This window comes from Shewanella sp. Isolate8, assembly GCF_022398495.1.
Taxonomy (GTDB): domain Bacteria; phylum Pseudomonadota; class Gammaproteobacteria; order Enterobacterales; family Shewanellaceae; genus Shewanella; species Shewanella aquimarina.
On sequence record NZ_JAKEVI010000004.1, the window covers coordinates 115,199 to 172,869 of the forward strand.

A 57,671-nucleotide genomic window follows, 5' to 3' on the forward strand; every position below is an offset into this window, starting at 1 on the left:
ATCGCCATTATTCATCTGCATCATAGGCATTTCATCCGCCTGCGCGTAGGGGATCATCGCCATGCCATTAGCCAACAACACCTGGCCCAGCAAAGCGAGCAGTGTGAAGATGACTAACGTGTGATGCCTAAGCGTTTGACGCATGATGTAACCCTATAATGAGATGATCCAAGTCTATCACGATATCAAGATGAGGCCTTGATAAAACTCACATTTCCAATATATCAAGGTCATCTAAATCGAGCGGCATTACTTCGCCAGCCAGATCTTTTCCATCAACTCCTGATGGTTCATCAGGGTAAGCTCCTGCTGCCGACCATTTTGCGACACCAGGCGCGCCTTAGGCGCATCAATGAAGGCCTGGGCGTCCTGCTGACTCAGTATCTCGGGCAACACCAGGCGATAGGCATCATCAGCTTTGACATCTAAGGTTAAATAGAGCGGCTGCGAGGTCACCCAGACACCGGAATCATCGGCGTTGTCGGCAAAGATGTCGCGATAGACCAGCTCGACCAGCTGCTTACCCGAATCTAAGGTTAAGACACTCTGCTGATGACCTAGCTTAACGTCTCCACCTTGCACCTGTATCTCGTCGGGCAGAGTGAGGCTGGCGGCGCTAGCGGCGTTAACCATGGCTAGGGCAAAGAAAGCACTCAGTGTGGTGGTAAAGAGTGTGCTGGCAAAGATTTGACGTGTTTTCATAATCGACTCCCATCAGGCATAGGCCTGACAAATTGGCAAATTGTTGGCCACGCCATATGAGGTTAGCGGCGCGGCAGATTCGTGTTCGAGCTTTGTATGTGCGTGTTACGCGGGTTGAAGACGAACCATTAACCAATGGGAGGGGGTGATAGGGGGGTGAGATCGGCGGTCTGTAGCGACCAACCAGTGGTCACAATCAGACCAGACATAGGCTGAATGGCCAATGATGGCACACTGGCGCTCAGGTTACCTAGGGTCGAGGCGCAGTGGGTCATGCAATCGCCTGGGCCCATGGCGGCGCACAGAGCCTCGCAATCCACCAGTGAGTTGTCGCCGGACATCTTGCATGCCTGCCCCTGATGAGACATCTGCATGCCGGTCTTTACGGCTTGGGTGACCTTTGTCATCTCCTGGTTCATGACCTGACTCATATTCTGAGCCATCGCCATATGATCGCCCTGCATCATAGACATGAGTGCACTGGGCATGGCCATGGCTGGTGTCAGAATAAACTGACCCAGTAGGGCGATGATCAATACAAACTTGCCGAAGATACGTGTCATATAAGCGAGAAAAACGTCATTAATTGAACTGGAATTACCATGATAGACAGACGCCTTTAAAAAAGGTTCACCACACATTAAATTATTTTTCCATTTCGCGAACAATCGTCATATTAGCAATAGATAATAACCCCATAAAATCCAACAAAATCATTACTAAATAATAAAAGTTGCGACGAACTTGTCATGTCATGGTCTTTACTATAACTTTAGTAAATGCGCATATATTATGAGCAATTTCACAAAATCTTGCTTATGTAAGATAGAGTTAGAGCTAGCTCTCATTTTACGGTTTTAAAGCCAGATCAAGCGGCGTCTTCTGGTTATACTCTCAGCTACAGAGATGCATTAAATATAATAGATATAATAAACATATTATTTTGGAGATAGAGTGATGAACTGGCGTGCACTATTTAAACCTAGCGCGAAATACTCAATATTTGCCCTACTCGTGGTGGGTATTGTAGTCGGTGTTGTGGGCTACTTTGCAACACAACAAACTTTACATGCAACCAGTACAGATGAATTCTGTATGTCTTGCCACAGCAACCACTCTCTGAAAGATGAGGTGATGGCGTCGGCTCACGGCGGCGGACGTGCGGGCGTAACCGTTCAGTGTCAAGACTGTCACTTGCCACACGGCCCAGTTGACTACCTGATCAAGAAGATCATCGTATCTAAAGATCTATACGGCTTCCTCACTATCGACGGCTTCAACACTCAAGAGTGGTTGGATGAAAACCGTAAAGAGCAGGCTGACCTGGCACTTAAATACTTCCGCGCTAACGACAGCGCTAACTGCCAGCACTGTCACACTCGCATCTACGAGAACCAGCCTGAAACCATGAAGAAGATGGCGAAGAGAATGCACGCCAACAACTTCAAGAAAGATGCTGACAAGCGTAAGACTTGTGTAGACTGTCACAAAGGCGTAGCTCACCCTTATCCTAAGGGATAATTCGCCAGCCTGACGGCAATCTAAAATTGCAATCTTGATCGAAAAACGCCTGATGATTGTCATCAGGCGTTTTTGTTTTTGCGACCTAAACTGTGCGCCGTGATTGGCGACGCTGATAGACGCTAAGACAAGCTTATTTAGGCAGGCTCACATAGGTGCCCTGGAACTGGGCGCAGCACTGCTCGCCGCAGTAGAGGCTCACCTCTAGCTTCACCTTGGCCCGCTTACCTTGGCCTAACAGGCTCAGATCCCCATCCAGCTCATTGGCCTTGGGCCAGGCCACCCGCGCCTGGGGCGACTCTCCCACGGGGGCTAGATAACGAATATCCGCCTTGCCTAGGACGATATCCCCTTCGACGCCGGCAAGTCGCTGCTGCAACCAAACCATGCCCCAGCCGGTCAGTGTCATCAGGGTATAGATGCTGCCAGCAAACATGGTGTGATGCAGGTTGATGTTAGGCGCCAGCGGCGCACTCACCGTCAGGGTCTGCCCTTCATAAGTTTTTGGGGCTATCTGCATGAAGGCGCTGACGGGGATCGTCTCATGCCATGTGCGCTGCAGCTCGCCGAGTAGTTCCTGTATCTGCTCTGGTTCTTCTGCCTTAGACATAGTGATCACACCTGCAGATTAAAGGTGACCGGGCCGTCGTTGATCAGGCTCACCTGCATGTCGGCGGCAAACTCGCCGGTCTGCACGGGCACGCCCTGGGCGGCGCAGTAATCGACAAACGCCTCATAGAGCTGCTTGGCCTGCTCTGGGGTTCCGGCGCCGGAGAAACTCGGGCGCAGGCCGCGGCCGGTATCCGCCACCAGGGTAAACTGAGAAACCACCAACAGACTCCCGCCCACCTGCTTGAGATTCAGGTTCATCTTGCCCTGCTCATCGCTAAACACGCGATAGCTCATCACCTTGGTGGCGAGTTTCTCCATCTTGGCCTGGTCGTCTTCACGTTCGACCCCCAGCAAGACCAGGAGGCCCTTATCTATGGCGCCTATGGTCTGGCCATCTACATCGACCTTGGCCTGCTTCACTCTCTGTATTAAGGCAATCACTACCGCTCGACTCCTATTGCTTAACGCTTATCACGGCTACGCCCGTAGCCCTTATGCTTCTAGTTGGCTGACATCACGGGAATGGGTTTAATCAACTGCTCGGCGCTGTTGGGCAGGGCCTGCCCCACCCTGATTAGGGCATCATCTGTCCAGATAAGAAAACGACGCAGCTCCTCTAGCTCCAGGGTGCCAACGAAGGTCGCCGCCCCCTGCACCTGGATCACCTTGCCCTCCTCCCTCAGGGTAAACTTGGCAAAGTTCAGCTTATCGTTCAGGGTGCCGATCAGCGCCACCAGCTCCTGGGAGCCCACCAGCTTAGGGCTCACCGCGTAGAAACGGCTCGCCAAGATACGGTCTATTCCCTCTGGATTCAGGCTTGGCTGCAGCACAAATTGATGATTTCCCAGCTGCACCCCCACCTTATTCGGCCCCACTTTCTTAGCCAGATAATTCTTGTTGATCAGCGACACCAGCAGGGCATCTGTAGCCAGCTCATCGCTCATGCCGCTGAAATAGACCCGCTCAGGCACCGGCTGAGGCGTGCGCTCGGTCGCCAACACATTAGTGCATACCACAAGCGCCAAAACGGCGATCAGTCTCTTCTTCATGTTATCTGCTTCCTTTAGGCTATACCGCTTTACTTGTCTATTACTTGTCTTCTTTACCGGCGGCCAGATAGCGCCCCATCTGGGTCACCGCCTCGGCAACCGCCAGGCACATCTTACTGTCGGCGAGGGTATGATAGCCCCCCTTCACCAGGCGTGACCTCAATAGGCTAGGACCGTGTTCCACCAGAAACTCATCCACCAGACGCTGCGGGCAGACCCAGTCCAGCTCCCCCTGCAGTATGATGGTTGGGCAGGTGAGATCCCCACCTACCTTCTTCATCAGCTGATAGCCGCCAAAATATTGATTGCGGGCATAATGCAGCTCCACTCTCGCCAAGGCTCCGCCCTGCTCGGCCAGGGCCTCGCTTAACTCGAAGCCGGGGACGGCCAGGGCCAGCTCCCAACGGAGCCAACGCCATACACTGCTACGGCGAACCTCGGCATCCTGATGGCTAAATCCGGTCTCGAAATGATCAAACAACTGCTCGAGAGACTCCCCATGCCCGGCGGCAAACTGGCGATACTCACCGGAGAAGATCTGCGCCGCACCGCCCCGGCCATAGAGCCATTGCATCCCCTCATATGAAGGAATAAACATGCCCCAATAGATCTGTGACAGCACCCGCTCAGGATAGACGCAGCTGTAGAGATACCCCAGGGTCGCGCCAAAGGAGCCGCCGAGCAGACACCAGGCCTCGACACCCGCCCAATGACGCACGCGCTCGATATCTTTGACCAGACTGGGAAAGTCATTATTGGCCAGCTCGCCACAGGGCTTGGAACGACCCGCGGCGCGCTGATCCAGCAGGTAGATATGAAAGCCGCGGTCGATAAACAGCCTCAATTCGAGAGGATTACAGCCGGCACCTGGCCCACCATGCAGATAGAGCACGGGAATGCCCTGGGGATCACCATATTGCGCCAGAAACAGCTGGTGCCCCTCGCCGACATCTATCCAATCCTGACGGATCAGCGGATGCGACTTAGCCGGACTCACCGCTTGGACTCGTCGAAATGCTCATCAGGCTCATCGTCGGCTAGCTCCTTGTTCACCAGATCCATCAGACGCTTATCCAGATATTCAGGCATGGCCGCGGTGATCTCGGCACCGATCAGGACGATGATCCAGGAGAGATACACCCAGACGAAGAGGATGGGGATGGTCGCCAGGGCACCATAGATGGCCTCATAGGCAGGAAATTCGGTGAGGTACAGGGCGAAGCCCTTCTTGCCCAGCTCAAACAGCAACGCCGCAACGATGGCGCCGAGCAGGGCGTGGAAAAACTTCACCTTGGTATTGGGCACCACCATGTAGATCAGCAGGAAGGTGGCAACCGAGAAGAACATGGGCAGACGCTCTACCAGGAGCGGCACCACACCACTGAGATCCGTGCCGCTAAACAGCTTGAGCGACACCACATAAGAGGTGGCTACCAGGCTGGCCCCCATCAACACGGGCCCTAAGGTCAGCACCATCCAGTACATGGAGAAGGAGACCACCATGGAGCGCTTCTCCGTGGTGCGCCAGATGCCATTGAGGGACTTGTCTATGTTGGAGATCAGCAGAATAGCCACCACCACCAAGGCGCCGATACCCACAGCCGTGCCCTTAGAGGCGTTGGCGACAAACTCGTTGATATACATCTGCACGCTATCCCCGGCAGAGGGGATGAAGTTGTCGTAGATGAAGGTCTCGATATGGCTGCGGATCCCCTTAAACACAGGGAAGGCCGACAGCATAGACATGGTCACCGCCACCATGGGCACCAGAGAGAGCAAGGTAACGTAAGCCAGGTGACCCGCCCGCATATTTATCTGGTCTTCCGCGACACGCTGCTTTAGATGTATCATGAACTGCCAGATACCCAGCATGATCGAACGAAGCAGGCTCACATCTATTCTATTTATCACGTTATTCTCTTGATTCAAGTGGGGTTAACTGCGTATCTTGGTACAGTAAGATTACAAGTTTAAAGACACTAGATACAAGTGTAAGGAATAAATTGATGTCCCAACAAGGTTCGGCTGGCAACGTGATTGCCGCCATCGCAAGCTTCTTCTTCCCAGGCCTGGGCCAATTAGTACAAGGACGCATCCTGGCGGCACTCCTGTTTTGTGTCGTGACCATAGTGGGCTATGCCCTGTGGTGGTTGATCGTCCCTGCCATCATAGGCGGTATCGCTCACCTGTGGAGCATCATAGACGCCGCTAAATTCAAGGCCGACTAACCGTCTAACAAGGAAATCGTCAGGATGAAAAAACTCATCACCGCAGCGGCCCTGGGCGCCGTCGTCATGCTCAGCGGCTGTCAGAGCGCCTACTACGGTGCCATGGAGAAGGTGGGCTACCATAAGCGCGACATCATGGTGGATCGCGTTAACGCCGCCAAAGAGTCTCAGGAAGAAGCCCAAGAGCAGTTCAGCTCGGCACTGGAAGAGATGCAGGCCCTGCTGAACCACGACGGTGGCGATCTGCAGAGCGCCTACGAGAAGGCCAGAGACGAATATGAATCTTCTCAGGAGGCCGCCGACGAGGTGAGCAGCCGTATCGACAAGGTGGAAGATGTCGCCGAGGCGCTATTTGACGAGTGGCAGGCGGAAATTAGCGAGATCAGCAAGGCCAGCCTACGCCGCAACAGCGAAACCAAGCTGCGCGAGACCCGTCGCTCCTACGAGCAGTTGGTACGCACCATGCGCCGCGCCGAAAGCAAGATGCCGCCTATACTGACGGCCATGAAAGACAACATGCTCTACCTCAAGCACAACCTCAACGCCCAGGCCATAGGCGCCATCAAGGGCGAGTTTGCCAGCCTGCAAACCGATATCTCAAGCCTGATCAAAGAAATGAACAAGTCGATTGCCGAGTCCAATCGCTTCATCCAATCGATGGAAGGCAACCAGTAACACTCTGCCTAAAGGCGCCCGGGATTTCCTGGGCGCTTTCGCTTCAGACCATTATTAATAATCTAGAAAAACCTGCTTTGTGCTCGATCGTTTTTGCTGCGCTATTTCCGAGCATTTACTTACTGTGATTGATATAACAACCGGATATAGATCTCCTTCCCCATGCCGAATCGGCTCGATTTCGCGAGTCAGCGCACAAAACCACAGACCGCCATGAACTAACCACGCCGGCAGCGCCTCTTACTAATACATTCAGTGACTTGGCAAGCCAGTATGAGCCTTATCGAATCCCTTACCCTCGCCTTAGCCTTACTCTATAGTGTCAGCCTGCTCTACTGGAGCGGCAAACGCTGGGGCGCCGTCGTCAGTGGCGCAGCCTTAATGGGCGCCGCGCTGGTGACCCTCTATTGGCCACTGTTTATCGCCCTGCTGTTGGCTGGCGGACTATTGGCCCTGGGCCACAGGGTCAAACCCGAGCTGCTCAAGGGAGATGTACGCGCCAACACGCTCAGAGAATGGGTGCAGCACCTACTGGCACTCTCCATGCTGTTGGTAGGCCTTCAGTATGGGGCCAATGCCATCATGCTAAAGCTAGGCATTACGCCCTACCTGATGCGCCCCGACGTGGGCGACGCCTTCCTGCCTATCGCCGGGGCCATAGAGCTGAAGGCGATCATCACACTGGATATCTGGGATCAAAACCACCCGGCCGCCGCCGTGATGCTGACCGTGGTGATCCTCACCGGATTGCTGTGCAAACGCGCCTTCTGCGGCTGGGCCTGCCCACTGGGGCTCGCCGGGGAGTACCTGTATAAGCTGAGAAAGCGTTTCATCAAGCGTGAACTGCTGCCGCCCGCCTGGCTCGATTGGCCGCTGCGTATGCTGAAATACCTGCTGCTGGCGGGCCTACTCTATATCGTGCTCGGCATGCCGTCTGCCAGTATTCCTCATTATCTCGAGGGCAACTATCATAAGATCGCCGATCTCAAGATGGCGCTCTTCTTCATTACCCCAGGGCTTATCACCCTGGCCTGCTTCGCCGTCATATTAATGCTCGCCGCCTGGCGTCGTCAGGGCTTTTGCCGTTACATCTGCCCCTACGGTGCCCTGCTCGGCCTCACCAGCTTCCTGAGTCCGTTTAAGATCCGCCGCAGCACCCATCACTGCCTCATCGAAACCAAGGGGATGAACTGCGACAAGTGCACTCGCGCCTGCCCGGCCAACATCAAGGTACATGAGCAAGGCACGGTACGCTCCGACGAGTGCCAGGCCTGCATGCGCTGCGTCTCCGCCTGTCCTAAGCAGGAGGCGCTGCACTTCAGCACTCGTAACGGCATCAAGCTCTCCGCCCGCGGCCTCACCATCATGCTGTTACTGCTGCTGTTTATGATCCCGCTTATCGCCTATGTCGGGGGATTCTGGGTCAGCCAGACGCCAACCGAGATTAGGATGTATTTGATACAGCATTTGGGGGCAATTGGGCATTAGGGCCTTTGGGTAAGGGGTACCCTTTTGGCTGAGGGCCCATGATAATTTTGCCCTCAGGAACATCGTTATCTAGGCGAGAATTGAAGGTCGCACCTTCATTGCAACCTATAGCCTGCGGTGGGGTTTAGGTATTTGGTGTTAATTGAGTCAGTTTGAAGCTCGCACCTTCATCGCTACCCATTGCCTGCCGCAGGCTTTATGTGCAAACACTTCTGCGACACGCCGCAAGCACCTCCCTGTGGGCTCTACGCCAGCATCCATGTTGGCGAAGGCCGCAGCCGTGTTTACACCAGTATCTAACGTCTCTTCGATTTGGCTTCGTTTGTAAGGCTGAGAGGCTTAACTTTTTGGATCATTTTGAATTTATGATATATGTTTGAAGACCTTACCTTCGCTGTAACCTCACACCTGCGATGTGCCCATGTGCAAACTTCTCTTAGCAAAAGTGCATGGCACATGACTTCATCAGTTTGTTATCAGACATGTCAGTCGTCGTTTTGCATTACTGGGGCAATAATTAAATAGAGCATAAAGCTGGCCCAACTAACAAAAAATGTGGCAAATAACCAAATGGCTTTTTCTTTCCTTCCTACTCTTTTTGACTTGCCAATTACAACCAAGGGCACAAGCCAAAATATCAATACTAAAAGTAGGGGAAACCAGCTAATAAAAAAGTTTACATATATTGAATTATCTTCCTGCATTTATGATTCTTCCATGTCTTAAGATACTTATTAGCGTAAAAGCCGAATATAAAAATCTTTAAGCCCTAATGCACTCGACAATGAAAACAATAAGACTCTGAATTGTATAACAATTTAAGTGCTGTTTTTCAATACAAAAGTTACCACAACCAAGACAAGAGAGAGTTGGCTTATTACTGAGAAGAGGCGAGATCTCCAACGCCTTCTAATACAAGCAAAACTAGCACCTGGAAGGCATCAATTAACGCTAAATCGAAGAGACGATTGAACTCGGTGTAAACACATTTGTGACCTTCCGAGGCATGGATGCCGAGGCAGAGCTCACAAGGATGTGCTCGTAGCGTGTCACAAATGTGTTTGCACTTGGGCCTGCCGCAGGCAATAGATTGACCACCAAGCCTTGGTGTTAAATAACTCAGCCAAACAACTGCATGAGCCAGAAGCTCAATAGCTAAAATCCAACTCATCCCTCGCCGGGCAGGCGATAGGTTAACCATGCAGCCATGGTGTCAAATAACTCAGCTATACACCCATATCATCTACGCCCCCTAAGGTATCCAACTTGGCGCCACGGCTGAATATCTGGCCAGCTTACGCCAGATACAAAAAACCCCGGCCATCTGCATGGTCGGGGCTTTGGGCTAATCGACTGCACCTAAAAGGTGCGGGTCAGATTAGGCGTCTTTCGAGGCGCGGCTGGCACGCTTACGATCGTTCTCGGTCAGGTGACGCTTACGCACGCGGATGCTCAGCGGAGTCACTTCTACCAATTCGTCGTCATCGATGAACTCAAGCGCCTGCTCAAGGGTCATCTGGATGTGCGGCGTCAGTACCTGAGCTTCGTCGGTACCAGAGGCACGCATGTTGGTCAGCTGCTTACCCTTCAGACAGTTAACTGTCAGGTCGTTGGCACGAGAGTGGATACCCACTACCTGGCCTTCGTAAACCTCGGCGGCGTGACCGATCATCAGACGACCACGATCTTGCAGACCGAACAGGGCGAAGGTCAGTGCCTTACCGGTAGCGTTAGAGATCAACACACCGTTCTGACGCTGACCGATATCGCCACCCTTCACTGGACCATAATGGTCGAATGAGTGGTAGATAAGACCTGTACCTGAGGTGGCTGTCATGAACTCGGTTTGGAAACCGATCAGGCCACGGCTAGGAATGATGAAGTCGATACGCACACGGCCTTTACCGTCTGGCTGCATGTCGCGCATGTCGGCCTTACGGGTACCTAGCTTCTCGATCACCGCACCTTGGTGCTCTTCTTCAACGTCTACGGTTAGGGTCTCGTATGGCTCGCACTTCTCGCCATCGATCTCTTTAACAATAACTTCAGGACGTGATACGGCCAGCTCGTAGCCTTCACGACGCATGTTTTCGATAAGGATAGACAGGTGAAGTTCACCACGGCCAGATACACGGAAACGGTCTGGGCTGTCAGTCTCTTCGACGCGCAGTGCCACGTTGTGTACCAGTTCCTGTTGCAGACGCTCAAGAATGTTACGTGAAGTCACGTACTTACCTTCTTTACCAGCGAATGGCGAGGTGTTTACCTGGAAGGTCATGGTCAGTGTTGGCTCGTCAACAGACAGAGGTGGCAAGGCTTCGGCGCTGCCCACGGCACATACAGTGTCAGAGATCTTCAGCTCGCCAAGACCGGTAATAGCGACGATGTCGCCGGCATTAGCTTCAGCCACTTCGTGACGGTCCAGACCCATGTAGCCAAGTACCTGGCCGATCTTACCGTTACGTGTGGTGCCATCGGCGCCCACTACGGTAACCTGCTGGTTCACCTTAACGCTACCGCGCTTGATACGGCCAACGCCGATAACGCCCACGTATGAGTTGTAGTCCAGCTGAGAGATCTGCATCTGGAAGGCACCTTCGGCATCGGCGTCAGGTGAAGACACTTTCTCGACGATGGTCTCGAACAGTGGCGTCATGTCTGTGCCAGTCTCTTCAGGATCCAGAGTCGCGAAACCGTTCAGTGCAGAGGCATAAACGATTGGGAAGTCTAGTTGCTCGTCGGTAGCACCCAGGTTGTCGAACAGATCGAATACTTGATCGATAACCCAATCAGGGCGCGCACCCGGACGGTCGATCTTGTTGATCACTACGATAGGCTTAAGGCCTTGAGCGAAGGCTTTCTTAGTCACGAAACGTGTCTGTGGCATTGGACCATCGACCGCATCAACTAGCAGTAGCACACAGTCAACCATAGAAAGTACACGTTCAACCTCGCCACCGAAGTCGGCGTGGCCAGGGGTATCAACAATGTTGATACGGTAATCGTTCCACTTGATGGCAGTATTCTTCGCCAGAATCGTGATTCCACGTTCCTTTTCAAGATCGTTGGAATCCATCACCCGCTCAGCGGCCTCTCCTCGAGTCTCAAGGGTTCCAGACTGTGCCAGCAACTTATCAACCAGGGTCGTCTTACCATGGTCAACGTGTGCAATAATGGCGATGTTACGTAAATTCTCTAACACGGATAAACCTCTTACCATCGAAAAAATAGGGTATTGATAACAGCCCTAATAATAGCTGTTGCAATAAAAAACGTGCCATTCTACTCTAGCGAGGGGCTCTCGCACAGGATTATTTTTTAGTCAGCTATGAATAGTCATGTTTATATTGGTGCGCACCATCTTGGTGAGCGCACCATTAAGAGGCAATCAATGCACCTTTATGGTGCAATATCGAGATTCCCGCCACCCGCCTGCTTTATCGTTACCATAAAAATCAATACCTTAAACTTTTGGCATGAGTCTCGCTTTACTCATGCCAGAACCGCGTTGGTCGCAACGCTGAATGATATAAGAAGGGCATCCCCTCTACTCTACTCGGAGACTTTAGAATGTCAGTTGAATCAGTTTTACAACAACTAGAAGAACTTGAAGTTAAGTTTGTTGATTTGCGTTTTACCGATACTAAAGGTAAAGAGCAGCACGTATCTATTCCTACTCATCAGGTTGATGCCGATTTCTTTGAAGACGGTAAAATGTTCGACGGTTCATCTATTGCTGGTTGGAAGGGCATTAACGAGTCAGACATGGTACTGATGCCAGACCCAACGACCTTCGTACTTGACCCGTTCACCGAAGAAACCACCGCCCTGATCCGCTGTGACATTCTTGAGCCAGGCACTATGACTGGTTACGACCGCGACCCACGCTCTATCGCTAAGAAAGCCGAAGAGTACCTGATCTCTACCGGCATCGCCGATACCGTACTCATTGGCCCTGAGCCAGAGTTCTTCCTGTTTGACGACGTTAAGTTCGGCACCGACATGTCAGGCTGTTTCGTTAAGCTAGACGCTAAAGAAGCGGCTTGGAACTCAGGCACTCACTACGAAGACGGCAACACAGGTCACCGTCCATTCGTAAAAGGTGGTTACTTCCCAGTAGCACCGGTTGACTCATCACAAGATCTTCGTAGCGCCATGTGTCTGGTACTGGAAGAGATGGGTCAGGTAGTTGAGGCTCACCACCACGAGGTGGCGACTGCCGGTCAGAACGAGATCGCGACTCGCTTCAACAAGCTGACTGAAAAAGCCGACGAAATCCAAATCCTTAAGTATGTGGTTCACAACATGGCCCACGCTTACGGTAAGACGGCGACCTTCATGCCTAAGCCAATCGTTGGCGACAACGGTAGCGGCATGCACGTTCACCAATCACTGGCTAAAGACGGTGTTAACCTCTTCTCTGGTGACAAGTATGCGGGTCTGAGTGAAACTGCACTTTACTACATCGGCGGTATCATCAAGCACGCTCGCGCGCTGAACGCCTTCACTAACCCAAGCACCAACTCATACAAGCGTCTTGTGCCTCACTTCGAAGCACCAGTAATGCTGGCCTACTCGGCACGTAACCGCTCTGCGTCTATCCGTATCCCTGTAGTGCCAAGCCCTAAGGCTCGTCGTATCGAGACTCGCTTCCCAGATCCAACGGCTAACCCATACCTGGCGTTCGCTGCACTACTGATGGCTGGTCTTGACGGTATCCAGAACAAGATCCACCCAGGCGAAGCCATGGACAAAGATCTATACGATCTGCCAGCGGAAGAAGCGGCTGAGATCCCACAGGTTGCGACTTCGCTGGAAAATGCGCTGGAGAACCTGGATGCAGACCGTGAGTTCCTGACTAAGGGCGGCGTATTCTCTGATGACTTCATCGATTCTTATATCGCCCTGAAGACAGCAGAAGCTGAAACCGTTTCTCGCACTACTCACCCAGCTGAGTTCGAGCTTTACTACAGCCTGTAATCCTTGCCTGTAAGTTCAGCTCACAGCTTGAAGAAGCCGCCGCTTAGGCGGCTTTTTTATGTCTGTGACTGACAGTCCTGCCCCCAGAATGCTCCGGCAAAGACTTCATCGATGCTTGCCATGTATCGCACCAAAGACGGCAGAAGCAGAGAAAGTTGCACGCACCACTCACCCAGCTGAGTTCGAGCTTTACTAAAACCTGTAACTCTTGCCTGTCATCCTTGCCTGTAAGTCCGCTTATAGCTTGAAGAAGCCGCCGCTTAGGCGGCTTTTTTATGTCTGTGACTGACAGTCCTGCCCCCAGAATGCTCCGGCAAAGACTTCATCGATGCTTGCCATGTATCGCACCAAAGACAGCAGAAGCAGAGAAAGTATCTCGCACTACTCACCCAGCTGAGTTCGAGCTTTACTAAAACCTGTAACTCTTGCCTGTCATCCTTGCCTGTAAATTCAGCTCACAGCTTGAAGAAGCCGCCGTTTAAGGCGGCTTTTTATGTCCTTTAACCAACGGAAAAACTTGGCCTAACCGCCTGACGACGGGCATAAAATTGATTTAACTTTATGGCCAAACTGCTATCATGATCACGCCGAATCACTTACCTTAGAATCCCATTATGTCTAGCCGCGATCCCTTCCAGTCTTACACCTGGCACAGCGATATTTTTAGCTGTCAGAGCAATGATATCAGCAGCTTCTATGCCCGCCTGGCCGAGCAGGCGAGTCGCCTTGGGCTACAGGCGCGCAAGCTGGGCGATGCCGGGCCACATCCGCTGGAACTGTATCAATCACCGGCGCAGAAGGCTGATCAGCCCTCTATTCTGATCAGTGCAGGTTTCCATGGCGAGGAGGCTGCCGGCCCCTGGGGACTGCTCTACTTCCTCAACGAACTGGAGCCTGAGCTATTTAGCCAGATCAACCTCAGCCTGCTGCCTCTGGTAAATCCTACCGGTTTCAAGCGCGGCCACAGGTTCAACAAGCTGGGACAGAACCCTAATCGCGGCTTCGTGTTAGAGAACGGCCGCGGCGTCAGCAATCAAGACACCTCGAGCGAAGGTGAGATCCTACTGACCCACTCTCAGCTGTTGGCCGCCGCCAGTAAAGATGGCATCCTCACCTGCCACGAAGATGTGCTGCTGACAGACACCTACATCTACTCCTTCGAGGCCAACCAGCACCCCGGCCAATTCAGCCGTGAGCTGCGCGACGCCTTGGGGCACTATTTCCCTATCGCCCAGGATGGCTTGATCGACGACTGCCCGGTCAAAGATGGCATCATCTTCAACCACTTCGACCTCTCCTTCGAGGCCTTCCTGGTACGGCTGGGCGCCAGCGTCGGCGTGTGTAGCGAGACGCCTGGCCAACAAGGTTTCGACCAGCGTATCCTGGCCAACGCCGCCATCATCAAACGCTTCGTCGAGTTGAGTCTGGCGAGGCGCTAGAAACATGAGAGAAGAATTAGGCTAAGCGCTAAGATCTGACGCCCATAGAAAAGCCAGGCACTAGGCCTGGCTTCTTGTAAGCGATCATGGGCTTTCCACTAACGACAGAAGGGGGCTAAGGCCTCCAATAGCCGCTGCATGTCCTGCTCACCATTGTAAATATGCGGCGAGATACGCATCCCCTGCTTACGCACATCCAGGCTGATATCGGCCTGAGTCAACTCCTCGACCACCTGTTGCTGCGCCGCGCCAAAATTCAAGATGGCGGTGCCGCTGCAACGAGCAGAATCTGAGGGCGACACCAGGGCCTCGCCGGCCTGACGCCAGATGCGCTGCAGCTGCATCAGATTGTGCTGGCGCACCTTGTCGCTACCCAGCTCGGCGAAATAGCCTATGCTGTGGGCCGCGATGGCATAAGGCGCCACCGAAGGGGTGCCGCCCCAAAACTTCAGCGCCGAGTCGTGATAGCGAAAGTGATGAATATCGAACTCGAAAGGGTTCTCATGGCTAAACCAGCCCACATCCTGGGGTGAGCAATGCGCCAGCTGCTCGGCATTGACCCAGAGATAGGCCGCTCCCGGCCCGCCGCAGAGCCACTTAACGCTGGACCCCAACATGAAGTCTGGCTTTAGCACACTAAGATCCAGAGGTAATACCCCGGCGGCCTGGGCCACATCCACCACAGATAAGGCCCCTAGCTGACGCACCTTAGGCACCAGATAATCCAGCGGCGCCTGCTGCCCGGTATTAGAATAGGCATGGCTGATAAACACCAGATCGATATCGTCGGTCAGATAGGCCTGCCACACCTCGGGCAGACTCACATCCAGATTGGCCGGAATGAAACGTATCTGCGCCTCGGGCAGCGCCTGTTGCAGGGCAAAGCCCATGCTGGGAAAGTCGTTCTCGCTCATCAGGATCACGGCGCCAGGACGTCTCAACCTAGGCAGGGACTGCACCAGCTTAGTCAAGCCGCTAGAGAGGTTAACCTGAGGACAAAACAGCCTGGCCTCACTGTTAAACAGCCTGGCCAACTGGGCACGAAAATCCTCTACCACAGACAACCAATCCCCCCAAGGCTCGCGCCCCGAACCCTGCCAGGGCAGGAAGAATCGCTCATCGAACGCCTGACGCAGGCTCTTAAGTGGCCTGCCCACCGAGTGATTTAACAGGTAGACCGACTTGGGCATCTCAAAATCATTCTGATACATGCTCTACCCCTCTAGGCTGGCGCGCAGCCTGGCGATATCGTCGAAACGGGTACGAATGTCATCTCGCTTGGCGGCGGCGCGTCTGTCTCTGAGTTTCTCCAGCGCCCCCAGCAGCACAGGCAGCGGCGGGCCACTGGCGGTGACCTTGTCGATATGCTGACTCTCCATCTGCTTGGCGGGCTGGGCGATATACTTCTCCACCAGCTGATCATGGTGTTGTATCGCCCCCTGGCCATGGGCCTCACACACCCGCAGGAACTGCGCCAGATTCTCCCGGTACCAGGGCTGGTCACGCATCTCCATCGCACCGAGAAAATCATCCATCAGGCTGGTGCGGCGCATACAGTCGCGCAGGATGCGCTGATCTTCCGGCATCATGTAGAGGAACTTATCTACCAACAGCTGAGAGTAGGCCGACTCGTTGGCGAAGCAGAGCCCCAGCTGCAGGTCGATCACATTGATGCCGGCAAAGTCACCGGCGTTGGCACCCCGATAGACCTGCTGGCCGACGCGATAGGGCTTGTAATAGGGGCGCACACTGTTGAAAAACGCCTGGGTATCGAGGCGATCGAACAGGATCTGATTGGAGGCGATCACCTGCTCCAGCGCCACGCGAGCCACCTCCAGCAGTTCGGCGGTCATGGGATGGGAGATCCCCAGCGGCTTAATCTTCAACAAAGCATCGGCGGCGCGCTTGTAGGCGAGGATCCCCTTGGTGTTGTAGTCGACAAACAGCTTCTCGTCGTCCAGATCGGTAAAGCGTTTGTAGAGGCCGTTAACCGCACGATTGTGAGTGGTCAGATGCGCCGTGGCAAAGCGCGGCGTCACGCCGATGGAGGCACCTATGTGCATCGCCAGCGCCGAGGCCTCAAGCAGGGGCGAACTGGTCTCGCGGCTGGGCTCGGTGATCTCATGGCGACGACAGGCGGCCATGTAGAGGCCCACGTTGCCCAACAGATCGAAGGCGGCATCAAAGCCCTCGTCGGTATTGCCCTCATCCAGCAGCGCCTTGATCAAGCTTCGGCCATCGGCCTCCAGCCGCGCCTTTAGCTCATCGCCTATCCCCTCCACGTTGGCGGGATCGCTCTGCTGCATATAGAGGCGCTCCAGCGCCGAGTTAATCTCGACAAACTCCTGCCTGATCCAGTGATCGAAGGCCGCGACATCTTGACTCATAGGGTGACTATCTCTTGGTTATTTTAATTATGACTCAATAAGCTACCACTAAGCCATTAGGGCAAACCTGCAATATCACCTACATAAAAAGAGATTTTTTGGTGGATTCCGACAAAAATAATCACTTTAATAATGCTATCCGACACATTACCCCAATGCCTATCGAGCGGCAGCGACAAGAGAGCACACAGATGAAACTGGACAGTAAAGACAAGCAGATCTTAAGCATACTGCAGGAGGAGGGGCGGCTCCCCGTGGCCGAGCTGGCCAATCGCCTCAACCTCTCAGACACCCCCTGCCTCAGGCGCATCAAGAAGCTGGAACAGGCGGGCTTTATTCAGGGCTATAGCGCCAGGCTCGACCCTAAGTCACTGTCACTCAATGTGATCGTCTACGCCTTCGTGCGCCTCACCGAGAACTCCGCCGCCTATGGCGAGCTGTTCGAGCAGGAGATGAGCCGCCTGCCCCAGGTGCAGGAGTGTTCGGTGATCACCGGCGCTCACGACTACCTGCTAAAGATCGTCGCCCACGATCTGCTGGAATATGAAGGCTTCGTCAAACACTCCCTCGGCGGCCTCAAATGTATCGCCAGCATAGAGTCGACCGTGGTACTGAAGCAAACCTTCTCCCGCCATCAACTCCCAGTCGTATGAGACTGGTGATTTTTATAGCGAAAGCGACTAATCTGTAGCAAACACCAGGTATAAAAGGAATGCAAATGCGCCCGATATTGCTGTTTACCCTGCTGTTACTGACCCTTGGGGCTCAGGCAGCCATCTACAAATGGGTCGACAAGGATGGCAAGGTTCACTACTCGGATACCCCGGTAGAAAACTCCACCCAGGTCGAGTTTAAGGAAAATACCGAAAACCAGATCAAGCTGCCGCCTCCCGTGGTACGTGAGTCTTCGGCGCCCGCCAAGGCTGAGCCTAAGGAGCTGTATAAGCTGACCATCTCCAGCCCCAGCGAAGAGGAGACCCTTCGCGACAATAACGGTAATATCACTGTGATCGGTGCCATCACCCCAGATCTTGCCCCCGGCCATGGGCTGGTGCTGGTAATGGATGGTAAGGTCGTCAGCCAGCCTCAGGCCAGCCCGGTATTTAACCTGGAGAATGTGGATCGCGGTGAGCATAAGTTTGAAATCAGGGCCTTGGCACAAAACGGCAAACAACTTGCATCGACCCCTCCTAGAACCGTATTTCTTCACCGGGCCAGTGTATATGCGATTCCTAGGGCAACCCCTCGCGGGGGCGGTTAAAAATTTATATCATAATTTTTAACAACTTAGGAAACTACATCCCCAAATCCCCCCGGTGAAGACAGCTTGCAGCGTGCACCAAATTGGTGCACCATTATGGTGCAACCTACTTTCCGGGAGCCGTAAATGAACACAGACCCTCTGCTCAATCACCTGGTGACGGCCGTACTCGTCGTCTCAGATGATCTCAAGCTGTGCTATGCCAATAGCGCGGCCGAGCAACTGCTTGGGTTAGGCAGTCACCGCCTCACGGAGCACAGCCTACAAGACTGCTGCCAGCTGCTCAGCATAGATCATCAATTGCTGCGCAGCGCCATTCGCGAACACCAAGGGCTCACGGTCAACACCACCAACCTGATCACCCTTGACGGACAGCATCACACGGTCGACATGACCCTGACCCCGCTGGAGGTCGAGCCGGATCAACCCGAGCAGGGCGTACTAGAGCTGCGTCAGGTGGATCAGCAGCGAAGGATACACCAGCAGCTCACCCTGGATGCCCAACAACAGGCGGCCCAATATCTGGTGCGCAATCTGGCTCATGAGATCAAGAACCCCCTGGGCGGCCTCAGAGGCGCGGCGCAGCTGCTATCACGTGAGCTGGAAGACGCCGACCAGCGCGAGTTTACCGACCTCATCATAGAGCAGGCCGATCGGCTGCGAAACCTGGTCGACAGGCTGCTCGGCCCGCAGAAACCCACGGAGCACAGTCTGCACAACATACATGCGGTGATCCAGAAGGTGCTCAAGCTGGTGAGTGTCACCCTGCCGGACAATATCCACCTTATCCAGGACTATGACCCCTCGATCCCGGATATCGAGATGGATCAGGAGCAGCTGCAACAAGCGGTACTCAACATAGTACAGAACGCCATTCAGGCGCTGGAGACAGAGGAAGAAGGCGGCGAGATCCGCATCAAAACCCGCACTCAGCATCAAGTCACCATAGGCACCACACGCCATAAACTGGTGCTGGCGCTCTCCATCATAGACGACGGCCCGGGGATCAAGCCCGAGCTGATGGATACCCTCTTCTACCCTATGGTCACGGGCAGGGAGCAGGGATCCGGACTTGGGCTCTCCATTGCCCATAACTTTGCCAGACTCCACGGCGGACGCATCGACTGCGCCTCGGTGCCGGGCAAGACAGAATTTACCATATTGCTGCCGCTCAAGAGCTAGCGTAGGTGACCTTAGAGCATTCAACTTAAGAGAGTAGGTGTATGACAGAAAAAGTTTGGGTTCTCGATGATGATAGTTCGATACGTTGGGTCGTCGAACGGGCGCTCAAGGGCGCCAAGATAAGCTGTGCCAGCTTCGCCGCCGCCGAATCCCTGTGGCAGGCACTGGAACAGGCTCAACCTCAGGTGATCATCTCAGATATCCGCATGCCGGGCACAGATGGCCTGACCCTGCTGGATCGGCTGCAGCTGCACTATCCCCATATTCCGGTGATCATTATGACGGCTCATTCCGATCTCGACAGCGCCGTCAGCGCCTACCAGGCGGGAGCATTCGAATATCTGCCTAAGCCATTCGACATCGACGAGGCCATCGGCCTGGTGGAGCGTGCCCTGAGCCACGCCAAGGAGCAGTCGCCCAAGGCCGCCAGCCAGCCCGAGGTCAAGGCCCCGGAGATCATCGGCGAGGCGCCGGCCATGCAGGAGGTGTTTCGCGCCATCGGCCGCCTGTCACGCTCCTCCATCAGCGTGTTGATCAACGGTCAATCGGGCACGGGTAAGGAACTGGTCGCCGGTGCCTTACATAAACACAGCCCACGCAAGGACAAGCCCTTCATCGCCCTGAACATGGCGGCGATCCCCAAGGAGCTTATCGAATCCGAGCTGTTCGGCCATGAGAAGGGCGCCTTCACCGGCGCTGCCAACGTGCGTCAGGGCCGCTTCGAGCAGGCCGACGGCGGCACACTGTTTCTCGACGAGATCGGCGACATGCCGCTGGATGTGCAGACCAGGTTGCTAAGGGTGCTGGCCGATGGACAGTTCTATCGTATCGGCGGCCACTCGCCGGTGCAGGTGGATGTACGCATCATAGCCGCGACCCACCAGAATCTGGAGTCACTGGTGGCCAAGGGCGATTTTCGAGAGGATCTCTTTCACCGCCTCAACGTGATCCGGGTACATCTGCCGCCGCTGTCCCAGCGTCGGGAGGATATTCCCCAGCTCGCACGCCACTTCCTGGCCACCGCCGCCAAGGAGATCAGTGTCGAGCCTAAGATACTCACCAAGGCTACCGCCGACACCCTGGCCAGCCTGCCCTGGCCAGGTAACGTGCGTCAGCTGGAAAACACCTGTCGCTGGCTGATGGTGATGGCCTCGGGCCAGGAGATTCTGCCCCAGGATCTGCCCCCCGAGTTGCTGACACCCAGCACCAGCCAAGACAGCGCGTCACAGTCGGGCGGCGGAGGCTGGCAGGAGGCGCTGACCCTATGGATAGATCAACGCCTGAGTGAGGGAGAGAGTGATCTGCTGACTCAGATACAACCTGCGTTTGAGAAGATATTGCTAGAGACGGCGTTGAAACACACCAAGGGACACAAACAGGAAGCAGCTAAGCGCCTGGGCTGGGGTCGTAATACCCTGACGCGTAAGCTGAAAGAACTCGAGATGGATTGAGTGAAAGCACCCAGCCTTAGGCTGGGTGCTTTGACGCCTCTTCCGAAGGCGTATTGTTTGCGCTAACAACAACACTCTCAGACTGACACTCGGATTCGATGACTTCACGAGGCATAGCCGCCTGCCATAAAGCCCCTACCCATAAACTTTGATTCGCTTTCATTTACCTTGCCCTCATTTTGCCAACTGGATCAAAGTAATCTTATAGCGACTATTAGTAAAATGAATAAATAGTATCCCGTAAATGCCATATTAGAATGAACATACCAATCAAAACCTTACATTATTTTCTCACCCTGGTTGAGACGGGAAACTTTACCCGGGCAGCGGAAAAGTCCTTCATCACCCAGCCCACCCTGAGCAAGATCATTCAGCGCCTGGAGGATAATCTGGGCCAACAGCTGCTGCACAGGAATAACCAGAAGATAGAGCTAACCCAGGCGGGTATCCTGCTGGAGCACAGCGCGCGGGAGATCCTGGGCCAGTGGCATAGACTGCAGGAAGACCTCACCAACCTGAGCGGCCTCAAGTCAGGCCACCTGCGTCTTGGGGTCTGCCCCATGATGAGCAGCCTGATCATCGACCTGCTCACCGCCTTTCGTCAGCAATACCCGGGGATAGAGCTGCAGATGTACGAGTATGGCGGCTTCGGCTGTGAGCAGGCGCTGCTCAACAACAGCCTGGATATCGCCTTTACCGCCCTGCCCACCACACACGATGTCGAGCTGGCCAACCGCGCCCTCACCCGCTATCCGCTGCTGGCCTGCCTGCCCAAGGATCATGCCCTGGCTCAGCAAGAGGCCGTGACCTGGCAGGACTTCGAGGCCTACCCCTTCATCCTCTACAACGAGGACTTCTCCCTGGCCAAGCTGATCACCCGCCTGAGCCACAAGGCGGGCGTGCAGCTCAACATCGCATTTCGCAGCGGCCAGTGGGACTTTCTGGCGACCATGGTGGAGGCCCAGATGGGGGTCGCCATACTGCCCGAGCCTATCTGCCACAAGTTGCAGGGCAGTGAGCTGGTCTTCAAGCCTATTCGCCCCAATCTCACCTGGGATCTGGCGCTGATCTGGCGTAAAGACTTGCCCCTGACACCGGCGGCCCAGGCGCTTTTGGATCTCAGCGAGCAGGCCCATCTGCACCCCTGATAAAGGTTAAAATTTACCGGATTTTCAGCCGAAAAAGGCTGACAATAAGTTATCTAACACTGATAACTGGGCCACGGACAGATAGAATCACTGGTAATCGTGCTGGCGGGTCCCACTTGCACAACAAAGGTGCAATTTTTTTCAGCGAGGATTCAAACGCTCGCCACTGCCCCAGATGCACGGTGACAGTAAACATGCCATTTTGTTTAAAACAATCAACCACCTAAGCTTAGTTTAACTGGTACTAAAGTACCGTTAAAAAGCCTTGCCGCCTCACTTTGCAGCCGTTAGCTTCCCCTAAGAGGTCTGACGTCCGACGTCTGACCTCTGCAGCTGAGTAATTAAAACTCAGTAGTAAAATCTAAGTAAAAAAACCTGAGTAATAAAACCTAAAACAACATCAACAAGATAAGAGAAATAAGCCAATGAAGATCTACCAAAAGCTCATGATGCTGGGTCTGTTTGCTGTCAGCCCATTGACTTATGCCACCTCCGGACTCGTGTTTATCCATGGCACCGGGCATCAAACAGATGCGCTGTCGGACTATTGGACGCGGGAATTTGTCGACTCCGTCCGCCAGGGTGCTGCCTCGCCCGATAACTACCTGGTGATCAACTGCGACTTCGACCAATACATGTGGGATGACGCCGCCGCGGGCTGTCTGGCCGGGCAACTCACCCAGTTTATCGACAGTAAAAACATTAACGACCTCACCTTGCTGACCCACTCCAACGGTGGCAACGTGGTGCGCTGGATCCTCTCCAACCCCACCTGGGACAGTCGCTATCCCAAGATCATCAACGCCACCTCCAGGGTGATCGCCCTGGCGCCTTCCAGCGGCGGCACGCCACTGGCCGATGCCGTCACTCAGGGCAATGTATTTGAGACCTCATTGGGTTGGCTGCTGGGCTACGGCAGCGATGCGGTGAAACAGCAGCAGGTCAGCTGGATGAGCAGCTATAACAACAGCTGGCTCTATGGCACCTCGGGTCGCCCGGCGCTGCCCTCCCCCTTCGAGGTGGTGGTAGGTTCAGATGTCGACTCCGCCTTCTGGGACAGCGACAGCTACTGTGCCGGCTATCAGTATCAGGTCGCCCTGGAGACCACTCAGAACTGGCTCGACGACTGCTCGGACGGCTTCCTGGAGTGCCAGTCGCAATCGGCGGCGGGCAGCGTCTGGTTTAAAGATATCCAGCGCACCGCCGGTAAGGAACCCCTGAGCCACCAGCAGAGCCGCCGCGCCTGCTTTAATCTCGATACCCTGATCCGCGACCATATCTAGGAGCCATAAGATGAAACCATCAATCAAAATGGCGAGTGTGTTCGCCCTGTCCGCCCTGCTGAGTGCCTGTCAAAACGATGAGACCCCAGCAGACAATGCCCCAGAAGCCAGCGCAATGACAGTCACCCAGGTGACTCTGCTGGCCCCCGCCTCGGGAGATCTCACCATAGACACCCTGGCAGCCACCGAGCTGCCACCGGTAAATGGTAGTCGCGGCGGCGTCAGCTTCAGCGCCCCCATTACCAGCGCTGCGCAGCTAGTGGCCCCCACCCAGCTAGAGCAGAGCAGCAGCGACCAGTATTGGCGCACCGTCTCGGGCGCCGAACTCAACAAGGGAATTAACCTCGCCGTGAGCCAGAGCGACAGCGTGATCCGCGTGGCCCCCCGGGGCGATGCCAGCTCGGGCGCGCTGCGCCACAGCCCGGCCATCTCACCGGATCAGCTGCGCCTCTACAAGGTCAACAAGCAGACGGTAGATAAGTCGGCATCTATGATCCAATCCATGAGTGATCCTCAGGCGATGGCGACCGCGGGTATCGTCGACGACTCCAGTGCCCTGAAGCTGTCACAACAGGCGACGCCGGGCATCTATCAACTGCAAGTTGTTCAGCCCCTAAGTGCCAACGACAGCTATCTGATCAACGTCAAGGAGAAGGGCAGCCCCTACCAGCTGGCCCTATCGGCCCCTAAGCGGCTGAGCAGCAAGGCACCGCAGCTGGCCTTCGATCTTAAGCTGAGCAACAGCGACATAGCGCTTAGTCCGACCGCGACGCTCAAGCAGAGCGATGGTCGCTACCACAGACTAGCCGTGATTAAGCAGGGCGATAACTGGCAGGCTCAGCTACCGGATGAGCTGGCGATGCCCAGCAGCAACTTAGGCCTGAGCGAGATCCAGGTCGACGTGGAGACCCGGGTAAATGGCCTGCCACTGATCCGCACCGTCAAGACCGCCTTCAAGCAATATGTGCCAGCAGCCAAACTAAAGGATGAGGCCAGCATCTACTGGCAGGATAACAAGCCTACTCAGGCGGTGTTCGACCTGCAGGTCGCCAGCCCGGGACGCTACCAGGTCTCTGCCGTGTTAGTGGGTACCGATGCTCAGGGTAAGCAGGCCAACATCTTGCGCACCGAGACGGCCCAGTGGCTAGACGCCGATGGTCAGGTCACCCTGAGCTTTGATGGCGAGCAACTCGAGGCCTCTGGCCTGGGTGCGCCCTACGCCATCAAGGCGCTGGAGCTTAAAGATCAGGGCCAGATGGCTCGCTTGAGTTATCTGGGCGAGGCCGCCACCCTCTAAAAGGAAAACTGCGCACCATATCTAGTCACATAAAAAAGGGCGCCCTTATGATTCACAGAGGGCGCCCTTTCTATTGGCATCAGTAAAGCCTACAGCTGAGTATGGGGCTTCACCCTGTCAAAGTCGGCCAGTATGGCGTAGGCACAGGGGATGATAAACAGCACCAGCAGGGTGGAGGCGAAGATACCGAAAACGATCGAAACCACCAGGGGCTGCACCACCTGGGCCTGCAGGCTGGTTTCCAACAGCAGGGGCAGGAGGCCCGCCGCCGTGGTCAGCGAGGTGAGAAACACCGCCCTGAAACGCTCACGACTGGCGCTAACCACCGCCTGATGCACACTATCTCCCTCATCCACATGGTGGCGTATGTACTGCACCAGCAGGATAGAGTCGTTCACTACGATTCCCGCCAGCGAGATGAAGCCCATGATGGAGGGCATGGAGAGGTTATAACCCAGCAGCAGATGGCCCCAGAGCACGCCGATCAACGCCAGCGGGATCGCCAGCATCACCACGGCGGGTTCCAGATAGCTCCTGAACTGAAAACTCAGGATGGCGAACAGGCCAAACAGGCCGATGAGGAAGCCTTTACCCATGGAGCTGCCGGTCTTGGCCGTCTCCTTGGCCGAGCCCTCAAAGTCCACCCTCACCCCTGGGTAGTGCTGCTGCACCTGAGCCAACCACTCGCGCTTTATCGCGGCTATGGTCTCGTTGGCATTGGCGCGCTGATTGTCCACATCGGCCATCACAGTCACGCTGCGCAGGCCATTGATGCGCTGGATACGCACATAGGAGCGCTGATCTTGCAAAAGGGCGATAGACGAAAGCGGCAGCTGACTGCCATCACTGAGCATGATGGGGAAGTTGGCCAAGGCCTGCAGATCACCGGCCTGCAGCTTGTTGAGCCGCACCTCGATCTCGATATTCTCAGGTCCCACCTGCACCTCGTCGGCTAGCTGGCCAAAGTAGGCGCTGCGCAGCTGGGCCGCCACCAGTTGGCCGTCGATGCCGAAGCTCTCGGCGCCGGGACGCAGGCTCACCTTGATCTCCTCCTTGCCCGGACGCATGTCGTCGAGTATGCCACTGATGCCATCAAACTGCCCCAGATAGCTCTGCAGCGACACGGATGCCTGCTTGAGCATATCCAGATCGTCACCCTGCAGGCGGATCTCTATGTCCCGCCCGGCGGGGCCCATGGTCGGCTGCTTGAACACCAAAGATAGCGGCATCGCCAGCTCCCCGGTCTCCAGGCGCCAATCGCGGATAAACTCCTCGATCAGGGTATTGCGGGTCTCAGCCGACAGCAGATCCAGCCTGACGGTCGCCACATGGGGGCCGCTCTCGCCGGCGTCGGCGTTAAAGTTATACTGGGCCGTGATATCCCGGATCAGCTCATGTTCATCCTCCACCTCATGGGTGTATCTGTCGCCCACACGCTTGGCGCTGGCGATTAGGGTCTCGACCACTTTCTGGGTCTGACTCAGGGAGCTGCCCGGCGGCAGTATGATACGCGCCTCGGCGATATCGCCATCCAGGTCGGGGAAAGGCACAAACTTGAGCGCGCCGCCCACCACCAAGGAGACAGAGACCAGCAGCAGGCCTATGGTGGCGCCGACACTCACATAGCGCCAGCGCACCATAAAGGTCACCAGCCTGACTAAGTGATCGTTACGGAATGCCTCGAAACGAGTCAGAAACTTCGCCTTAAGCTCGCCGATGCGATTGGGCTTACCTTCCGGTTTGGCATGGGTAAGCGAATGATTCAGGTGATTGGGCAGGATCAGGAAGGCCTCGAACAGACTGATGGTCAGCACCATGATCAGTACGGTCGGGATGGCCGACAGCACGGCGCCCATCTGGCCATCCAGCCCTAAGAGTGCGCTGAAGATCAACACTGTCGTCAGGAAGGAGGAGACCACGCCGGGGGCGACCTTCTGTACCCCCTTGACCACCGCCTCATGGGGCGACATCCCCCTGTCGATGTGGGAGGCGATCGACTCGGCGATCACTATGGCGTCATCCATCATGATACCGATAGCCATCAAAAGTCCCACCAGGCTCATGAGGTTGATGGACACGCCGAACAGGCTCATCAGGTAGAGTCCGCCCATGAAGGCGACCGGCAAGCCCGCCGACACCCAGAAGGAGTAGCGCAGGGAGAAAAACAGCCACATGCTGAGGAAGACCAGGATGATCCCCTGCCAGCCGTTGGTGATCATCATCTTCAGCCTGTCTTGCAGCACGGAGGAGAGATCGTTGGTCATGGTCAGGCGCACACCATCTGGCGCGCGAGCCTGCTCCAGTTCGATAAACTCGCTCACCCTGGCCTTGATCCGCAGCGCATCGTCGGCCTTGTTCTTCTGCACCTTGATCAGCGCCGCGTTGCTGCCGTTAAACTGAATATGCTCCTCATCCAGCTCGAATCTGTCGCTGATAGTGGCGATATTGCCAAGGCGCACCACGCTGCCGTCGGGGTTGGAGGCGACGATGATCTTGGCCAGCGAGGCAGGGGTAACCTTACGCTCGTCGAACCTGAGCAGGATATTCTTATCCTTGAGCTCGATATTCCCCGCCGGCATCTTCACGTTCTGCCTGCCGACCTTGTCGGCGATCTCGGCGGCGGTCAGCCCCAGCCTGCGCATATCCGCCTGATTGAGCTCGATGCGCAGCTGATGGTCCGAGAAACCGGCAATGGATACCAGGCTCACGCCGGCGTCTATCTTGAGGCGACGCTTCACATCTTCGGCATAACTCTTCAGGTGTGGCCAGCTGGTATCGGCAACGATGGCGATATCCACCACGGGCTCGGCCCAATCCAGCTCCTTGACGATGGGCGGCTCTATCTGCGCCGGAAAGTTGTTAATCGCGTTGATCTGGGTCTGTACATCCACCAACATGCGCCCCAGATCTGCCTTAGGTTCCAGCTTGAGGCGCATGGAGGCGACCCCCTCCTGGGCGTCACACTTCACCTCTTCGATATTGGCCAAGCCATCGACGGCGTCCTCCATCCGCAGGCAGATGCTCTCCTCCACCTCTACCGGCGAGGCACCCGGATAGACCACAGTGGCCATCACATAGGGCGGGGCAAACTCGGGAAAGGTCTCGCGCTTAATGCTGCCCATGTTGACGACACCCAGCAGCAGGAAGGCCAACATCAAGAGGTTAGCCAGGGTGGGATGTCGGGTGATATAAGCGATCACAGCGGCGCCCCTCCCTTAGCGGTGACGGGCTTAAGTGACATGCCGGGGATGGCCGGGATCAGATCGTTAAGCACTAAGGTATCGCCCGCCTTCAGGTCTCCGGTGATGGCCACCAGCTGCTGGTGACGGAACAGCACCTCGACCGGCTTGATCACCAGCTTGTGCTCGGCGTCCATCAGATAGATATGATCGCTTCGCAGCGCCCGCTCGGGGATCACTAAGTGTGGCTTGGGTTTACCGCTGATCACCGCGCTGACAAACATCCCCTTGGTCAGCGGCGGGCGCAGCAGGAGATCCATCTGATTAAAGTCCTGCTCCACCTCCAGATAGACGCCTATGGTGGCCTGATTAGGGTTGACCGTCTCGGCGACCCGGGTCACCTTGGCTGGCCAGCTAAAGCTATGATTACCCGCCTGAAAACTGACCTCGGCCTGCAAGCCAAACTCATCGATAGAGGGCATGCTCCTGGGCTGTGATGCCTGCACCAGGCTGCTGACCAGGGCGCGCATGTCCTGCAAGGATAACTCCGCCTTGATCTCGGCGGTGCCCAGCCTGTGGGCCACCAGCATCACGGCGCCGGCGGCCACCACCTGATCTTGCTCGATATTGATGTCCGACACCCGCGCATCGAAAGGCAGCACCACCTTGGTCTGATTCAGGCGGCGTTCGGCGTCTTGTAGCTGCGCCATATCGACGCTCAGCTGCGCCTCGCTCACCTTGCGATCATCCGGGAGCAGCTTGAGTGAGCTCTGCAGATCTTCCACCAGCTTGGTCTGGGCCAGCAGCGACTGCTTCTGGTTTTCCAGCTCGGAACTCGACACCAGGTTGCGCTTCTTCAGGGTCAGCTTGCGCTGATACTCCTGCTCGGCGAGCACCAGCTTCTGCTGCTCTATCTTCAGGCTGGTGTTGAGATTTTTCTCCTGCTGATCCAGGCGGGTCAGCTGCGCCTGGGTGGCGTGCATGCTGGCCTGGGCCTGGGCGACCTTGAGCTGGTACTCCAGGGGATCGATCTCAAGCACCAGCGTGCCCTTTGGCAGCATGCGCCCGGTTTCCAGCTGCGGATGACGGTATAACACCTTGCCACCCACCTCGGCCACCGCCTGCCACACATGCTTGGGCTCAACCCGGCCAAAGCCTGTCACCCTGGGGGCGATCGCCTGTTGGGTTAAGGGCGTCACCTCAACCGCCCTGGCCTTATCATAGCCGGCGACTAAGGAGGGTGAGGGTTTCAGCAGTACCGCGAGCAAGATGGCCAGCACGCCAACGCCCACACCGACCAATAGATAGCGTTTCTTGTTATTCATCACTCTCATCCTTCACTTCCATCAGGCCACGCTGCAACAGACGGGTATTTTGCTCGGCAAGCCGCTGTAAAAACGTCGGCGTGATCTCAATACCGACTCTTTGAAGTAGGTTTTCGGGCACGATAAAGGGAAACACCATCATGGCAAAGAAACTCAGCTGGGCACACTGCGCATCCACATCGTCCTTCAACATGTCCTTCTCCTTTAATCGTTGAAATATGGCGACATTCTCAAAGTTAACCACCTCGTAGAAGGCCTTGGTCACCTCGGCATTTTCCGGCAGGCTCTGGTCCAATCCGGCGAGGCGTAGCATCAGGCGGGGAAAGTGCGGATGCTTGCTCATGACGCTGTAGTAGGTCTGCAGCAAGTCCGCCGGACTCTCCTGGCGCACCTCTCTCCTCGCCTTGTGGAGCTGGGCCATCACGGGCATCGCCGTCTCGTGGATCATGGCAGAGAACAGGCGCTCCTTGGAGCCGAAGTAGTAGCGGATCAGGCCAGGATCTGTCCCCGCCATGCTGGCGATTTCCCGAATCGAGACCTGGGCATAGGGGCGTTCGATAAACAGATTTCTCGCCGCCAGGATCAGCTTATCGCGATTTTGAGTGTCGCCACTGGGACGGCCGACACGACTCTTAGCTTCTGCCATATAAATTCCTCTGTTGAGGAATTAATACTAGAAGAATAGCCTTTGAATTGGCAGGGAAATAATTCCCCTAAAGACGGGGTTGTGTAGAATTTTCGGCGGCAAAGTCGGGTCTCGCCGCCGGATATCGACTAGATGGGATCTTGGTGGATCAGCACTTCCACATGCTCGAACAGCCTCCTCACCCTTGCCTCGGCGGCATCGGCGATGGCGTGGGCCTCCACCAGTGGTAGCCTGCCATCCAACTCCAGATGACACTGCACGAAGGTGGTCTTGCCCGAGGTGCGAGTACGCAGATCGTGAAAGCCATTGATGCGCGGGTCTTTCTCTATCGCCTGCACTATCTTGAGCTTAGTATCGGCATCCAGCTCCCTATCCAGCAGCGACTGCGCCGAGCGATAGCCTAAGTCCACGGCCTGCTGGCCGATGAACAGGGCAATCAAGATGGCGAACAGGCCGTCGGCCCACCACCAGCCAATCTGCGACAAGACAAGCGCCAACAGCACGGCGCTGTTAAGAAACAGATCCGATTTATAGTGCAGCGCATCGGCCTCCACCACAGTGCTTGCCGTCTTCTCCAGGGCGCGTCTTTGCAGCAAGACCAACGCCAGGGTCAGCACTATGGCGATCGCAGACACCACCACACCCACCATGGCGTGGTTGACCGGGGTTGGGTTGATCAGCCTGTCACCGCCATGCAATAACAGCAGCAGTGCCGAGCCCAGAATAAAGGCCGACTGCGCCAAGGCCGCCAGGGGCTCGGCCTTACCATGACCGTATCTATGGTCTTGATCCGCGGGCACTATGGCGTAGCGAATGGCGATGAAGTTGACTATGGATGCCAGGGCGTCGGCGAAGGAGTCGGTGAGGGATGCCAGCATACTGGCGGAGCCTGAATAGAACCAGGCCGCCAGTTTGATCACTATCAGGGTAAGCGCGGTCGCCACGGCGGCGCGGCTGGCCAGCTTTACCCAAAAATCGTATTGGGAAGTGTCGGTCATAGGGTCATATTACAGCTAATAATTAGCAGGGGAAGAATATGACCCATTGTAACTTAGTTATGCCCTATCGGCGATCACCTTTACGTCCACCGCGCTTGGCGAAATTCTCTTTAAATTTCGCCTGCTGCTCTGGGGTAAGCATTTGATAGATCTCGCGTTGCATCTTCATGCGTTCTACTGCGGCCTGGGCCCTGAGCTCGCTGCGCTGCGCCATCATGGACTTAAGATCGGCCTCGTTGAAGCTGTCTGAGGTGATCATATCCAGCATCTGCTGCTTGTGCGCGGCGCGCACCTCGTCCGACGGACGCTTGGCCTGCATCGCCTCGCGGTGAGACTGCATCATCTCCTTCATCTGGCTACGCTGGGCATCGGTGAGATCCAGACCGCGAAACATCTTATGCATATCGCCGTGATGGCCTCTGTGCTCGCCACGCATCTCATGACGACAACCGCCATCGTCGGGGCCCGCCGCATACACAGCCGGTGCTAACAGGGCCGCACTGGTCATTAACGCCAATAATCCTGATTTTAGGGTCATCTTATTCATAATCTGCCTCTTACGCTTATTGCGGATAGTTAGTTCGCTCTGGGAAGAGCTTCGACACTAACAGTGTACGCCCCCCTATGTAATGCAGGGTTTTCCTAAGGTAAACCTCTGTAAAGTTTGCCCAAAGAGTGAGAATCTGCTGTCCATCACGCCTTTACCTAGACTTACATTCTTAGACTGCAATTGACATCTAAAAGGGTATACTCAAGCTGTTATAGGTGTAGAGAGACGTACCATGAGCCAAATTCTGTTAATCGATGACGATCTAGGACTAGCGGAACTGCTAGCACAACTGCTTGAACTTGAAGGGTTTAATCTGACGCTGGCCCACGATGGCGCAGCCGGTCTCGCCCTGGCGCTGGAGCAGCAGTTCGATCTCATCCTACTCGATGTCATGTTGCCCAAGCTCAACGGCTTCGAGGTACTCAAGGCGTTGCGGGCCAAGAAACAGACCCCGGTGCTCATGCTTACCGCCCGCGGCGACGAGATAGACAGGGTCGTGGGCCTCGAAATCGGCGCCGACGACTACCTGCCCAAGCCCTTCAACGACAGGGAACTGGTGGCACGTATCAAGGCGATCATTCGTCGCACCGGCCATCAGGTCGATGAGCAGCAGCCCGGCATACTGGAGTTTGCCGACATCAAGCTGGATCCCAGCCGTCAGGAGGTGGTCTGCCAGGATCAACTGCTGATCCTCACGGGCACCGAATTTAGCCTGCTCTACCATATGATCCAGCACAGCGGCGAGGTGCTAAGCAAAGACAACCTCAGCGAGAATGTGCTGGGCAAGAAGCTGATGCCCTTCGATCGCAGCCTGGATATGCACCTGTCTAATCTGCGTAAGAAGCTGCCGGAACGCACCGACGGGCGCCCCAGGGTCAAGACCCTCAGAGGCAAGGGCTATATCTGGCTAACCTGATGAAAATTAGCAGTCTTCCCAATCGTATCTTCATCAAGCTGCTGCTGAGTTTCTGGCTCTGTAGCAGCCTGATCATCGCCATCGTCGGCCTGCTGCCCCTTCTGCAGCAGAATCACGATCAGGCCCCTATTCCACCCCATCTACAGGGGCTGCTCGAACGTGTCGTTGAACACCTACAGGAACACCCCGAACTGCTAACCACCAAGCGCGACAAGCGCTGGCACAGACTCAAGGAGATGGGCAACAAGCCGGTGCGCTTCTATGTGGCGGACGAACAGGGCCAACTGATCAACAACCAGCGTGTCTCACGGGGCATACGGCGCTTCATGCTGATGGCCGACGAGGCAGGACACCCCATCAGCCATCAGTTTAAGAGCGAGCTGCTGTTTGGCCCCGAACCTTTCGAGATCAAGGGTAAACGCTACACTCTCTATGGTCGGCTCGCCGAGATGCACCCCAGGCCCTGGTTCTTCTTCTTCGCCGAGAATATTGCCCTCACGCTGACCCTGGCGATCTTGCTCTCGGGCCTCTTGTGTGGCCTACTAGCCTGGCACCTGGGCAAACCCCTGCGCGCGCTTAAGCAGAGTGCCGAAGCGGTCGCTAGCGGCGATCTCAGCCACAGGGCAGATGCCAGCACCACGGCGCGTAAAGACGAGATTGGCCAACTGGCTCAATCCTTTAACGCCATGGCCGACGCCATCGAGTCCATGGTCAACAGTCAGCAGCGCCTGATCAGCGACATCTCCCACGAACTCAGGACGCCGCTGACCCGGCTACAGCTCGCCCTCGCCCTCACCCGCAAGAAGGGCCAGACCTCGACCGAGATAGAGCGCATCGGCTATGAGGCGGAGCAGCTGGAGGCGATGATCGCCGAGCTGCTGGAGCTGTCGCGGGTGAAGCTGGATATTCATGAGCATAAGCACAAGTTGTCGCTGGCCGAGACCCTGGGACAGGTCTTAGACGACGCCGAGTTCGAGGCGGAGCAGCAACAGAAATCTCTGCTGATCGACATAGACGACAGCCTGATGCTGATGCTCAATCCCCGCCCCCTGGCCAGGGCGGTGGAAAACCTGCTGCGTAACGCCATCCGCTACGCCGAGCGGGAGGTCAGCATACGTGCCTACGCCGAGCCCGAGCGGGTGATCCTCAGCATCAGGGATGATGGTCCAGGCATAGACAATGAGGCGGATCTGCAGGCGATCTTCGAGCCCTTCTATCGCCCGCAATCGGCTCGAGAGAGGGAATCCGGCGGCTGGGGACTGGGGCTGGCGATCGCCAAGGCGGCCATACAGGCCCACCAGGGGCAGATAGTGGCCAACAACGCCACCCCTCACGGACTCGAAGTGATTATCAGGCTGCCGCGTTAGTTTGCTGCGGCTCTCTCTGTGCCAGCCAGACTGAAAAGGTTTGCTTGGTGGGAATGCGTCTGTCTGAGTGTCCCATCAGCTGGGCCATCGCATAACTAAATTGATAGTAGGTTTGCACGTCATCACAGCGCTTAAGGCCATCATCGCTATTGATCATGGTGCCGCGAATATAGTTTTTAAGGAGTTCGTAGCGATCAAAGCCAGGACGATCGCCAACGGCTGAGATCATGCCCTGATTCCACTGACAATATTGTGTAAATAAATCATTAAATCTATCGCGATACACCTCTGATGCCTGCTGCAATAATTCTTGATTGGGCATCATGCGCTCTATCACAAAGCGCTTCTGCGCCAAAACATCATACAAACGCTGACAGTGATGGAACAGGTAGCATTCAAAGGGATCGGTATCGCCTTGCTGTTCACATTCGGCCGCCTTGAGCCAACCTTGGTATTGGGCACAGGCAACCGCCACCACCAAGTCTGCCTCTGTGGTGAAATGATTATAGATGGTTCCCTTGGAGATCTGGCTGGCCGCAACGAGATGAGAACGGCACAGATCGAAACTCTGATGCCCCCTAAGGCAGCGCTGCGCCACCTCAACAAGATAATCTGTTCTTTGCTCCCAGCTACTCATATCGACCTCATCACACTTTACGAAACATCTTAATTGCAACTTCACAATCAAACGATAACAGTGTTCTCTAACCAGGGATATTGAGTAATACTGATACCACTATGAACAAAGCCAATAGCCCATGTTAAAGATCGAATTGCTAGAGAGCTTCATCGCCGTCGCGGAATCGGGCAACCTGTCGAAAGCCGCCGACAAGATCTGCCGCACCCAGTCGGCCCTCAGCCTGCAAATTAAGAAGCTCGAGGAGAGCGTGGGGCAGGAGCTGTTGATCAGAGACAACAAGGGCGTCACACTCACCGAGTCCGGTGAGACCCTGCTGAACTACGCCTACAAGATGTTGCAGCTCAACTCGCAGGCGCTGGATGACCTCAAGGAATGTCAGAACCGCGAAATCATCCGTCTGGGCGTACCGACCGACTATATCAAGCGTTACCTCGGCAGCTGCCTGCTGGAGTTTATTCGCGAATTTACCTGTATCGAACTGGTGATCGACACAGATGTCAGCGGCAACCTGTATAAAAGACTGCAGCAGGGAGAGTTCGACCTTATCGTCGCGACCCACTGGCAGCCACCGGCCAACGGTGAATTGCTGTTTGAACGCAAGTTTCACTGGGTGGCAGCTAAAGAGGGTAATGCCCACAAACGCGAAACCATTCCCATGGCGCTCTACCCGGAAAACTGTCCGATACGGGCTCAGGTGTTTGCCAACCACCAGCTCACCATGAGGCCGATCAACGTATTGCTATCAACCCCGTCACCGCAGGCGCTGTGCATGGCGGTGGAGAACGATCTCACCATAGCTCCTATCGCCGAGTTCAGGATCAACGACAGGATGCAGATTTTGGATCCAGTTGAACACCAGCTACCCGTACTGCCAGTGTTTAACGAGTCCCTCTATCTCAATCCCGATACCCAGACCGACGCGACCCAGCAGCTGATCACCCTGATCAAGGCCAACGTCAACAACCTAGCCGAGAGTTATCCCGGCTAAGTCGCGGCGCACAATCACGGCTGTGCCAGTCGGCACAGCTGCTATACGCGAGTTAACCTAAGGTAAATTTATCCACTACTGCCAGCAGCTTCTGATTCGAGGCTGACAATTTAAGCGTCTCATCACGACTCGCCGAACCGCTATCTTCTAACACCACCACCATGTCGCGTATCTCGGCCATATTGCGACTCACCTCCGCCGACACCATGCTTTGCTCTTCAGCTGCGGTGGCAATTTGAGTATTAAGATCGCTCACCGTCTCCACCGACTGAATAACCTCATCGAGATTGGTTGTCACATTGTTAGTCCAGTGATTGGTTTTCTCGCAGGTTTCCTTAGTTTGCACCATGGTAATGACAGTCGCATCGATCCCCTTGAGCAGCTGACTCAATGTTGATTCTATCTCAGCGGTGCTCGATTGAGTTCTGGCCGCCAGTGCCCTCACCTCATCGGCAACCACAGCAAATCCGCGCCCCTGTTCACCAGCCCTTGCGGCCTCTATGGCGGCATTTAACGCCAATAGGTTAGTCTGATCGGCGATGTCGCCAATCACCTGCAGCACCTTAGTGATCGTTGCTGCGTCATGGGCAATATTACTGATGCTACTCTCGGTCGCCTCGACATCTTCTATCAATCGCTTAACCGTCTCACGAGTATTAGCCACTATCTGTTTGGTGTCATTGATCTGCGAACTTGCCAAGGTCGCCACCTGTGAACCCTGCGAGGTATTACCAGCCACATCGTTTGCCGTAGCGCTCATCTCCTCGACGGCGGCCACTATCTGCTCTGTCTCTTGCACATGCTTGCTCAGCACCTGGCTGTTAGCGTCCATCTGCCCCTGCAGCGCGACGATACTCCGCCCTATATCCTGCGAGTCGGCATACAGCTCCTTCACGATCCCCTCAAGATGCGCAATAAAACGGTTAACGCCGGCGGCTATATCACCGAGATCATCACGGCTATTTACTGGTAGCCTCATGGTGAGATCGGCTTGCCCTTGTGACAAACCTGTGACCACTTGCTTAAGTTGTAGGATTGGACGATACAGCCAATTCAGAATAAGTAGCACCAATATGCTACTGACCAATAACATGATGCCGGAATTGATCAAGGCCGCCTCTAGCGCCTCATCGACCTTGGCATAAGCGATATCTTGATCGATATTAAGCACAAGAAACCACTTTTTCTTTCCCTGTAATAGCGGAATGACATGACTGTAGAGCAGCAAGTCTTTGCCTGCTTCCTGATACGCTGAGGCGAATTCCTCCCGCGTCACCATCTCTTGTTCCAACAGCCCCCAGCCTTGCTGGCTCATCAGTTTACCCGCCTGTAATTCTGTCATATTGGAGGCCAGCACCTTGCCCGCTTCATCTATGATGGCCGCCGATGCACCTGGAAAATTGATGCTACTGACTGTGTCCTCTAGGATCTCCAGGCCAATGTCTCCCGACAGCACACCATCTCCCACATCGGTGACTATGGAGATCACCGGGTTCCCGGTAACCATATCGACATAAATATCGGTCAATACCGCCCTGTCACTGTTTCTGGCCAACTGATACCAGCCCCGAGGGCGAGGATCATATTGACTGGGATCGGCGATGCCATTGTGCCAAATCCCATCATCGACTACGCTGGCGTAGGAGCTGCCATCTTCAAATCCCCAAAAAACCGAGTATAAAAGGCTATTCTCTTTGACCAGCCTAGCCAGCATCACATAGTCACCATTGAGTTGACCGCGCCTGTATTGTGCCGCTAGCGCATCAATACTATTGGCCTTGCTCATAAACCAATTCTGTATCCCTTCAGCCTCGAAGCGTGCCATGGTTTGCAGCTTACCGTTCACCTGTTCGACGGTGTTGGCCTTTAAACTGAGATAAGAGAATAGGTTAGACAGTGCCAAACACAAAGACACTAAGATGATCACCGACAGGGTGATGGTTTTCTTGAAACCGATGGTTTTCATTGCAGGGCTAAGCTCGTCATTAGGGCAAATTAACTGACGCCTACTTTATCGACGGAACCCATTCCAAGCTGTGACTCTGACTGCCGATTAGAGCTTAATCGATTAAAATCAGATACTTTTATTGCTAGAAAAAAATGCCAACCCTAAGGTTGGCATTTTTAATGACAGAGATACTGACTATCGCTTCACGCTTCTAAGCGCTATTGCGTTAACGCTTAGAAGTAGTAACCAAAGTTGATGTTGATACGCTTGTCCCAACTGTCACCCACTTCTGGCAGACCAACATGGCCGTTGTCACGGGTCGAGGCATACATATTTTTACCGACAATGAAATCGACCATGGTATAGGTGGCACCGGCGGCGATGGCACAACCTGTGACGTTCTGGTAGCTGGTGTCGTAGCCGTCATCGGCCACATCTGGAGTCACCATGCCGAAATCATTATAGAACTTCAGGCTACCCCAATCGGTCGCTATCGTCTTGGCAAGGTTAACGCTATAGGCCTGGGCCTTAGCCGCAATCTCATATTGCCAGTTGTAGGCCGCCACGGCGATCTTATTGCTATCTACGGCATCGGCGGCGTCATATTCATATTGCATCGCCTGCAGCTGCAGGTTCCAACCTTGGTAGCTGCTATCCATGTGCAGCGCAACGGCATAACGGTCGCCATTATTGCCCGTCTTATTGTTGTAGATCTGGCCGAATTCGACAGAGGCGCCAAACAAGGTCCTGCCACCTTCGTAGCTCATCTCATAGGTTTGACGAAGGTTTAACTGGTTGGTCTCTTCGTTGTTGTACTCGGTACCATTTACTACACCAGTGTATAGATCGGTAGAGTAACGGTCGGCGCGACTAGCGCCATATTCGGCATTCTTATAAAAGGCCATCTCGGTACCCCAGGCACCACTGCTATATACCCCTTTGATACCGAGATCGTAGTCATCCTCGAAGCCCAGGTAGTAAGGCACGCCAAACCAGAAGCTGTTAGAGATGAAGCCTGGATTACCGAATGGCACCTGATTCACACCAAACTGAATCTGCCACTCAGGGTTCAGGTCGTAAAAACCATAACCGTAACGTAGCGCCTGCCAGCCATCGAAGAAACGATACTCACTCGATAAGCCCCACTCACCGAGTTTGCCGTTGAATTTGATCGCTGCCATGTCGAACGCAAAGTCACCACCTTTATCTTTCGAGCTCTCGCTGTAATCTTTATAGGCGTAGTTCACCCTCACTGTGCCCGACACATCGATGCCATCTTCTTGTTCTTGTGCCTGGGCCACTCCCGCCAAGGCCAGGGGCAGCAGCGCCGCCACGAGAGATATATTAAACTTCTTCATCATTTCACCCTTTATTGTTAATTGCCGTGCAACAAAGGCGCACGGCGAACCTTAAATTGGCCATATGCTTGGCCTTTTTTATGTACTGTTACCACTTCAGATGGGTCAGGTCGCACTGAATCACTTCATCTTTATTCGCCGGTGTGCCTGGATTTTTCGCCGATTCACACAGCAAGGTAGTGCCATAGTCATTACGCTTATCATGGGCGTTACTTCTGGCCCAAACGGAGACGATGGCACGCTCTTCAGGCTTGGCCTCACAGCTGCCGTCCACATCGAAGGCGTGGATGGTGTTTTGATGGAAATAGAGCAGCGGATCTTGCTGGTAGCTACCCGCGAGCCACTGAGTATGGCCATTGTGCTGGGCTGCATCGAATTGCACCCTGCGCATCTTGTCGTCCTGCTTCACCGTCTTCAGCAGCGGTGAGTCGGCGCGGATGGCAAAACTCTTAAACTGATTGGTACATGCCGGCACGCGCATGTTGTAGTAGATCTCAGAGATGGCATGGTTATGGTATGGATAAAGAGTATCGACAGACTGTACCGTCATACCTACTTCAGCACCCACCTTCTCGCCATTGATCTCGTCGATGCGAAGCAGGCCCCAATGACCGAAGATCTCGGCATAGGCATAGCCACCACGAATATTGTTGAAGTTCTTATCATTACGCTTACTCTCTTCGGCGTACATGGGGAACCAGCCCGCCGCCGCCCACAAGTTTGGCAGAGCATTGGCACTGATGTCATAGGGGAAGGCCGACGGCATTTTCACCTCATCACCAGTAACCATCTTGGCGAAATTTTTAGTGAACGTCTTACCTAGCTTCTGCACATCCTTGTTAGTCACCTTGGTCTTGAAGAACTCGTCGAAAGTGGTGCGCTTAAAGTGCTGGGCCACAGGAGAACGCTTGGTGAGCTCACCGCCTGGGTTATAGATCCAGTTGACCTCTTCTCGGGCACCGAAACACTGCTTAGCCTTGTCCGGGTTATTAATCACCTGATAGATGTTTTTCACCATCAGCTTCATGTCACGACGATCCATGATGCACATCTTCTGGCCACCTTGGGTCGAATCGAACAGTGCCTCATCTGAATTGAGACAGTGACTGTTTTCGCCGTTGGTTAAGGCCACAGCATAGGCTTTGAGGTAGGTCAGGGTCTCGTCCCACAGCATATCGACGTACTTCTGATCCGCCGCGCTGTACTTGACAGGTTCTCCCAGGCATTTGAACTCGGCACTATCGATATCCTGCTGATCAAGGAAATCGGGGAGGCTCGCCGCCATCGCACCATTAGCCGATAACAACGACAAAGCAATGATTGTCTTTTTCATTCATCTCATCCTTATTTACATATTATTTTTTCACCACTTGCTGAGCGGCATAATATGCTTGGAATCCGTTCCAAAAATGTAATCAGCACATATTTGCAACAATTTAAACAGGGAAAGGACAACCTAGCTCACATATTCACTAACAGAATGTTTATAAAGAAAATCATCAAAAATTAGCGGCATAAAAAAGCCCCTAAGTCATGTCGACCAAGGAGCATATGAAGCGAAACTGTTAACAGTAAATTGTCTTTGCAGGGATAATAAAACGGTCAATGTCGCTAAAAAAATTTTTCCACAAGCCAAGGGGAGCACCATAACTTGTGACCCCTAGATAAGGGGAGCTAAGATGGGATGAGACCCATGACTTCATGGGTCTCGCACTCAGGGAGTGTTACTCTTTATGCTTGTCAAACTTGAAGGTATGACAGTTGCTGCATAGAGGTTTCTTCGCCTTGTGCTCGCCGTGGCATTCCTGACAAGGCAAGTCTTTACCATAGTGCAGGTTGTTATGTGGGTTCTGCCACTTATCCTCTTCACTACGGGCGGTTTGCTCGGCTAAATCATCGACATCGTGACACTGTAGACAGGCCTGGTCCGACGGGAATTGCTTAATGCCATTGTCATGACATGTCTTGCAATCTTTGCCGATCACCTCTTTGTGCCAAGGGCGTTGATCGATCGCTTGAGCTGACAGACTCACTAAGCCACCTAAGACCAGCGCGAGTACAATATTTACCTTTTTCATTATTGATTCCTCTTAGTTACCGGTCGACTTAGGCTTTCATGACGCTGCGTGCAGCCGTCATACCCATTACCATACACTCAGGAATTGAGCAGCTACCCAGGCGGCTGACGCCGTGGATACCACCACAGACTTCACCGGCCGCATACAGGCCTTTAATTGGCTGACCTGTAAAGCTGTCTTTCACCTCAGCCTTGGTATTCACCTGTACACCGCCCTGACAGTAGTGCACTTTCGGCCATAGACGTACCACGGTAAATGGCGCCTCGATATACTTATCCTTGGCCTTAGTCATGTTCTTACCGAACTGCTTATCTTCGCCGCTCTTCACGTAGCTGTTGTACTCTTCGATTTGCGCTTTCAGCGGCTTCAGAGGTACCTCAAAGTGCTTCGCCAGTTCTTCGATGGTGTCGAACTTCCAGCCTACGTTGTACTTGATCACCTTCTTGGTGTTTGGATGCTTCTTAGAATCCTTGTAGCTGGTGATCAAAATTGGCGGCAGCGGATTACCCTTCTCGTCGCGACACGCCAGCTCGGCATCGGCACGGGTCTTACGGTCGGCGATTTCATTCATAAAACGCTTACCCGTCAGTCGGTTAATGGCCATTGAATGCGGGAAGTTGTAGATAGAGTAGTTAGACACATAACCAAATCCACCTTCGTCAGGCGACGCCCATGGGCCAGATTGAATGTGTGCTAAGTGAACCGGAATCGCGCCCAGGCGGAACATCTCATACATGCCTTCACCGGTTGCGCCCGGGGCATTGGTACAGCCCACCTCAGAGGTCAAGGTCGGATCCTGCGCCATACGCAGATCGACGTTTTGCGCGAAGCCGCCGGTGGCCATGATCACACCGCGCTTGGCACGGATCTTCAGCACCTTACCAGGCTGGTCTTCACCGAAGTGATAGTTTTGACGCATTTTAACGCCAACCACTTCGCCCTTTTCACCCACTAGGAAGCCTTCGAACTTTGAGCGGTTGTGCGTATGAACACCCAGCTTCTTACATTCTTTATAGAGCGGCTGTGTGATACCGGCGCCACAGCTCACTGTGGTTTGATAGGTACGTGCCACCGAGTGGCCACCAAGCTGCTGCAGGTAAGGATGGAACTCGGCACCGGCATCCATAGTCATCTGCAGAGCCTCGACCGCGTGAGATGCCACATGACGCAGCAGGGCTTCGTCGGCAATACCACGGCCAGACTTAAGCTGATCCGCCACCATACGATCGACCGAATCTTTAACGCCTTCTTTCTTCTGCATCGGCGTACCAGGCGCCGCAAACAGACCACCGTTAATGGCGGAGTTACCACCGAAGTAGGCCATCTTCTCGAAGATATGCACATCTTTTGCGCCCTTGCGCGTCGCCTCAATAGCAGCCGCCAAGCCGGCGAAGCCGGAGCCGATAATCAATACTTCAACTTCTTTATCCCATTTCACACCGTCAGCTTTCTCGGAAACTGCCATCGCAGGCGCGGCCATTGCGACACCCGCAGCGGCACCCATACCTTTAATGAAATTACGGCGTCCTAGCAGATCTACGTTGCTCATCTGTTATCACCCTTTTTGTTTTATTCGACAGCGCCATCTTAGGACTGGAACAGGTTCCAAAACGGGAGTTAATCAACAGTTAGTTTCAAAACAACTTGTTAACATCGCTAAACTAATAGCTAGCTTCAAATTTGCTCAAAAATACTACTTTGTGGGTATTTTGGAAGTCGTTCCAAACCACGACATATGGAGCCATAACCCCCTGAAGAGATTGCGACTTAGCGCAACGGTAAGCGAAAAAGTCAGACAAGATGGGCACCACACTGGTAAGTTAGGTCATATTCAGATCTACCTTGGCCGCCCCATGGAACTCGAAGCTATCTATCGTCAGGATTTAAGCCTGTTAATCGCCCTGCAAGTATTAGTCGAGGAGCGCAGCGTTACCCGCGCCGCCAAACGATTACACCTGAGCCAATCCGCCACCAGCCGCATCCTGGGACGTCTACGGCAGATGCTGGACGATCCACTGTTTTCTCGGGTGGGCCAGCAGCTGGTACCCACCCAATATGCCCTGGACTGCTATCGTAAGTTACAGGGGCCAACCAGTGAACTGCTCACCCTGCTGACGCCCAGCGCCTTCGTGCCCAGCCAATGTCGACAGGCCTTCACCCTGGCCGCCACCGATTTTGCCATTCAGGGTCTGCTGCCCTTCATCCTGCCGGAGATCTATCGTCAGGCGCCGCACATAAGGCTCAATATCCTGCCGGTGCAGCACCAAACGCTCACCGAACAGCTCAGCGTGCAAGGAGTCGATATGGCGATCTGCCGCGCCCTGGGTCAGGCGTCACCGCTTTCCAGCACGCCCCTGGGACGTGTCGGCGTCAGTTGCCTGGTCTCCAGCGATCATCCTGTGGCGGATCGCACTATGACCCTCAGGGATTATCTGCACTATCCCCACGCCACCATTGCCATCAGCGACGGGGTCAAGGCTATCGTGGATGCGGCCATTGCCCAGCACCCACCGCGGCACGAGTGCCTGCGCACCGCCCACCTCGACAGCGCCCTGGCACTGCTGGCGATTCATCCCCTCATCATCACCCTACCCGAGGGACTCGCCGAGATGGCCGCCGCCCGTCACCGACTCAGGGTTAAACCCCTCCCCTTCGACATTGCGGCACTCAACTACAGCCTGTTTTGGCATTCGCGCTGCGAATTGGACAAGGCCCAGGCCTGGCTGCGCGGCATGATCACCGACCTCATCAGGCCGATGCTTGCCCAGCAAGCGCAGCCCTAGGCGCGGCGAGCCACGCCTTAGCGTTAGAGATAGAAATAGCATTAGTTGGCGAGCAGGCAAAAAAAAGTGGCCATGAGGCCACTTCTTTGTCTTTAATCTTTATCTATGATCTAGCATTAGATTTACACCTTCACCAGCACCCGGCCAGTCACCTTGCCTTTAACGATATTGCCGGCGTACTCGCCAAGCTGCTCCAGGCCGATAGTCTGACAGGCCTGCTGGTAATACTGCTCCGGCAAGAGCTCCAGCACCTGCTCCCAGGCCTTGACCCGCTTATCAATCGGGCAGGCAACCGAGTCGATACCCAGCAGGTTAACCCCGCGCAGGATAAAGGGCATCACAGTCGTCGGCAGGGCAAAACCACCCGCAAGACCACAGATGGCGGCGCTGCCGCCGTATTTCATCTGCGCCAATGCCGTCGCCAACACCTTGTTACCAACGGTATCGACCACACCCGCCCAGCGCTGCTTCTCCAGCGGGCGACTATCTTGTTCAAGCTCGCTGCGATCGATAACTTCGCTGGCCCCCAGGGCTGTTAGCCAGTCGCCGTTTACCTCGACGCGGCCAGAGCTGGCCACCACGCGATAACCAAGCTGAGCCAGCAGGGTCACGGCCACGGAACCGACACCGCCGCTAGCACCCGTGACCAGCACGTCGCCATCTTCTGGGGTCACGCCCGCCTGCTGCAGCGCCTGTACACACAACATGGCTGTCAGGCCGGCCGTGCCTATCATCATCGCCTTGGCAGCATCACAGCCCTTGGGCATAGGTACCAGCCAGTCGGCCTTCACTCGCGCCTTCTCGGCCATACCGCCCCAATGGTTCTCGCCCACGCCCCAGCCGGTCAGTATCACCTCGTCACCCGGTTGAAAGCGGGGGTCGGCCGACTCACTCACCACACCGGCGAAGTCGATACCAGGCACCATGGGGAACTCGCGAATGATCTTACCAAGGCCGGTGATCGCCAGGCCATCCTTATAGTTGAGCGATGAGTAACTCACCTCCACCAACACGTCGCCCTCGGGCAGTTCGCTCTCAGGTAGCAGTTTTACATCGGCTTGGGTCTGTTTATCTAGCTGGGTCAATACGAGTGCCTTAAACATGGGGCCTCCTTATAAACAAGTGAATCGACAGACTAGTAGATCTGCCGCCGTGAATACACTGCACATTTTGCATGATCGGTATGCACAAGGGGCATAACTAGGTCACGGTTTTAACCCTAAGCCTTTGAGTTTACGATACAAGGTATTACGGCTGATCCCCAGGTGTTTGGCACAGCGACTCACATTGCCTTCAAATCTGTGATAGCTAGAGACTATGTTGGCATTGACCATGAGACTCAGCTCACTCTCGCAATCCTGCATCTGCTCCTCGGTCGCTCTCGCCTCCTTGAGCTGTTCCTGCACTGTGTCGGGCAGATGCTGCCACTGCATCACAGGTTCGCCATCGGCCATCAGGCAGGCCACCTGCATCAGGTTATCCAGCTCCCTCAGATTGCCCGGCCAATCATGGGCCAACAGACGCTGTAACAACTGAGGGCATAGCTGCTGTGTCGCCTGGCGATAGCGTTTGTGCAGCTTGTGGATGATGCGCTCAATGTCGCTGCGCTGGCGCAGTGGCGGCAGGGTGACCTGCAGACCATTGAGGCGATAGTAGAGATCTTCCCTAAAGGCTCCCCGACTCACCTGCTCACGCAGATCCGCATGGGTGGCGGCCACCACCTGAATATCCACCTTGTAGCTACGATTGCTGCCCACGGGCACCACCTCGCGCTCCTGCAATACCCGCAGCAAGCGGCTCTGGGTCGCCAGCGGCATCTCACCTATCTCGTCGAGAAACAGGAAACCACCATCGGCCTGACGAATCTTGCCTTCGAACCCCTGGCGGGATGCGCCGGTAAATGCCCCAGCCTGATAGCCGAAGAGTTCTGACTCCACCAGATCTGCGGGCAGTGCGGCGCAGTTAACCGCCACCAGGGCCGCCTGGGCGCGGGCACTCTGGCCATGGAGTTTCTTCACGAACTGCTCCTTGCCCACCCCAGTCTCACCGCAGATCAGCAGAGGAATGTTGCGTCCCACCACCTTATTGGCCTGCTGCCAGGCGCGCTCTAACTTAGGATCGCGAAAGCGTACGCCTATCTGCTGGCTCACCAGCTGGCTTGGCCGGGTTTCGACCAGCTGCTGGGTCTTAAGGTGCAGACGTTGATCCTGACACACCTGCTCACCGCTGTTCCAGCTTGCCCCCAGATGACGGTCGATATCGTCACCCACCCGCGGCCTGTGTAGCAGGCGTTTGGCCATGGCGTTGCAGCCCAAGATCTTACCGTCGACATTGGCCACGACTATGCCCTGCCAACCGGAGGCGATCAGCGACGGCTGCTCGGCAAGATCGACGCGGTAGTGGCTGCCGGGCAGATGACACAGCAGCGCCGTCTCTATCTGCTGCACCAGGCTGGCGATGAGCACTAAGGTCTGCTGGGTATGACGCTGCTGTTCGCTAGTAATGTCGATGGCGCCGAGTAGCTCGCCCTCGGGAGAGAAGATAGGGCTAGCGGTGCAGCTCATAAACCTGTGATGGCGAATAAAATGCTGCTCGCCAATCACAGACACTGTCTGCCTGGCAGTCAGGGCCGTGCCTATGGCGTTGGTGCCCTTGTGCTCCTCACGCCAATTGACCCCCACATCCAGGGCGACGTTGGCCAGCTTGTCCGAGTAGCGGCTCACGCCCCAATGGCAGAGCACATAGCCGTCGCGATCCGAGAGGATCAGCCGGCTCTGGCTGTGGGCCATCATCTGATTAAACAGGGGCAATGCATGCTGTTTGGTGAGATTGATGAGTTGCTTGTTGGCGTGATGCCGCTCGGCGAGCGCCTGGGCGTTGAGTCGTAATTCTTGCGGTAACTTGGCTTCGCTTAACCCTGCGCCCTGACTACGAGACCATGAGTCAGACAACCAAGCTTGTGTCTGTGGAGCTATCGTCATAACAGTGTTCCATTTTGGCACACCCGAGGTGCGCACTTATGTCACAGTGCATGCCTACTGCCAGTGCTACTCCCTCCTGGACCACACACATTCGGACATCAAAAATTAGTTTTTCATCATACTGTTACTCCAGCCACATCACAACTCCTGCCAGTTTGGCCTAGGCTTTGCCTTAGTGCTTACGACAGCTAGTAGGAAGCTGCGCCCTAATGAACACCAGCATGACAACAAATGGGGCAAAGATATAAATTTTAAACCTGTTGTTTTTTTAAGCATAAAAATAGGACGCCCGGCAGAGGCGTCTTTCGACAAGACAAAACCATACAAGGAAGCTCAAGATGATCTACAGCAAGCCAGGCACGACAGATGCCATAGTTAACTTCAACAGCCGTTACGACAACTTCATTGGGGGGCAGTGGGTCGCGCCTGTGGGCGGGGAATATTTCGATAACCGCTCACCCGTCGACGGCCAGGTGTTCTGTCAGGTGGCCCGCTCGGACGAACGCGATATCGAGCTGGCGCTGGACGCCGCCCACGCCGCCAAGGATGCCTGGGGCAAGACCTCTGTCACCGAACGCTCCAACTTACTGCTGAAGATAGCCGATCGCGTCGAGCAAAATCTGGAATTTCTGGCCGTAGCCGAGACCTGGGAAAATGGTAAAGCAGTACGCGAAACCCTGAATGCCGATCTGCCGCTGTTTGTGGATCACTTCCGCTACTTCGCCGGTTGTATCCGCGCCCAGGAAGGCAGCGCCGCCGATATCGACAACAACACCGTCAGCTACCACTTTCCCGAGCCGCTGGGCGTCGTCGGCCAGATCATCCCCTGGAACTTCCCGCTACTGATGGCCGCCTGGAAGATCGCCCCGGCGCTGGCCGCCGGTAACTGCATAGTGCTCAAGCCCGCCGAGCAGACACCCGTCTCCATTCTGGTGATGGTCGAACTCATTCAAGACCTGCTGCCAGCCGGCGTGCTCAATATCGTCAATGGTTTCGGCACAGAGGCGGGTCAGGCACTGGCGGTCAGCAAGCGCATCGCCAAGCTGGCCTTCACCGGCTCGACTCAGATTGGTCACCATATCCTCAAGTGCGCCGCCGAGTCGCTGATCCCCTCTACCGTCGAGCTGGGCGGCAAGTCGCCCAACATCTACTTTGCCGACGTGATGGAGCAGGAAGATGAGTATCTGGATAAGGCAGTTGAAGGCATGCTGCTGGCCTTCTTCAACCAGGGCGAGGTTTGTACCTGTCCGTCACGTGTGCTAATCGCCGAGTCCATCTACGACAAGTTTATCGACAAGGTGATCGCCCGCGCCAAGACAATCAAGCAGGGCAACCCGCTGGATACCGACACCCAGGTAGGTGCCCAGGCCTCCCAGGAGCAATTCGATAAGATCCTGAGTTACCTGGAGATAGGTCGCAACGAGGGTGCCGAGGTGCTGATTGGTGGCACCAGCTGCCAGCTGTCTGGCGATCAGAGCAGCGGTTTCTATATCGAGCCCACCATACTCAAGGGTCACAACAAGATGCGCGTCTTCCAGGAGGAGATCTTCGGCCCGGTTATTTCGGTCACCACCTTCAAGGATGAGGCAGAGGCGCTGGCCATCGCCAACGACACCGAATATGGCCTGGGCGCCGGCGTCTGGACCCGCGACATGAACCGCGCCCAGCGCATGGGCCGCGGCATTCAGGCGGGACGCGTGTGGATCAACTGCTACCACGCCTACCCAGCTCACGCTGCCTTCGGTGGCTACAAGAAGTCAGGCATAGGTCGCGAGACCCACAAGATGATGCTCAGCCATTACCAAAACACCAAGAACCTGCTCGTCAGCTACGACGTCAACCCGCTAGGTTTCTTCTAACCTAGCAAACTGGCTCAACCCAAAGCCTGCTGAGACTGGATCTCAGCAGGCGCTATTCCTCATGAAGGGACAGCTATCTTAGTAGCTAGCACCGAACTGATTTGAAACTTGAAAAGGGAGCTTGGAATCATGGCTTCATAGTGAATCGATTGCCTGCGGCAGGTGCAGCGCGAGGGGATCTGAATGGCCTTTCAGCTGAGGTCTTAGTATGTGAGCATCACACTACCTTGCTGTTTAAAGGGTTTCCTTGAACCATGACTTCATGGTGTATCAATTGCCTGCGGCAGGTGCAGCGCATGGATACCTGAATGGCCTTTAAGCAAAGTCCTTATTTACTGGATATCAAATCAACTTTGATATTTGAAACGTTAGTTTGAGCCATAGCTTCATGGTGTATCAATTGCCTGCGGCAGGCTTATGTGCAAGCACTCTTTTGGCACGCCGAGATTCCGTCCCTGGAGGCTTCACGGCGGCGTCCTTGCCGCCGAGAGCCAAAAGCGTGCTTACACTGGTATCTATCGTCTCTTCGATTAAACGTTAATGGATAACCTGACACTAAAATTCAATTGGACAAAAACGAGTTGGCGTTCGAAAGCCTACATTGAAACTAACCGCTCTCAGTTAGGACTTTTTAAAATACCAATAGCCGCAATAAATCCAGCCACCAGGCGGAATTAAGAAGTTTAGTAGAAATGCATAAAAGCCAACTAAAGGAACATTGCTCGCTTTACCCTGTGCAAACCTTACTGTGAAAAAAATGACTATTAACGCTAAGACGAAGAGGATTTGCCCCCAGAGAGTTGCGTTTAAATTCATCATAAACTTCCTTTGTGAAATTTCTACATAACACCCGCGTTAACGGGCAAATGCTGCTTGGCTAATATCCGAAGCACGGCGTAGGAGCCAACCAGTATTTGGCCAGTTGAATGCGCTTGTATGGTTAATCCTGTTCCATTTTAGGGTAAATTGGAGGCCCACCCTCAATGGCCGTTGAGGGTCTTTATGCAGTAGCTCGATTGAATGGCGGCTCCTCTTACGAGAGACCGGTAACAAGTGGGTAGCGCTGCATAACTCCTAGCAATAACTCGAACAGTCATTGGGGCCTCGAGCCCGTATAGCAAGGCAGAGTAAGCTTATAATGAACAACCATAAAAACCAAACTGAAATCAATGTCGGCGTTGATGTCGGTAAGTCACAGCTCGATATCGTTCTACATTCACTCGACCTACATTTATCTATCCCAAATGACCCTGAACATATCCAGAAAGTCATTCAGGTACTTAAGAAGCATCCGGTAAAACGTATCGTCACTGAGGCGACGGGTCGTTATGAGCATGCCTTTGTCTATGCCTGCGATAAAGCTAATTTACCCGTTGTTATCGTCAATCCAATCAAAGTTCGTCGCTTTGCCCAAGCTATCGGTGTCATGGCGAAAACAGACAGAATTGATGCTTCAGTCATCGCTCAATTTTCGGCAATCATTAAACCTGAGATAAAGCAACTTCCGGATGAACAGTCAAAAATAATCAAAGACTTACTAATCAGACGAACTCAGCTACTTGAAATGGCAACGATGGAAAAAAATCGTCTCCAAATCATGCCCAAAGAGCTTCATAAATCAATTAATACTTTGCTTAAATCACTTAACCAGCAAATAGATAAACTTACGGAAAAACTCGATAAGCTCGTAGCCCAGGTCAAAGAATGGCGCGTCAAATCGGAAATATTGACGAGTGTTCCTGGGGTGGGGAAAGTGCTTTCCTACACTCTGCTTAGTGAAATGCCAGAGTTAGGAAAACTAAACCGAAAAGAAATTGCCGCCCTAGTTGGTGTCGCTCCCATGAACCGCGAAAGTGGTTCTTACAAGGGTAAACGCAGGATCCGTGGTGGTCGCCACAGAATACGTACAGTCATGTTTATGGCGATGATGTCTGCCATACAGTGTAATCCTGTTTTTAAGCGCTATTACCAGCGTCTCAAAGCGGCTGGAAAAATGCCGAAAGTAGCACTGATCGCCTGCATGCGAAAGCTCATCGTGATCTTGAATACCATGCTTAAAAGCGAGGAGCTGTGGTGCGCAAAAAACGGATAAATATATTGACTAAACACCACAGTCACTTGTTAGTTGCTGATTACTAGCCTACTCATCGTCACTTTTTTCTTGTTTTTTCTTTTGTTCCAGGCCTATAGCTACACCAATTGCAATTCCAACTCCAATACCTAAAGCTAAATTCCCAAGAGCAACTCCAAGTCCAGAGCCAATAGCTATTCCTATACCTATTCCAAATGCCATTGGATTATTTTTAGAGCTACCATTATTGTTCCAATTACCCATTTATACTCCATAATCAACTAACGCCTTGCTAAGGGCTGGCGCTACGCGCCAGTCTCACGGAACCAGCCGTAGCTGGCGGAGTAATCTTGAGCGACTGGTTATGTAGCTATACTTCAAGTCTGAGTACCTGCCCCTCTGCGATTTTGACATTACATATGTAAAGCTCAAACGGCATACCCTCATACATTTTAGATTGATGAATTTCATCATCTAGAAAACTCATTTTGAGTTCGACTGTATCTCCATCAAACGCTTCCACGTCTTCAGGAAACATCAGTCTGCAGCTAGTCTCAACACCATCTAGATAGTGGACTCTTGGCCAAATACTACCTGTATACCTAAACCTATGAGGAGGTCGTTCAATAACTAGAAAAGTAACTTTTACGGACACATTCATTGACTGTCCTTAGCCACATAACGCCTTACTCTAGGGAATCCCCAGATAATTCCTTTTACAATCAATTAGTAGACACGCATGGTGCTGTTTGATCTAATCAATTTCGCCAAAAACAAACTAGAACAACACCATGCGTGACATTACGATACTACATGACTCTCTTAGCAATCAATGCGCTTCCATCCACAAAAAACGTCTTAATTCTCTTATGGTTGCCACTAAATCATTTCTAGATGGCGATCAACTCTCTTTGACCCAGCTAGGCCGTAATATCTCTGGTAATGTGGCGCCTAAGCACAGTATCAAACGCATTGACCGCTTGCTCGGTAATCGCCACATCAATAACGACCGATTGACGATATATCGCTGGCATGCAATGCATCTTTGCCGTGCTAACCCAATGCCTATAGTTCTTGTCGATTGGGCCGATGTGAGAGAACAACTCCGCTTGATGACATTGCGCGCCTCCATCAGTGTTCAAGGGCGTAGCGTGACCCTTTATGAGCGTACTTTTGAATTCAAAGATTACAACGCACCTCGCAGCCACAATGTTTTTCTCACTGAGTTGGCAAAGGTGCTTCCGAATGGCTGCTGTCCACTAATCGTCACCGATGCTGGCTATCGCAATACTTGGTTTGCTCAAGTCGCCAGTCACGGCTGGTTTTGGTTAGGGCGTGTTCGTGGTGACGTCAGTTATCAGTATGTTGGAACACATCAATGGCACTCCAATAAGTCGCTTTACCCAACAGCAACGAACAAAGCCAAGTACATCGGCCGTGTTAACCTCGCCAGGAAAAGCCCATTGCCCTGTCATTTACACCTGTACAAAGCGAAAGAAAAAGGTCGTAAAGACCGTCGTTCCTCAAAGGCTGGAAGAAACCATACCGCTCAAGCAAGCTACGGAAGAAGCAGCAAAGAGCCGTGGCTATTGGCAACCAACTTACCACCTAACCACTTTAACTCAGTTCAAGTCACAAAGCTCTACGCTAAGCGAATGCAGATTGAAGAGACCTTTCGAGACTTGAAGAGTCCACAATACGGCATGGGGCTGAGGCACTGCAAAAGTCGTTGTCCGAAGCGGCTAGATGTGTTGCTGCTCATCGCCATGCTGGCAGAAATTGCCTTATGGTTAATTGGTATCGTTGCCTTACATCTAGGCTGGCAAAAACACTTTCAGGCCAACACCATTCGGCACCGGCCAGTGCTGTCGATTGTCAGATTGGGGAAAGAAGTTCGACGAAGGAAAAACTATCGAATAACAGCGCGGCATTTACACTGGGCAATGCATGAATACATCAAGTTGGTTCACACTGCTGGGAGACCTGAGTTATGAGAGGATCCCCCAGCGCCTTACTAATGGGCGCATAAATGATTGGTTAAAATTAGCGACGAAGGAGCGCAAGCCAAGCGTTTTGAGTCCTTTTGAGTAACTTGTTATATGGAGCCTATACATAGCCCTTCACGAGTATATATAGAAAAAACATTATCAGTTGTTTTAAAGGCATTATTACTCGTTGCAACTATTTTAATTTCTTTCGCCGTGGAAGACGTAGACAAAACTAAGCTACTCCCTTCTATGCTCCATTGGCCTTTTAATGACAACATGTCAGCATGCAACAGACCCTCTCCAGATGATAACAACATTGGGTATACATGGCTTTCTTCACAAGAAAACTTTCTATCATCGGTAAATTTGCAGCTATTGGTCCATTTTTCTTCGTTTTCGACACGGGAAGAAATCCAGTTACCAATTAGATAGTTGATGCTTACGGTTTCATTCATTGTTACTGGGTTCTCACAAATGGGCATTTTCGAAGCGCAAGACGAAAGAAAAAGTAACAGAATTAAAGATAACAATGCTCGCAAATTGATGCTCCATATAACGCCCTTGTTAAACAGCTTGTTATAACTACTTTTCATCTTCGTCATAAATGATTGACGCAAGGGCTGGGCGAACAACAGCAAGAATTAGAACAATAATTACGAGTGCCCCCATAACCAATTTAACTAGTTTAAAGAACCATGGCCTTTGCCATATTTTTCCATTTTCTTCCTCTAGCTTCTTTTGTTTGATGAATTCATCGTAAGCTTTATTCAGGTCATTGTGTTTAGTAATTTCTGGGTACTCAATGACAATACCGATTTTTGCCAGCGAGACACGAGCCAATTCTGATTGGTCTTGGTTGACGTAAAGCATATGATTTTTCACATCGGCATAGTAGTTAATACGCTCTTGGTCTAATACATCTGCGATTTTAACTGAGTCAACTAAACGCATATCTTGAATTAGCGGTCTATAAATTGGACTATCTTCATTTACCCATTTAACGACAAAAATTGCAAGAAGCAATGATATGCCGAATACAAGAAGTAGCTTGTGTTCTTTTGTGATTAGTTTACTAATTTTATCTCTCCGTGATATCGATTCTACAGCCGAATTTGCGAGTAGTTATAACGCCCCGCTAAACGGCGAGCGGTAGCGAGTTCGGTGGAGGCCACGCTTTTTGCGGCCGAAACGAATTTAAACGGCTCGTTATGAGTATTGTTTCTAATTGCCATGAGGCTTGTATTTCTCGTAACTTTCTATGTACTCATCTAGGTTTTCAATCAGCATTTTTTGATACTCCTCTACGCAATACCTTATAGCCTCTTTTTTGTCTCTTTTCATCTCTTCGACATCGTCTGCTGAAGATGCAACATTAAATGCGTTGTATCTTGCAGCTGCATAAAGGGTAGATGAACTTACTTTTCCTATATCAAATTCTTTCGCTTGCTCATTTGCTAGCGCAATAATTTCATCAGCTCTTTTCCAGAACTCTGGTGAAACTTCATTGGTCATGATTTACCCTTTACTCATAACGCCTTACTTATGAGCGTAAAATGCTTGGCTAAAATTAGCGACGAAGGAGCACAAGCCAAGCGTTTTGCGTCCTTTTGAGTAACTTGTTAGGTTTCATTTGCACTTTACAACCGCTCTCTGAGAAAAAACCATATATGTATTAGGCATATCAGCACCAATATCACTATGTAACTCTACTTCATCAAACGAAATAACGTCTAAACGCCTACATAGTTCACCGGCGCGTTTCGCAATTAATTCGGGTAATTGTTCACTATCATGCGCAGGCACAACGTAAAACAATTCATAAATGCCTGCTCCTAACTCTCTTTCCGAATATCCGTAATGAGCATACCCTTGAGAACGAGAATTTATCTCGCCACCAAAATAAGAGCTGTTTGCCTTGTCGTAGTTCAGCGAACATCCTGCCAAAAAGAGCAGAATTGTTGTCGTAATAATAGATTTCAACTTTGCAAACCTAACATTTTATTAGTGCGCATGCGCGTTTATCTCATTAAACCAGTGAAAACGCCAATTGTTAACTGATTGTATTACAAAGAAGTTATCACCTTTGCTTAAAATACTCCATCTGGAAAAACGCGCATGCACGTTTTCCAAACCTATCATCTACTTAACGAATGGCATAACTGATTGATTTTAAATACATTTATTTAAGGCGAAATGAGAAAACGCGCACGAATACAGGCTGAAAATCGTTCAAAATCCTTATGGTTTTAATATGACGGTATCCTTATCCAGTTTTTGATGGGGAGTAGTGAATTACATCACAGGGGGGGTATCGATGAATATCTTTAGGTCAGAAAATCAGTTCGGTACTGAACCACCGACAACGAGCTAATTCAATTTGGGGCATAAATAACTTAGTGCTTCAACTCCCAATTCATTCAAATACCGCCAAATCGAAGAGACGATAGATACCGAGTGTAGATGCATCTGCGGACGTCGATGGCAGGGATGCCATCGTCGAGCCTCCACGGACGGATTCACGGCGTGTAGCAGATCTATCTGCACATAAGCGAGCCGCAGGCTATTGACAGAATTTGAATGATCGACCTTCAAATCCCTATCAAACATTAGCTCAGTCAGACGCTAAGCCGTGACAACTAGAGCCCTAATGTAGTGAGGTTAGCTATGAATACCCTGGAGTGTCGACACCACCCCATCCAATACCGACAACCAACTTTCTACCGACTTATTCGTTGTCCATACAGACGAGAACCCTGACTTGCAGGGCGTTAACATTAAAACGTGGCTTATTCCCTCATCAATGTATGTGATCTTTATGTACTTGAGAGGAAAAGGTTTAGCCGTGCGTGGGTAAATCTCAGATTCAATATTAGAGATTGAATTCAGGGGGATAACAAATGCGTTTTTCTGACTCTTAAATGTTATCGATTCAGCTGTCAGCGTTAGCTCACCCCTATCGGTATAGATATAAAACCATCGGCCGACAAAGGTTTGCATATGCTCTAGAGTAGAGAGGTAACAGCCTTCTTGCTTTACAACATTTTCTTCCATGACTTCAATCCGTTACTTAGTCTATTACTTAATCTATTACTTAGCCAATGCATCATTCTAAGCTAATTGCACCAATTGGCTAACTCCTGATGCATGGCCACAGTAAAGGATATTCAGTCTAGGCGCTAGTAACCCAACTATCTCAATCGACCTACTCGCCGGAGCGATCCCATATATTCGGCACCACACCATTCGAATACCCAGATATAAATGGCTTCTTGACCCCGGTATCGGGGTCATAAACATGCCGCTGCACCGCACCTATGTTGCCGCCATAGACATGAATGCTGATAGATACTCCCTCCAATAGAGCATTAGAAACCCTATGGATATCGCCGATATCGGGCGAGACCAGATCGACACCGCCGACGGGCAACTCATGACTGCCGCTGGCCCGCAGACAGCTGGCAGCCTCATCCAGCTCATATTCCTCACAGCGCTCGGCGCCGCGCAGCACACCCACCATGCCCCATAAGGTATGGTCATGAACAGGCGTGGTCTGCCCCGGCGCCCAGACGAAACTCACCACAGAGAAACGCTCCATTGGATCGCAGTAGAGCAGATACTGCCGATAGCTCTCAATACTCGGCTGAGCAAAGGCATGAGGTAGCCAGTCATCATGAGCAATAAGCTCCGACAGCAGCGACTTGCCGTCGGAAAAGATACGTGCCTCATCGCCGCCGACCTGCTCGACCAGCCGGGTAAAGGACTGCACAAAATCCCGCAATCTACCAATGTTTGCCATATACACACTCTACCCAAAATACTATCAATCAAGGCTAGGTGATCCGCCTTAGGCAATAAATAGGCAATAGGTCGATAGCAGATAAAAGCCAACCTATGAAAGAGTAACAGGGAGTGAGTAAGTGCGTGATACCAAATGCCGCCAAATCAATAGAGGGGAACAACTCGGAGCAAGCATACTTTTGGCCCTCGAAATCAAGGAAGCTTTCGCGGAGCCCACATGGATGCGCTTGTGGCGTGCCAAAAGAGTGCTTACAGATGCGTCGTTCCTTCACATCTAACCCATAGGGATATGGAAAAAGTCCGCTTGATGTCGGGAAGGTCACCGACCCTTTGATCACGAGATTGGGCTCTTCCATGTATCGCCCTAAAATGCCTGCCATGCCGATTGTTGAAGTCTCGCCATAGGCAAGAATATTGATCAGACCTTGATTACTCTCGGGCGAATGAGAGAACCAATAATATTACCAAGCAACTCTTTGTACATTAGCTCTATTTCTTCCTTACTTATGATTCCCCCACGTATGAGCATCTCTTGCATTTGGTCTGGCTCTTTAACGAGATAACCGGTAGAAATAAAACCATTTTTTTCATAGAAGGCTTTGCGCTTTATTCGTTGCTGATAATTTCTTGCCTGCTCATTAACTTCTTCAATGTTCAATACCATCCTTTTTTCTGGGTACAGATCACCTAAGGCATCCATGACCTTACTTCCATAGCCCTTAGAACGGATTGATGCCGTTACTGCCAAAAATTGTACAAATACAATATCTCTGTATTGAGTGAGATAGATAAGACCAATCCACTCTTCTCCATCATAAAGTACGCTAAAGCCCTTCTTATCCTTTCTCAGTTTAAAACGAAGCAGAAATGTCGGTATGCGTTGCGCACCGGGAAATGCCTCTTTATAAAGATCGATCACTTTCGAGTAGTTACCGTCACTCTTATTAAACGGCCGGAAATTGATGCTCATATCTAGTACACCTAACCTTATATAGTGCCCATGTACCTTTCTCTGCGAGCCGAGAAAAACGCCAAATCTTAACTATCTGTAATTCATAGAACTTATCAGCATTCACTAAAACAAACCAACTGAAAAACCTGCTAGCAGCAGATGTAGCTAAATCGAAGAGATAGAATAAGCTGGTACAGATGCATCTGCGGACATGGATACCAGGCAAAAATCCCACTAAAACCGTGAGGTTTCCCCCCATAGTCATTTCCCTTATAATCGCCGCTCATCCGTACAAAGGTAAGCCAAGATGTTCCATATCGCCCTCTATGAGCCAGAGATTGCCCCCAATACCGGCAATATCATTCGCCTGTGCGCCAACAACGGCTGCCAGTTACACCTTATCGAGCCTCTGGGATTCGATCTCGAAGAGAAGAAGCTGCGCCGCGCCGGGCTGGACTATAGCGATCTGACCCGGGTCACCCGCCACAAGGACTTCGAGAGCTTCTTGAGCGCCATGGCCGGCAAGCGCATCATGGCCTGCAC

At 53.2% G+C, this 57,671-nt stretch carries 52 protein-coding genes and 1 pseudogene (2 of these 53 running past the window's edge); 21 read left to right on the plus strand and 32 right to left on the minus strand.

The window, feature by feature from the left end:
- The 3 genes from L1D43_RS16825 to L1D43_RS16835 form a co-directional block, all read right to left on the minus strand.
- Positions 1-144: the start of a hypothetical protein gene (locus L1D43_RS16825; RefSeq protein WP_041508908.1), read on the minus strand. 264 nt of this gene lie to the left of the window's left edge; only the first 144 of its 408 coding nucleotides appear in the window; its start codon is at positions 142-144; the stop codon falls past the left edge of the window.
- 105 nt (positions 145-249) lie between these two features.
- Positions 250-702: a DUF2057 family protein gene (locus tag L1D43_RS16830; protein ID WP_239853412.1), complete on the minus strand. Its 453-nt coding sequence runs from the start codon at positions 700-702 to the stop codon at positions 250-252.
- A gap of 128 nt (positions 703-830) precedes the next feature.
- Entirely contained in the window at positions 831-1,265 is a 435-nt protein-coding gene (locus L1D43_RS16835) for a hypothetical protein (protein ID WP_239853413.1), read from the minus strand.
- A gap of 394 nt (positions 1,266-1,659) precedes the next feature.
- On the opposite strand from L1D43_RS16835, the gene L1D43_RS16840 reads away from it, so the two are divergent.
- Complete coding sequence (locus tag L1D43_RS16840; protein ID WP_041508907.1) at positions 1,660-2,223, plus strand: NapC/NirT family cytochrome c; 564 nt, start codon at positions 1,660-1,662, stop codon at positions 2,221-2,223.
- A gap of 133 nt (positions 2,224-2,356) precedes the next feature.
- Here L1D43_RS16840 and L1D43_RS16845 read toward each other — a convergent pair whose 3' ends face one another.
- From L1D43_RS16845 to L1D43_RS16865, 5 genes are read right to left on the minus strand one after another with little or no spacing between them, the layout of a single operon-like run.
- Complete coding sequence (locus tag L1D43_RS16845) at positions 2,357-2,833, minus strand: thioesterase domain-containing protein (protein WP_239853415.1); 477 nt, start codon at positions 2,831-2,833, stop codon at positions 2,357-2,359.
- A gap of 5 nt (positions 2,834-2,838) precedes the next feature.
- A complete protein-coding gene (gene dtd, locus L1D43_RS16850; protein ID WP_239853420.1) occupies positions 2,839-3,276 on the minus strand; it encodes a D-aminoacyl-tRNA deacylase in 438 nt (145 codons plus the stop codon).
- A gap of 59 nt (positions 3,277-3,335) precedes the next feature.
- Complete coding sequence (locus tag L1D43_RS16855; RefSeq protein WP_239853422.1) at positions 3,336-3,884, minus strand: hypothetical protein; 549 nt, start codon at positions 3,882-3,884, stop codon at positions 3,336-3,338.
- A gap of 40 nt (positions 3,885-3,924) precedes the next feature.
- A complete protein-coding gene (locus L1D43_RS16860) occupies positions 3,925-4,881 on the minus strand; it encodes an alpha/beta fold hydrolase (RefSeq protein WP_239853423.1) in 957 nt (318 codons plus the stop codon).
- Positions 4,878-5,795, minus strand: coding sequence for a virulence factor BrkB family protein (locus L1D43_RS16865; RefSeq protein WP_041508982.1), 918 nt, complete (start codon positions 5,793-5,795; stop codon positions 4,878-4,880). Before L1D43_RS16865 ends, L1D43_RS16860 begins: the two co-directional genes overlap by 4 nt.
- Before the next feature lie 95 nt (positions 5,796-5,890).
- Between L1D43_RS16865 and L1D43_RS16870 the strand changes: the two genes are divergently transcribed.
- From L1D43_RS16870 to L1D43_RS16880, 3 genes are all read left to right on the plus strand, one after another.
- Entirely contained in the window at positions 5,891-6,112 is a 222-nt protein-coding gene (locus tag L1D43_RS16870) for a hypothetical protein (protein WP_011867341.1), read from the plus strand.
- Positions 6,113-6,136: 24 nt separating this feature from the next.
- Positions 6,137-6,787, plus strand: coding sequence for a DUF2959 domain-containing protein (locus tag L1D43_RS16875; RefSeq protein WP_239853424.1), 651 nt, complete (start codon positions 6,137-6,139; stop codon positions 6,785-6,787).
- A gap of 273 nt (positions 6,788-7,060) precedes the next feature.
- A complete protein-coding gene (locus L1D43_RS16880) occupies positions 7,061-8,275 on the plus strand; it encodes a 4Fe-4S binding protein (RefSeq protein ID WP_239853426.1) in 1,215 nt (404 codons plus the stop codon).
- Between the two features lie 485 nt (positions 8,276-8,760).
- Here the strand turns inward: L1D43_RS16880 and L1D43_RS16885 are convergent, their stop codons facing one another.
- Complete coding sequence (locus L1D43_RS16885; protein ID WP_239853427.1) at positions 8,761-8,979, minus strand: hypothetical protein; 219 nt, start codon at positions 8,977-8,979, stop codon at positions 8,761-8,763.
- 674 nt (positions 8,980-9,653) lie between these two features.
- Complete coding sequence (gene typA / locus L1D43_RS16890) at positions 9,654-11,477, minus strand: translational GTPase TypA (RefSeq protein WP_239853437.1); 1,824 nt, start codon at positions 11,475-11,477, stop codon at positions 9,654-9,656.
- 368 nt (positions 11,478-11,845) lie between these two features.
- Here typA and glnA point away from each other — a divergent pair, with 368 nt between their 5' ends.
- Positions 11,846-13,255: a glutamate--ammonia ligase gene (gene glnA, locus L1D43_RS16895; RefSeq protein ID WP_239853439.1), complete on the plus strand. Its 1,410-nt coding sequence runs from the start codon at positions 11,846-11,848 to the stop codon at positions 13,253-13,255.
- Positions 13,256-13,869: 614 nt separating this feature from the next.
- Entirely contained in the window at positions 13,870-14,694 is an 825-nt protein-coding gene (locus L1D43_RS16900) for a M14 family metallocarboxypeptidase (protein WP_239853442.1), read from the plus strand.
- A 98-nt stretch (positions 14,695-14,792) separates the two neighbouring features.
- Here L1D43_RS16900 and L1D43_RS16905 read toward each other — a convergent pair whose 3' ends face one another.
- Both L1D43_RS16905 and L1D43_RS16910 read right to left on the minus strand, forming a co-directional pair.
- The gene (locus tag L1D43_RS16905; protein WP_239853444.1) at positions 14,793-15,905 is read right to left on the minus strand and encodes an aminotransferase class V-fold PLP-dependent enzyme; all 1,113 of its coding nucleotides are present in this window, start codon (positions 15,903-15,905) and stop codon (positions 14,793-14,795) included.
- Positions 15,906-15,908: 3 nt separating this feature from the next.
- The gene (locus tag L1D43_RS16910; protein WP_239853448.1) at positions 15,909-17,081 is read right to left on the minus strand and encodes a monodechloroaminopyrrolnitrin synthase PrnB family protein; all 1,173 of its coding nucleotides are present in this window, start codon (positions 17,079-17,081) and stop codon (positions 15,909-15,911) included.
- Positions 17,082-17,272: 191 nt separating this feature from the next.
- On the opposite strand from L1D43_RS16910, the gene L1D43_RS16915 reads away from it, so the two are divergent.
- The 7 genes from L1D43_RS16915 (at position 17,273) to L1D43_RS16945 (ending at position 24,703) form a co-directional block, all read left to right on the plus strand.
- Positions 17,273-17,734, plus strand: a complete 462-nt coding sequence (locus L1D43_RS16915) for an Lrp/AsnC family transcriptional regulator (RefSeq protein WP_239853450.1) — start codon at positions 17,273-17,275, stop codon at positions 17,732-17,734.
- A gap of 65 nt (positions 17,735-17,799) precedes the next feature.
- Positions 17,800-18,342 carry a DUF4124 domain-containing protein gene (locus L1D43_RS16920; protein WP_239853452.1) on the plus strand — a complete coding sequence of 181 codons (543 nt, stop codon included), beginning with the start codon at positions 17,800-17,802 and terminating at the stop codon, positions 18,340-18,342.
- 126 nt (positions 18,343-18,468) lie between these two features.
- Positions 18,469-19,524: a nitrogen regulation protein NR(II) gene (gene glnL, locus L1D43_RS16925; protein ID WP_041508879.1), complete on the plus strand. Its 1,056-nt coding sequence runs from the start codon at positions 18,469-18,471 to the stop codon at positions 19,522-19,524.
- 41 nt (positions 19,525-19,565) lie between these two features.
- The gene (gene glnG / locus L1D43_RS16930) at positions 19,566-20,975 is read left to right on the plus strand and encodes a nitrogen regulation protein NR(I) (RefSeq protein ID WP_160797717.1); all 1,410 of its coding nucleotides are present in this window, start codon (positions 19,566-19,568) and stop codon (positions 20,973-20,975) included.
- Positions 20,976-21,232: 257 nt separating this feature from the next.
- Positions 21,233-22,123 carry a LysR family transcriptional regulator gene (locus L1D43_RS16935; protein ID WP_041508877.1) on the plus strand — a complete coding sequence of 297 codons (891 nt, stop codon included), beginning with the start codon at positions 21,233-21,235 and terminating at the stop codon, positions 22,121-22,123.
- Positions 22,124-22,548: 425 nt separating this feature from the next.
- Entirely contained in the window at positions 22,549-23,406 is an 858-nt protein-coding gene (locus L1D43_RS16940; protein ID WP_041508876.1) for a hypothetical protein, read from the plus strand.
- Positions 23,407-23,416: 10 nt separating this feature from the next.
- Positions 23,417-24,703: a DUF4785 family protein gene (locus L1D43_RS16945; RefSeq protein WP_239853454.1), complete on the plus strand. Its 1,287-nt coding sequence runs from the start codon at positions 23,417-23,419 to the stop codon at positions 24,701-24,703.
- 89 nt (positions 24,704-24,792) lie between these two features.
- Here L1D43_RS16945 and L1D43_RS16950 read toward each other — a convergent pair whose 3' ends face one another.
- The 5 genes from L1D43_RS16950 to L1D43_RS16970 form a co-directional block, all read right to left on the minus strand.
- Positions 24,793-27,903: an efflux RND transporter permease subunit gene (locus tag L1D43_RS16950; protein WP_239853459.1), complete on the minus strand. Its 3,111-nt coding sequence runs from the start codon at positions 27,901-27,903 to the stop codon at positions 24,793-24,795.
- The gene (locus L1D43_RS16955) at positions 27,900-29,207 is read right to left on the minus strand and encodes an HlyD family efflux transporter periplasmic adaptor subunit (protein WP_239853460.1); all 1,308 of its coding nucleotides are present in this window, start codon (positions 29,205-29,207) and stop codon (positions 27,900-27,902) included. The genes L1D43_RS16950 and L1D43_RS16955 overlap by 4 nt, the downstream gene beginning before the upstream one ends.
- Positions 29,200-29,853 (minus strand): TetR/AcrR family transcriptional regulator, encoded by a 654-nt coding sequence (locus L1D43_RS16960; RefSeq protein WP_239853462.1) that lies wholly within the window; start codon positions 29,851-29,853, stop codon positions 29,200-29,202. The genes L1D43_RS16955 and L1D43_RS16960 overlap by 8 nt, the downstream gene beginning before the upstream one ends.
- Before the next feature lie 128 nt (positions 29,854-29,981).
- Positions 29,982-30,851, minus strand: a complete 870-nt coding sequence (locus L1D43_RS16965; RefSeq protein ID WP_041508871.1) for a cation diffusion facilitator family transporter — start codon at positions 30,849-30,851, stop codon at positions 29,982-29,984.
- A 64-nt stretch (positions 30,852-30,915) separates the two neighbouring features.
- On the minus strand, positions 30,916-31,398 hold the full coding sequence (locus L1D43_RS16970) for a Spy/CpxP family protein refolding chaperone (protein ID WP_239853464.1): 483 nt from the start codon (positions 31,396-31,398) through the stop codon (positions 30,916-30,918).
- A 235-nt stretch (positions 31,399-31,633) separates the two neighbouring features.
- Between L1D43_RS16970 and L1D43_RS16975 the strand changes: the two genes are divergently transcribed.
- Positions 31,634-32,317, plus strand: coding sequence for a response regulator (locus tag L1D43_RS16975; protein WP_041508869.1), 684 nt, complete (start codon positions 31,634-31,636; stop codon positions 32,315-32,317).
- Positions 32,317-33,684: an ATP-binding protein gene (locus L1D43_RS16980; RefSeq protein ID WP_239853466.1), complete on the plus strand. Its 1,368-nt coding sequence runs from the start codon at positions 32,317-32,319 to the stop codon at positions 33,682-33,684. Before L1D43_RS16975 ends, L1D43_RS16980 begins: the two co-directional genes overlap by 1 nt.
- Here the strand turns inward: L1D43_RS16980 and L1D43_RS16985 are convergent.
- Complete coding sequence (locus L1D43_RS16985; protein ID WP_239853467.1) at positions 33,668-34,321, minus strand: TetR/AcrR family transcriptional regulator; 654 nt, start codon at positions 34,319-34,321, stop codon at positions 33,668-33,670. The two genes, L1D43_RS16980 and L1D43_RS16985, sit on opposite strands and share 17 nt — an antisense overlap.
- A gap of 121 nt (positions 34,322-34,442) precedes the next feature.
- Between L1D43_RS16985 and L1D43_RS16990 the strand changes: the two genes are divergently transcribed.
- Entirely contained in the window at positions 34,443-35,312 is an 870-nt protein-coding gene (locus L1D43_RS16990) for a LysR family transcriptional regulator (RefSeq protein WP_160797736.1), read from the plus strand.
- 52 nt (positions 35,313-35,364) lie between these two features.
- Here the strand turns inward: L1D43_RS16990 and L1D43_RS16995 are convergent, their stop codons facing one another.
- From L1D43_RS16995 to L1D43_RS17015, 5 genes are all read right to left on the minus strand, one after another.
- A complete protein-coding gene (locus tag L1D43_RS16995; RefSeq protein WP_239853469.1) occupies positions 35,365-37,278 on the minus strand; it encodes a methyl-accepting chemotaxis protein in 1,914 nt (637 codons plus the stop codon).
- A gap of 215 nt (positions 37,279-37,493) precedes the next feature.
- Positions 37,494-38,621 (minus strand): hypothetical protein, encoded by a 1,128-nt coding sequence (locus L1D43_RS17000; RefSeq protein WP_239853471.1) that lies wholly within the window; start codon positions 38,619-38,621, stop codon positions 37,494-37,496.
- Between the two features lie 85 nt (positions 38,622-38,706).
- Complete coding sequence (locus L1D43_RS17005) at positions 38,707-39,951, minus strand: hypothetical protein (protein WP_239853473.1); 1,245 nt, start codon at positions 39,949-39,951, stop codon at positions 38,707-38,709.
- 391 nt (positions 39,952-40,342) lie between these two features.
- Complete coding sequence (locus L1D43_RS17010) at positions 40,343-40,696, minus strand: cytochrome c3 family protein (RefSeq protein WP_239853475.1); 354 nt, start codon at positions 40,694-40,696, stop codon at positions 40,343-40,345.
- Positions 40,697-40,724: 28 nt separating this feature from the next.
- Positions 40,725-42,245, minus strand: a complete 1,521-nt coding sequence (locus L1D43_RS17015) for a flavocytochrome c (RefSeq protein ID WP_239853478.1) — start codon at positions 42,243-42,245, stop codon at positions 40,725-40,727.
- A gap of 304 nt (positions 42,246-42,549) precedes the next feature.
- Between L1D43_RS17015 and L1D43_RS17020 the strand changes: the two genes are divergently transcribed.
- Complete coding sequence (locus L1D43_RS17020) at positions 42,550-43,479, plus strand: LysR family transcriptional regulator (protein WP_239853479.1); 930 nt, start codon at positions 42,550-42,552, stop codon at positions 43,477-43,479.
- Positions 43,480-43,601: 122 nt separating this feature from the next.
- Here L1D43_RS17020 and L1D43_RS17025 read toward each other — a convergent pair whose 3' ends face one another.
- Positions 43,602-44,582 carry an MDR family oxidoreductase gene (locus tag L1D43_RS17025; protein WP_239853480.1) on the minus strand — a complete coding sequence of 327 codons (981 nt, stop codon included), beginning with the start codon at positions 44,580-44,582 and terminating at the stop codon, positions 43,602-43,604.
- Between the two features lie 102 nt (positions 44,583-44,684).
- A complete protein-coding gene (locus L1D43_RS17030; protein ID WP_239853481.1) occupies positions 44,685-46,460 on the minus strand; it encodes a sigma-54-dependent Fis family transcriptional regulator in 1,776 nt (591 codons plus the stop codon).
- 338 nt (positions 46,461-46,798) lie between these two features.
- On the opposite strand from L1D43_RS17030, the gene L1D43_RS17035 reads away from it, so the two are divergent.
- Both L1D43_RS17035 and L1D43_RS17040 read left to right on the plus strand, forming a co-directional pair.
- Positions 46,799-48,319 (plus strand): aldehyde dehydrogenase family protein, encoded by a 1,521-nt coding sequence (locus L1D43_RS17035; RefSeq protein ID WP_011867368.1) that lies wholly within the window; start codon positions 46,799-46,801, stop codon positions 48,317-48,319.
- A 1,138-nt stretch (positions 48,320-49,457) separates the two neighbouring features.
- The gene (locus tag L1D43_RS17040) at positions 49,458-50,411 is read left to right on the plus strand and encodes an IS110 family transposase (protein WP_239853482.1); all 954 of its coding nucleotides are present in this window, start codon (positions 49,458-49,460) and stop codon (positions 50,409-50,411) included.
- Between the two features lie 48 nt (positions 50,412-50,459).
- Here the strand turns inward: L1D43_RS17040 and L1D43_RS17045 are convergent, their stop codons facing one another.
- A complete protein-coding gene (locus tag L1D43_RS17045; protein WP_239853483.1) occupies positions 50,460-50,654 on the minus strand; it encodes a hypothetical protein in 195 nt (64 codons plus the stop codon).
- Between the two features lie 527 nt (positions 50,655-51,181).
- Between L1D43_RS17045 and L1D43_RS17050 the strand changes: the two genes are divergently transcribed.
- A complete protein-coding gene (locus tag L1D43_RS17050) occupies positions 51,182-52,384 on the plus strand; it encodes an IS4 family transposase (RefSeq protein WP_239853484.1) in 1,203 nt (400 codons plus the stop codon).
- Positions 52,385-52,485: 101 nt separating this feature from the next.
- On the opposite strand, the gene L1D43_RS17055 is transcribed toward L1D43_RS17050, so the two are convergent.
- From L1D43_RS17055 to L1D43_RS17080, 6 genes and pseudogenes are all read right to left on the minus strand, one after another.
- Positions 52,486-52,833, minus strand: coding sequence for a hypothetical protein (locus L1D43_RS17055; RefSeq protein WP_239853485.1), 348 nt, complete (start codon positions 52,831-52,833; stop codon positions 52,486-52,488).
- 361 nt (positions 52,834-53,194) lie between these two features.
- A pseudogene (locus tag L1D43_RS19915) lies at positions 53,195-53,401 on the minus strand (hypothetical protein); the annotation flags it as partial.
- Between the two features lie 198 nt (positions 53,402-53,599).
- Positions 53,600-53,890 (minus strand): DUF3144 domain-containing protein, encoded by a 291-nt coding sequence (locus tag L1D43_RS17065; RefSeq protein ID WP_239853487.1) that lies wholly within the window; start codon positions 53,888-53,890, stop codon positions 53,600-53,602.
- Positions 53,891-54,004: 114 nt separating this feature from the next.
- Positions 54,005-54,358 carry a hypothetical protein gene (locus L1D43_RS17070; RefSeq protein WP_239853488.1) on the minus strand — a complete coding sequence of 118 codons (354 nt, stop codon included), beginning with the start codon at positions 54,356-54,358 and terminating at the stop codon, positions 54,005-54,007.
- A 1,222-nt stretch (positions 54,359-55,580) separates the two neighbouring features.
- Entirely contained in the window at positions 55,581-56,174 is a 594-nt protein-coding gene (locus tag L1D43_RS17075; RefSeq protein WP_239853491.1) for a cysteine dioxygenase, read from the minus strand.
- A 420-nt stretch (positions 56,175-56,594) separates the two neighbouring features.
- The gene (locus L1D43_RS17080; RefSeq protein ID WP_239853493.1) at positions 56,595-57,146 is read right to left on the minus strand and encodes a GNAT family N-acetyltransferase; all 552 of its coding nucleotides are present in this window, start codon (positions 57,144-57,146) and stop codon (positions 56,595-56,597) included.
- 289 nt (positions 57,147-57,435) lie between these two features.
- On the opposite strand from L1D43_RS17080, the gene trmL reads away from it, so the two are divergent.
- Positions 57,436-57,671, plus strand: partial view of a tRNA (uridine(34)/cytosine(34)/5-carboxymethylaminomethyluridine(34)-2'-O)-methyltransferase TrmL gene (gene trmL / locus L1D43_RS17085; protein WP_239853498.1) — the 5' portion only. 229 nt of this gene lie beyond the right edge of the window; 236 of the gene's 465 nt are visible here — the first part of the coding sequence; its start codon is at positions 57,436-57,438; its stop codon lies off the right edge, out of view.

Excerpts from the sequence above, each read along its gene's own strand:
- L1D43_RS16830 (WP_239853412.1), bottom strand. The coding sequence starts at position 702 with ATGAAAACACGTCAAATCTTTGCCAGCACACTCTTTACCACCACACTG.
- L1D43_RS16835 (WP_239853413.1), bottom strand. The coding sequence starts at position 1,265 with ATGACACGTATCTTCGGCAAGTTTGTATTGATCATCGCCCTACTGGGT.
- L1D43_RS16840 (WP_041508907.1), top strand. The coding sequence starts at position 1,660 with ATGAACTGGCGTGCACTATTTAAACCTAGCGCGAAATACTCAATATTT.
- L1D43_RS16845 (WP_239853415.1), bottom strand. The coding sequence starts at position 2,833 with ATGTCTAAGGCAGAAGAACCAGAGCAGATACAGGAACTACTCGGCGAG.
- L1D43_RS16855 (WP_239853422.1), bottom strand. The coding sequence starts at position 3,884 with ATGAAGAAGAGACTGATCGCCGTTTTGGCGCTTGTGGTATGCACTAAT.
- L1D43_RS16870 (WP_011867341.1), top strand. The coding sequence starts at position 5,891 with ATGTCCCAACAAGGTTCGGCTGGCAACGTGATTGCCGCCATCGCAAGC.
- L1D43_RS16875 (WP_239853424.1), top strand. The coding sequence starts at position 6,137 with ATGAAAAAACTCATCACCGCAGCGGCCCTGGGCGCCGTCGTCATGCTC.
- L1D43_RS16880 (WP_239853426.1), top strand. The coding sequence starts at position 7,061 with ATGAGCCTTATCGAATCCCTTACCCTCGCCTTAGCCTTACTCTATAGT.
- L1D43_RS16885 (WP_239853427.1), bottom strand. The coding sequence starts at position 8,979 with ATGCAGGAAGATAATTCAATATATGTAAACTTTTTTATTAGCTGGTTT.
- glnA (WP_239853439.1), top strand. The coding sequence starts at position 11,846 with ATGTCAGTTGAATCAGTTTTACAACAACTAGAAGAACTTGAAGTTAAG.
- L1D43_RS16900 (WP_239853442.1), top strand. The coding sequence starts at position 13,870 with ATGTCTAGCCGCGATCCCTTCCAGTCTTACACCTGGCACAGCGATATT.
- L1D43_RS16905 (WP_239853444.1), bottom strand. The coding sequence starts at position 15,905 with ATGTATCAGAATGATTTTGAGATGCCCAAGTCGGTCTACCTGTTAAAT.
- L1D43_RS16910 (WP_239853448.1), bottom strand. The coding sequence starts at position 17,081 with ATGAGTCAAGATGTCGCGGCCTTCGATCACTGGATCAGGCAGGAGTTT.
- L1D43_RS16915 (WP_239853450.1), top strand. The coding sequence starts at position 17,273 with ATGAAACTGGACAGTAAAGACAAGCAGATCTTAAGCATACTGCAGGAG.
- L1D43_RS16920 (WP_239853452.1), top strand. The coding sequence starts at position 17,800 with ATGCGCCCGATATTGCTGTTTACCCTGCTGTTACTGACCCTTGGGGCT.
- glnL (WP_041508879.1), top strand. The coding sequence starts at position 18,469 with ATGAACACAGACCCTCTGCTCAATCACCTGGTGACGGCCGTACTCGTC.
- glnG (WP_160797717.1), top strand. The coding sequence starts at position 19,566 with ATGACAGAAAAAGTTTGGGTTCTCGATGATGATAGTTCGATACGTTGG.
- L1D43_RS16935 (WP_041508877.1), top strand. The coding sequence starts at position 21,233 with ATGAACATACCAATCAAAACCTTACATTATTTTCTCACCCTGGTTGAG.
- L1D43_RS16940 (WP_041508876.1), top strand. The coding sequence starts at position 22,549 with ATGAAGATCTACCAAAAGCTCATGATGCTGGGTCTGTTTGCTGTCAGC.
- L1D43_RS16945 (WP_239853454.1), top strand. The coding sequence starts at position 23,417 with ATGAAACCATCAATCAAAATGGCGAGTGTGTTCGCCCTGTCCGCCCTG.
- L1D43_RS16955 (WP_239853460.1), bottom strand. The coding sequence starts at position 29,207 with ATGAATAACAAGAAACGCTATCTATTGGTCGGTGTGGGCGTTGGCGTG.
- L1D43_RS16960 (WP_239853462.1), bottom strand. The coding sequence starts at position 29,853 with ATGGCAGAAGCTAAGAGTCGTGTCGGCCGTCCCAGTGGCGACACTCAA.
- L1D43_RS16965 (WP_041508871.1), bottom strand. The coding sequence starts at position 30,851 with ATGACCGACACTTCCCAATACGATTTTTGGGTAAAGCTGGCCAGCCGC.
- L1D43_RS16970 (WP_239853464.1), bottom strand. The coding sequence starts at position 31,398 with ATGAATAAGATGACCCTAAAATCAGGATTATTGGCGTTAATGACCAGT.
- L1D43_RS16975 (WP_041508869.1), top strand. The coding sequence starts at position 31,634 with ATGAGCCAAATTCTGTTAATCGATGACGATCTAGGACTAGCGGAACTG.
- L1D43_RS16980 (WP_239853466.1), top strand. The coding sequence starts at position 32,317 with ATGAAAATTAGCAGTCTTCCCAATCGTATCTTCATCAAGCTGCTGCTG.
- L1D43_RS16985 (WP_239853467.1), bottom strand. The coding sequence starts at position 34,321 with ATGAGTAGCTGGGAGCAAAGAACAGATTATCTTGTTGAGGTGGCGCAG.
- L1D43_RS16990 (WP_160797736.1), top strand. The coding sequence starts at position 34,443 with ATGTTAAAGATCGAATTGCTAGAGAGCTTCATCGCCGTCGCGGAATCG.
- L1D43_RS16995 (WP_239853469.1), bottom strand. The coding sequence starts at position 37,278 with ATGAAAACCATCGGTTTCAAGAAAACCATCACCCTGTCGGTGATCATC.
- L1D43_RS17000 (WP_239853471.1), bottom strand. The coding sequence starts at position 38,621 with ATGATGAAGAAGTTTAATATATCTCTCGTGGCGGCGCTGCTGCCCCTG.
- L1D43_RS17005 (WP_239853473.1), bottom strand. The coding sequence starts at position 39,951 with ATGAAAAAGACAATCATTGCTTTGTCGTTGTTATCGGCTAATGGTGCG.
- L1D43_RS17010 (WP_239853475.1), bottom strand. The coding sequence starts at position 40,696 with ATGAAAAAGGTAAATATTGTACTCGCGCTGGTCTTAGGTGGCTTAGTG.
- L1D43_RS17015 (WP_239853478.1), bottom strand. The coding sequence starts at position 42,245 with ATGAGCAACGTAGATCTGCTAGGACGCCGTAATTTCATTAAAGGTATG.
- L1D43_RS17020 (WP_239853479.1), top strand. The coding sequence starts at position 42,550 with ATGGAACTCGAAGCTATCTATCGTCAGGATTTAAGCCTGTTAATCGCC.
- L1D43_RS17025 (WP_239853480.1), bottom strand. The coding sequence starts at position 44,582 with ATGTTTAAGGCACTCGTATTGACCCAGCTAGATAAACAGACCCAAGCC.
- L1D43_RS17030 (WP_239853481.1), bottom strand. The coding sequence starts at position 46,460 with ATGACGATAGCTCCACAGACACAAGCTTGGTTGTCTGACTCATGGTCT.
- L1D43_RS17035 (WP_011867368.1), top strand. The coding sequence starts at position 46,799 with ATGATCTACAGCAAGCCAGGCACGACAGATGCCATAGTTAACTTCAAC.
- L1D43_RS17040 (WP_239853482.1), top strand. The coding sequence starts at position 49,458 with ATGAACAACCATAAAAACCAAACTGAAATCAATGTCGGCGTTGATGTC.
- L1D43_RS17045 (WP_239853483.1), bottom strand. The coding sequence starts at position 50,654 with ATGGGTAATTGGAACAATAATGGTAGCTCTAAAAATAATCCAATGGCA.
- L1D43_RS17050 (WP_239853484.1), top strand. The coding sequence starts at position 51,182 with ATGCGTGACATTACGATACTACATGACTCTCTTAGCAATCAATGCGCT.
- L1D43_RS17055 (WP_239853485.1), bottom strand. The coding sequence starts at position 52,833 with ATGAATGAAACCGTAAGCATCAACTATCTAATTGGTAACTGGATTTCT.
- L1D43_RS17065 (WP_239853487.1), bottom strand. The coding sequence starts at position 53,890 with ATGACCAATGAAGTTTCACCAGAGTTCTGGAAAAGAGCTGATGAAATT.
- L1D43_RS17075 (WP_239853491.1), bottom strand. The coding sequence starts at position 56,174 with ATGGCAAACATTGGTAGATTGCGGGATTTTGTGCAGTCCTTTACCCGG.
- L1D43_RS17080 (WP_239853493.1), bottom strand. The coding sequence starts at position 57,146 with ATGAGCATCAATTTCCGGCCGTTTAATAAGAGTGACGGTAACTACTCG.